This is a genomic window from Xylanibacter caecicola, assembly GCF_013166515.1.
In the GTDB taxonomy this organism is placed as follows: Bacteria; Bacteroidota; Bacteroidia; order Bacteroidales; family Bacteroidaceae; genus Prevotella; species Prevotella caecicola.
Genome location: NZ_JABKKJ010000003.1, coordinates 115,344 through 173,014, shown reverse-complemented (window position 1 = coordinate 173,014; position 57,671 = coordinate 115,344). Strand labels below are relative to the sequence as shown.

General features: G+C 48.6%; 48 protein-coding genes and 8 tRNA genes (2 of these 56 cut by a window edge). 27 read left to right on the top strand and 29 right to left on the bottom strand.

The window, feature by feature from the left end; genetic code table 11:
- The 11 genes from nusG to rpsU form a co-directional block, all read right to left on the bottom strand.
- A protein-coding gene (gene nusG / locus HPS54_RS03510) for a transcription termination/antitermination protein NusG (RefSeq protein WP_172344087.1) crosses the window boundary here: on the bottom strand, positions 1-542 show its 5' portion. The gene continues 1 nt to the left of window position 1, outside the view; 542 of the gene's 543 nt are visible here — the first part of the coding sequence; it begins with the start codon at positions 540-542; only part of the stop codon is in view: it crosses the left edge, with 2 bases visible at positions 1-2.
- A 15-nt stretch (positions 543-557) separates the two neighbouring features.
- Positions 558-749 carry a preprotein translocase subunit SecE gene (secE, locus tag HPS54_RS13060; RefSeq protein ID WP_172344086.1) on the bottom strand — a complete coding sequence of 64 codons (192 nt, stop codon included), beginning with the start codon at positions 747-749 and terminating at the stop codon, positions 558-560.
- 13 nt (positions 750-762) lie between these two features.
- Positions 763-838, bottom strand: a tRNA-Trp gene (locus HPS54_RS03500).
- A 117-nt stretch (positions 839-955) separates the two neighbouring features.
- Positions 956-2,143 carry an elongation factor Tu gene (gene tuf, locus HPS54_RS03495; protein WP_172344085.1) on the bottom strand — a complete coding sequence of 396 codons (1,188 nt, stop codon included), beginning with the start codon at positions 2,141-2,143 and terminating at the stop codon, positions 956-958.
- Between the two features lie 65 nt (positions 2,144-2,208).
- Positions 2,209-2,280 (bottom strand) — tRNA-Thr (locus HPS54_RS03490).
- Between the two features lie 6 nt (positions 2,281-2,286).
- Positions 2,287-2,359, bottom strand: a tRNA-Gly gene (locus HPS54_RS03485).
- Positions 2,360-2,374: 15 nt separating this feature from the next.
- A tRNA-Tyr gene (locus tag HPS54_RS03480) sits at positions 2,375-2,457 on the bottom strand.
- Between the two features lie 51 nt (positions 2,458-2,508).
- Positions 2,509-2,582: transfer RNA gene (locus tag HPS54_RS03475), tRNA-Thr, on the bottom strand.
- A gap of 98 nt (positions 2,583-2,680) precedes the next feature.
- Positions 2,681-2,980 (bottom strand): ribosome hibernation-promoting factor, HPF/YfiA family, encoded by a 300-nt coding sequence (gene hpf / locus HPS54_RS03470; RefSeq protein WP_172344084.1) that lies wholly within the window; start codon positions 2,978-2,980, stop codon positions 2,681-2,683.
- Positions 2,981-3,004: 24 nt separating this feature from the next.
- On the bottom strand, positions 3,005-3,889 hold the full coding sequence (locus tag HPS54_RS03465) for a tyrosine-type recombinase/integrase (protein WP_172344083.1): 885 nt from the start codon (positions 3,887-3,889) through the stop codon (positions 3,005-3,007).
- A gap of 76 nt (positions 3,890-3,965) precedes the next feature.
- Entirely contained in the window at positions 3,966-4,157 is a 192-nt protein-coding gene (rpsU, locus tag HPS54_RS03460; RefSeq protein WP_172344082.1) for a 30S ribosomal protein S21, read from the bottom strand.
- Between the two features lie 141 nt (positions 4,158-4,298).
- Here rpsU and HPS54_RS03455 point away from each other — a divergent pair, with 141 nt between their 5' ends.
- Positions 4,299-4,448 carry a hypothetical protein gene (locus tag HPS54_RS03455; protein ID WP_172344081.1) on the top strand — a complete coding sequence of 50 codons (150 nt, stop codon included), beginning with the start codon at positions 4,299-4,301 and terminating at the stop codon, positions 4,446-4,448.
- A gap of 66 nt (positions 4,449-4,514) precedes the next feature.
- Here HPS54_RS03455 and HPS54_RS03450 read toward each other — a convergent pair whose 3' ends face one another.
- The 9 genes from HPS54_RS03450 to HPS54_RS03410 form a co-directional block, all read right to left on the bottom strand.
- Positions 4,515-5,171, bottom strand: a complete 657-nt coding sequence (locus tag HPS54_RS03450) for a BACON domain-containing protein (protein ID WP_172344080.1) — start codon at positions 5,169-5,171, stop codon at positions 4,515-4,517.
- A gap of 9 nt (positions 5,172-5,180) precedes the next feature.
- Positions 5,181-6,599 (bottom strand): serine/threonine-protein kinase, encoded by a 1,419-nt coding sequence (locus HPS54_RS03445; RefSeq protein ID WP_172344079.1) that lies wholly within the window; start codon positions 6,597-6,599, stop codon positions 5,181-5,183.
- Positions 6,600-6,615: 16 nt separating this feature from the next.
- Positions 6,616-8,091: a PP2C family protein-serine/threonine phosphatase gene (locus HPS54_RS03440; RefSeq protein WP_172344078.1), complete on the bottom strand. Its 1,476-nt coding sequence runs from the start codon at positions 8,089-8,091 to the stop codon at positions 6,616-6,618.
- Between the two features lie 76 nt (positions 8,092-8,167).
- Complete coding sequence (locus tag HPS54_RS03435) at positions 8,168-9,487, bottom strand: hypothetical protein (RefSeq protein WP_172344077.1); 1,320 nt, start codon at positions 9,485-9,487, stop codon at positions 8,168-8,170.
- Between the two features lie 16 nt (positions 9,488-9,503).
- On the bottom strand, positions 9,504-11,027 hold the full coding sequence (locus HPS54_RS03430) for an FHA domain-containing protein (protein ID WP_172344076.1): 1,524 nt from the start codon (positions 11,025-11,027) through the stop codon (positions 9,504-9,506).
- 26 nt (positions 11,028-11,053) lie between these two features.
- On the bottom strand, positions 11,054-11,656 hold the full coding sequence (locus HPS54_RS03425) for an FHA domain-containing protein (protein ID WP_172344075.1): 603 nt from the start codon (positions 11,654-11,656) through the stop codon (positions 11,054-11,056).
- Positions 11,657-11,675: 19 nt separating this feature from the next.
- Positions 11,676-12,731: a PP2C family protein-serine/threonine phosphatase gene (locus HPS54_RS03420; RefSeq protein WP_172344074.1), complete on the bottom strand. Its 1,056-nt coding sequence runs from the start codon at positions 12,729-12,731 to the stop codon at positions 11,676-11,678.
- A gap of 50 nt (positions 12,732-12,781) precedes the next feature.
- A complete protein-coding gene (locus tag HPS54_RS03415) occupies positions 12,782-13,768 on the bottom strand; it encodes a serine/threonine-protein kinase (protein WP_172344073.1) in 987 nt (328 codons plus the stop codon).
- Positions 13,769-13,775: 7 nt separating this feature from the next.
- Positions 13,776-14,480, bottom strand: coding sequence for an FHA domain-containing protein (locus tag HPS54_RS03410; protein ID WP_172344072.1), 705 nt, complete (start codon positions 14,478-14,480; stop codon positions 13,776-13,778).
- Between the two features lie 327 nt (positions 14,481-14,807).
- Between HPS54_RS03410 and HPS54_RS03405 the strand changes: the two genes are divergently transcribed.
- The gene (locus HPS54_RS03405) at positions 14,808-15,095 is read left to right on the top strand and encodes a hypothetical protein (RefSeq protein WP_172344071.1); all 288 of its coding nucleotides are present in this window, start codon (positions 14,808-14,810) and stop codon (positions 15,093-15,095) included.
- 42 nt (positions 15,096-15,137) lie between these two features.
- Here the strand turns inward: HPS54_RS03405 and HPS54_RS03400 are convergent, their stop codons facing one another.
- On the bottom strand, positions 15,138-16,922 hold the full coding sequence (locus HPS54_RS03400) for an aminopeptidase P family protein (RefSeq protein ID WP_172344070.1): 1,785 nt from the start codon (positions 16,920-16,922) through the stop codon (positions 15,138-15,140).
- A 287-nt stretch (positions 16,923-17,209) separates the two neighbouring features.
- On the opposite strand from HPS54_RS03400, the gene HPS54_RS03395 reads away from it, so the two are divergent.
- Positions 17,210-18,202: a malate dehydrogenase gene (locus HPS54_RS03395; protein ID WP_172344069.1), complete on the top strand. Its 993-nt coding sequence runs from the start codon at positions 17,210-17,212 to the stop codon at positions 18,200-18,202.
- Between the two features lie 524 nt (positions 18,203-18,726).
- Here HPS54_RS03395 and HPS54_RS03390 read toward each other — a convergent pair.
- A complete protein-coding gene (locus HPS54_RS03390; protein ID WP_172344068.1) occupies positions 18,727-19,290 on the bottom strand; it encodes a four helix bundle suffix domain-containing protein in 564 nt (187 codons plus the stop codon).
- Positions 19,291-19,459: 169 nt separating this feature from the next.
- Here HPS54_RS03390 and HPS54_RS03385 point away from each other — a divergent pair, with 169 nt between their 5' ends.
- The 4 genes from HPS54_RS03385 to HPS54_RS03370 all read left to right on the top strand — a co-directional run bounded on the left by HPS54_RS03385 (position 19,460) and on the right by HPS54_RS03370 (position 23,444).
- Complete coding sequence (locus HPS54_RS03385; protein WP_172344067.1) at positions 19,460-19,960, top strand: gamma carbonic anhydrase family protein; 501 nt, start codon at positions 19,460-19,462, stop codon at positions 19,958-19,960.
- A gap of 129 nt (positions 19,961-20,089) precedes the next feature.
- Positions 20,090-21,034, top strand: a complete 945-nt coding sequence (locus tag HPS54_RS03380; RefSeq protein WP_172344066.1) for a DUF362 domain-containing protein — start codon at positions 20,090-20,092, stop codon at positions 21,032-21,034.
- A gap of 17 nt (positions 21,035-21,051) precedes the next feature.
- Complete coding sequence (locus tag HPS54_RS03375; RefSeq protein WP_172344065.1) at positions 21,052-22,920, top strand: TonB-dependent receptor; 1,869 nt, start codon at positions 21,052-21,054, stop codon at positions 22,918-22,920.
- Positions 22,921-23,359: 439 nt separating this feature from the next.
- Positions 23,360-23,444 (top strand) — tRNA-Leu (locus HPS54_RS03370).
- An 809-nt stretch (positions 23,445-24,253) separates the two neighbouring features.
- Here the strand turns inward: HPS54_RS03370 and HPS54_RS03365 are convergent.
- From HPS54_RS03365 to HPS54_RS03355, 3 genes are all read right to left on the bottom strand, one after another.
- Positions 24,254-25,402 (bottom strand): N-acetyltransferase, encoded by a 1,149-nt coding sequence (locus tag HPS54_RS03365; protein ID WP_172344064.1) that lies wholly within the window; start codon positions 25,400-25,402, stop codon positions 24,254-24,256.
- Between the two features lie 4 nt (positions 25,403-25,406).
- Positions 25,407-26,264, bottom strand: a complete 858-nt coding sequence (locus HPS54_RS03360; protein ID WP_172344063.1) for an enoyl-ACP reductase FabI — start codon at positions 26,262-26,264, stop codon at positions 25,407-25,409.
- A gap of 816 nt (positions 26,265-27,080) precedes the next feature.
- Positions 27,081-28,094 carry an aspartate-semialdehyde dehydrogenase gene (locus tag HPS54_RS03355; protein WP_172344062.1) on the bottom strand — a complete coding sequence of 338 codons (1,014 nt, stop codon included), beginning with the start codon at positions 28,092-28,094 and terminating at the stop codon, positions 27,081-27,083.
- Between the two features lie 205 nt (positions 28,095-28,299).
- Here HPS54_RS03355 and HPS54_RS03350 point away from each other — a divergent pair, with 205 nt between their 5' ends.
- The 3 genes from HPS54_RS03350 to HPS54_RS03340 all read left to right on the top strand — a co-directional run bounded on the left by HPS54_RS03350 (position 28,300) and on the right by HPS54_RS03340 (position 32,047).
- On the top strand, positions 28,300-30,459 hold the full coding sequence (locus tag HPS54_RS03350; protein ID WP_172344061.1) for a cation:proton antiporter: 2,160 nt from the start codon (positions 28,300-28,302) through the stop codon (positions 30,457-30,459).
- 15 nt (positions 30,460-30,474) lie between these two features.
- The gene (locus tag HPS54_RS03345) at positions 30,475-31,131 is read left to right on the top strand and encodes an ABC transporter ATP-binding protein (RefSeq protein ID WP_172344060.1); all 657 of its coding nucleotides are present in this window, start codon (positions 30,475-30,477) and stop codon (positions 31,129-31,131) included.
- 64 nt (positions 31,132-31,195) lie between these two features.
- Positions 31,196-32,047, top strand: coding sequence for a CvfB family protein (locus HPS54_RS03340; protein ID WP_172344059.1), 852 nt, complete (start codon positions 31,196-31,198; stop codon positions 32,045-32,047).
- Between the two features lie 339 nt (positions 32,048-32,386).
- On the opposite strand, the gene asnS is transcribed toward HPS54_RS03340, so the two are convergent.
- The 4 genes from asnS to HPS54_RS03320 form a co-directional block, all read right to left on the bottom strand.
- Positions 32,387-33,781: an asparagine--tRNA ligase gene (gene asnS / locus HPS54_RS03335; RefSeq protein ID WP_172344058.1), complete on the bottom strand. Its 1,395-nt coding sequence runs from the start codon at positions 33,779-33,781 to the stop codon at positions 32,387-32,389.
- Positions 33,782-33,842: 61 nt separating this feature from the next.
- A complete protein-coding gene (locus HPS54_RS03330) occupies positions 33,843-35,237 on the bottom strand; it encodes a pseudouridine synthase (protein ID WP_172344057.1) in 1,395 nt (464 codons plus the stop codon).
- Positions 35,238-35,353: 116 nt separating this feature from the next.
- A complete protein-coding gene (purB, locus tag HPS54_RS03325; protein WP_172344056.1) occupies positions 35,354-36,700 on the bottom strand; it encodes an adenylosuccinate lyase in 1,347 nt (448 codons plus the stop codon).
- Between the two features lie 190 nt (positions 36,701-36,890).
- Entirely contained in the window at positions 36,891-40,094 is a 3,204-nt protein-coding gene (locus HPS54_RS03320) for a choice-of-anchor J domain-containing protein (protein ID WP_172344055.1), read from the bottom strand.
- A gap of 732 nt (positions 40,095-40,826) precedes the next feature.
- On the opposite strand from HPS54_RS03320, the gene dinD reads away from it, so the two are divergent.
- The 17 genes from dinD to HPS54_RS03235 form a co-directional block, all read left to right on the top strand.
- Positions 40,827-41,663 carry a DNA damage-inducible protein D gene (gene dinD / locus HPS54_RS03315; RefSeq protein WP_172344054.1) on the top strand — a complete coding sequence of 279 codons (837 nt, stop codon included), beginning with the start codon at positions 40,827-40,829 and terminating at the stop codon, positions 41,661-41,663.
- Between the two features lie 177 nt (positions 41,664-41,840).
- The gene (locus HPS54_RS03310) at positions 41,841-42,806 is read left to right on the top strand and encodes an SPFH domain-containing protein (RefSeq protein ID WP_172344053.1); all 966 of its coding nucleotides are present in this window, start codon (positions 41,841-41,843) and stop codon (positions 42,804-42,806) included.
- Positions 42,807-42,821: 15 nt separating this feature from the next.
- The gene (locus tag HPS54_RS03305; protein ID WP_172344052.1) at positions 42,822-43,322 is read left to right on the top strand and encodes a hypothetical protein; all 501 of its coding nucleotides are present in this window, start codon (positions 42,822-42,824) and stop codon (positions 43,320-43,322) included.
- Between the two features lie 343 nt (positions 43,323-43,665).
- Positions 43,666-43,860, top strand: coding sequence for a type II toxin-antitoxin system antitoxin (locus HPS54_RS03300; RefSeq protein WP_172344051.1), 195 nt, complete (start codon positions 43,666-43,668; stop codon positions 43,858-43,860).
- The gene (gene prmC / locus HPS54_RS03295) at positions 43,857-44,693 is read left to right on the top strand and encodes a peptide chain release factor N(5)-glutamine methyltransferase (protein WP_172344050.1); all 837 of its coding nucleotides are present in this window, start codon (positions 43,857-43,859) and stop codon (positions 44,691-44,693) included. The genes HPS54_RS03300 and prmC overlap by 4 nt, the downstream gene beginning before the upstream one ends.
- Positions 44,694-44,697: 4 nt before the next feature.
- Positions 44,698-45,162 (top strand): regulatory protein RecX, encoded by a 465-nt coding sequence (locus HPS54_RS03290; RefSeq protein ID WP_172344049.1) that lies wholly within the window; start codon positions 44,698-44,700, stop codon positions 45,160-45,162.
- Between the two features lie 127 nt (positions 45,163-45,289).
- Positions 45,290-45,922 (top strand): orotate phosphoribosyltransferase, encoded by a 633-nt coding sequence (pyrE, locus tag HPS54_RS03285; protein ID WP_172344048.1) that lies wholly within the window; start codon positions 45,290-45,292, stop codon positions 45,920-45,922.
- Positions 45,923-45,944: 22 nt separating this feature from the next.
- A complete protein-coding gene (locus HPS54_RS03280) occupies positions 45,945-46,361 on the top strand; it encodes an SRPBCC family protein (protein WP_172344047.1) in 417 nt (138 codons plus the stop codon).
- Positions 46,362-46,680: 319 nt separating this feature from the next.
- Positions 46,681-49,740: a SusC/RagA family TonB-linked outer membrane protein gene (locus HPS54_RS03275; protein WP_172344046.1), complete on the top strand. Its 3,060-nt coding sequence runs from the start codon at positions 46,681-46,683 to the stop codon at positions 49,738-49,740.
- Between the two features lie 103 nt (positions 49,741-49,843).
- Positions 49,844-51,367, top strand: a complete 1,524-nt coding sequence (locus HPS54_RS03270) for a RagB/SusD family nutrient uptake outer membrane protein (protein ID WP_172344045.1) — start codon at positions 49,844-49,846, stop codon at positions 51,365-51,367.
- 898 nt (positions 51,368-52,265) lie between these two features.
- A complete protein-coding gene (gene argH / locus HPS54_RS03265; protein ID WP_172344044.1) occupies positions 52,266-53,603 on the top strand; it encodes an argininosuccinate lyase in 1,338 nt (445 codons plus the stop codon).
- Positions 53,600-54,169, top strand: a complete 570-nt coding sequence (locus HPS54_RS03260; protein ID WP_172344043.1) for a hypothetical protein — start codon at positions 53,600-53,602, stop codon at positions 54,167-54,169. Before argH ends, HPS54_RS03260 begins: the two co-directional genes overlap by 4 nt.
- A gap of 223 nt (positions 54,170-54,392) precedes the next feature.
- Positions 54,393-54,465, top strand: a tRNA-Gly gene (locus HPS54_RS03255).
- 8 nt (positions 54,466-54,473) lie between these two features.
- Positions 54,474-54,559: transfer RNA gene (locus tag HPS54_RS03250), tRNA-Leu, on the top strand.
- A gap of 102 nt (positions 54,560-54,661) precedes the next feature.
- Positions 54,662-56,260, top strand: coding sequence for a tetratricopeptide repeat protein (locus tag HPS54_RS03245; protein WP_172344042.1), 1,599 nt, complete (start codon positions 54,662-54,664; stop codon positions 56,258-56,260).
- A 12-nt stretch (positions 56,261-56,272) separates the two neighbouring features.
- On the top strand, positions 56,273-57,274 hold the full coding sequence (locus HPS54_RS03240; RefSeq protein ID WP_172344041.1) for a TlpA disulfide reductase family protein: 1,002 nt from the start codon (positions 56,273-56,275) through the stop codon (positions 57,272-57,274).
- A gap of 8 nt (positions 57,275-57,282) precedes the next feature.
- Positions 57,283-57,671, top strand: partial view of a YifB family Mg chelatase-like AAA ATPase gene (locus HPS54_RS03235; RefSeq protein WP_172344040.1) — the start only. The gene runs 1,159 nt beyond the window's last position; 389 of the gene's 1,548 nt are visible here — the first part of the coding sequence; it begins with the start codon at positions 57,283-57,285; the stop codon falls past the right edge of the window.

Sequence of the window (57,671 nt, the reverse complement as noted above, 5' to 3'; positions counted from 1 at the left end):
TATTCTTTTGCCACTTGCATAAAACCAAGTTCAAGCGGAGTTTTACGTCCGAAGATCTTAACCATAACTTTCAGCTTGTGCTTCTCGGCATTTACCTCTTCGATAATACCGCTGAAGCCACTGAACGGACCGTCCGTAACTTTCACTGTCTCATCAACACTGTATGGAATGTTAATATCATCCACCAATTCTGTTTCTTCGGCAGTTCCGAGTATACGGTTCACGTCGGATTGCTTTACAGGAGTAGGCTTGTCCAATCCGCCGAGGAATCCCAAAACATTCGGTACAAAACGCAACGTATGCGCAACATCGCCCTTCAACTCTGCCTCGACAAGAACATAGCCCGGAAGAGAAATCTTTTCCTTAACCACTCTCTTGCCGTTACGCAAAGAAGCATGCTTCTCCATAGGTATAAGTACCTGAGAAACATACGTGGAAAGCAACGCGTTGTGTTTCAATTCAGCCTCGATATATTCCTTTACCTTAGCTTCCTTGCCACTTACAGCACGGAGCACATACCATTTTTTTCCAGTTTCAGCCATTTTTCCTCTAAACGATTAATTGGGATAAACCGAACTCATAACAAACCTAAACGCCGAGTCCATAACGAACACAACAAGAGCAATGATCAAGGAAGCAGATAATACAACCATTGCACTATGAGTAAGTTCGGCACGTGTAGGCCAAGTAGTTTTATGCGCAAGTTCGTCAAAACAAGTCTTGCAATAATTTACTATCTTCTTAAACATATTATCTTTAATTTGGCACGGGAAGAGAGGCTCGAACTCCCGACACCTGGTTTTGGAGACCAGTGCTCTACCAACTGAGCTATTCCCGTAAAATAGGTTTCCGTCCTACATGTAATAAAATAAGAACGGAAACCTTATTTCATAAGTCTGCCAACAATGCTGTCAAAACGATTCGCGGTTTGTCAGCATCCGCAAGACTCGCTATATTAATCCTCGATGATTTCTGTAATCTGACCTGCACCTACCGTACGACCACCTTCGCGGATAGCGAAACGGAGACCAACGTTAAGAGCGACAGCGTAGATAAGCTCAACAGTGATAGTTACGTTATCACCAGGCATTACCATTTCTACGCCTTCCGGCAGAGTGATTTCACCTGTACAGTCCATTGTACGGAGATAGAACTGAGGACGATACTTGTTTCCGAACGGAGTATGACGTCCACCCTCTTCCTTCTTCAATACATAGATCTGAGCCTTGAACTTCTTGAACGGCTTAATCTGACCCGGGTGGCAAAGAACCATACCACGCTTGATTTCAGCCTTGTCGATACCACGAAGCAACAAACCTACGTTGTCACCAGCCTGACCTTCATCAAGAAGTTTGCGGAACATCTCAACACCTGTTACAACAGACTTTTTATCCTCACCAAGACCGAGAAGCTCAACTTCGTCACCAACATGGATAACACCAGTCTCGATACGTCCTGTAGCAACAGTACCACGACCTGTGATTGAGAACACATCCTCAACAGGCATCAAGAAAGGTTTGTCCGTATCACGCGGAGGCAGAGGTATCCACTCGTCAACTGCAGCCATAAGCTCCATAACTTTCTCTTCCCACTTAGCAACACCGTTCAGGGCGCCAAGAGCAGAACCGCGGATAATAGGAGTATTGTCGCCATCATACTCATACTGATCAAGAAGTTCACGCATTTCCATCTCAACGAGTTCAAGCATTTCCTCATCCTCAACCATATCACACTTGTTCAGGAATACAACCAAACGGGGAACGTTTACCTGACGAGCGAGCAGAACGTGCTCACGTGTCTGAGGCATAGGACCGTCAGTTGCAGCAACAACGATAATAGCACCGTCCATCTGAGCAGCACCAGTAACCATGTTCTTCACATAGTCGGCGTGTCCCGGACAGTCAACGTGAGCATAGTGACGGTTAGCTGTCTCATACTCTACGTGTGCAGTGTTAATAGTGATACCGCGCTCTTTTTCCTCAGGAGCATTGTCAATCTGATCGAAAGACTTAACTTCAGAAAGGCCAGCCTTTGCCAAAACGGTTGTAATGGCAGCAGTCAGAGTAGTCTTACCGTGGTCAACATGACCGATAGTTCCGATATTTACGTGCGGTTTGGTGCGCACAAATGTCTCTTTAGCCATAGCTTTATTGTTATTTATTAATGAATAATCGTGTATTTCCCAACTTTTATTTAAAAAGTCCGTAGAGCTGTAACCGAGAGTTGAACTCGGGACCTCTTCCTTACCAAGGAAGTGCTCTACCACTGAGCTATTACAGCAGTTAGAGCGGAAAACGGGGCTCAAACCCGCGACCCCCAGCTTGGAAGGCTAGTGCTCTATCAACTGAGCTATTTCCGCAAAAACTATACTGAGTGGGTGGTGATGGATTCGAACCACCGAAGTCGAAAGACAGCAGATTTACAGTCTGCCCCATTTGGCCACTCTGGTAACCACCCATATTTATTAAAATATGTCTTATACAAAAGCAAAACCCCTGTTCCTCTTTGAGCCTCTTGTCGGATTCGAACCAACGACCCCGAGATTACAAATCACGTGCTCTGGCCAACTGAGCTAAAGAGGCAGACCTTGCAGCCATTGTCACAAGTATAAGTACTTGTTCTAAGACGGCTGCAAAGGTATACATTATTTTTTAATCACCAAAACTTTTCAAACTTTTTTTTACATTCCGCGTTGTTTTTCCTTAAATTTCGAAAGCTGAACTTTCATCGCATCGACGCAAAGATCTATTCCTTCTTCAAAGGTATCACACACCTTCTCGACAAAAAGCTGCGTCCCGGGAACCGCCACAGAGATACTTGTTTCCTTATTCAAAGAAGTCGCAGGCTTAACCACCTTAAACTGAACATCCACACTATGTATATCTTCAAATGTCTTGCTCAACTTGGATACTTTTTTGTCCACAAACTCCTTAAGCTGTTCCGTAGCATCAAAATTGATCGATTTAATTCTAATTTCCATAATAACCTCCTATTTTAAATAATGTTACGACCGCGGATGAGCGGTCTCATAAACTTCTTTCAATTTTTCAAACGTCACATGGGTATATATCTCCGTAGTAGCCACACTACTGTGCCCGAGCAGTTTCTTTACACTTTCTATCCCCGCTCCGTTGTTCAACATGGCAGTGGCATACGAGTGACGAAGCACGTGCGGAGTCTTTTTGCCCAAGGTACAGACCTTGGAAAGATGCTCATCGACAAGTTTTCTCACCCTATAATACCCCATGCGCTTACCCTTGTCGGTTACAAACAGCGCGTTGTCCATCCTCTCTACACACGCATCACGCACGGCAATATATTCGTTGAGACAACGTTTCAACTCGCCGCCGAAAGGAACCAGACGATGTTTGTTGCCTTTTCCCACGACCTTAACATTGCAAGAAATAATATCCACACTGCTGTCGTCAAGACTTATCAGTTCGGACACACGCATACCCGTCCAATAGAACATAAGCAATATCGCACGTGCGCACATATTATTATATGTATGATCTTCTTCGGAAAAAGAATCAATAATGGAATTTATCTCGTTGTCCTTCACAAAGCGAGGAAGGGCAAGACTCTTTTTAGGTCCCGTTATACCATGCGCAGGATCAGAACCGACAAGATTACGTGAAAGGGCAAAACGATAAAAGGAACGCAATGCACTCAATCTTCTGTTAATTGAAGTGGCATTGTTTCCTCTATCCATCATACTCTCCATCCAGTCACGGATAATATCGGAATCTACAGATTCCCAAGAGAGACGAGCGTCCAATTTTTTGAAATACGACTCAAACAATCTCAAATCCAAGCCGTAGTTGCGTACTGTCTGTTCAGAATTGTTCTTCTCAAGCAGCAGGTAGTTCAAAAATTGTTCAATCATCATAAACGTGCCTTCACATCATATATACGGCAACGAATTTACGAAATTAAAACCGAACCACCAAATTTTGCAAGGATTTTTAATCCTCTTTTGCTCTCAGTTTCTGAACATAGATAGCGCGTTCCATCTTGAGTCTTTTCAAAACAGAAGGCTTATCGAACTGCTGACGTGCGCGTAGTTCCTTGATAACACCTGTCTTTTCAAATTTTCTCTTGAATTTCTTCAACGCTCTCTCGATGTTTTCACCATCTTTAACCGGTACAATAATCATGTTTGATCCTTGAATTTTATGTTAAACTTAATATTATATTTCTTGTCCTGCTATTATAAGCGGGTGCAAAATTACATTTTATTTGCCGAACCACCAAATATTTAGCGCGTTTTTTGCACTGTCTCATCATTTGTGCAGTCCTTGCAGATAGTATCAGCCACCGGCACGTCTCGCAACCGTGAACAAAGCGACCGCCACACGGACATCAGTCCCGCAAAATTACAATACGCGGCAAACGGCGTTACAAAAGGTGCCCTTTCAGAGGCAGAAATGCCGTCTTTCAGAATCTGAAAGGGCACCTTTTGCAACGCCGGAGGTATCATCTTGGTTTTCAAGGAGATACAGGGGGGGTGTCCGCTACTTCTTTTTCTTTATTATTTTATCAAGCATTTTGTCCTTAAAGGACTTTTTCTTTTGTTTCACGACAAGCACAACTTCCGTATCCTCACACTTCACTGTAACATGTCCGAAACGGTCGTCGGATGTGTCATTGTCCTTTACTTCAACCGTAAACTTGTCTTTTGCCGTGTAAACCGTCGCCCAGTCGGGACAAGAAGCGATAGCCCAGTCGTCATAGTTGCAGAACACATCGACGCTTTGGGTAGCCCCGTCACCCGGAATGGCTTTAAATTCCAGACCATCTTCAGACAGGCGCAATTTTACATCCGTGCGTTTTTTCACTTCCACAACCGGTTTCTCAGCCGGTTTCTCCACCACTGCTTCTTCTTTGGACTTACGACTGCTCTTCTTTGGTTTCTTGACAGACAGCGACCTTATATTACTGCGGCATACGGCTATCTGATTATCGCACATTTTCTTCTTGTCGGCAGTCATATATACTACTTTTGCCGCTGTGAACTTCTTTATAGCCGCATTCTGTGAGCCAACCGTAAGCACTTTTTGCAGATTCTGCCCTTCAAGAAAGAGTTTGTCTCCACTCGACTGCGCGCCTGCCGCCACACATACGGCAAAAAATATCAGTACACACAGATTTCTCAACATAAATATTTTCATTTCTCTACACTACTTTTTAAAGTTCTCAATGTTCTTTGCACGTTCACGATATATTTCTGCCGTCGCCGTTTCTCCTGCCGTTTCAAGGGCTTCTGCCTGCGAGAGAAGAGTAGTACGGGCTGTCTCGAGCGCGGCAATCACCTGCTTCTGCTTGCCGGCTACATCGGGAGCGGCAATATTATACGTCTTTCCTTTCTTGGCAATCTCCAACACCTCATTATAGGCATTGTAGGCTTGCATCAGAGCCTGTTCGTAGTTGTCGTTCTCCGCATCCATACCTGTCTTCATTGCATTGTCTGCTTCCTCCAGCTTCAGATTTATCTGAGCCGTCAGTTCCGACTTCTGTTTTTCAAGCGTTACTTGGGCTGCCTTTGCCTCTGCCGCATCGTGCTTTGACTTGACAACAACACCTGCAATGCAAAGTACCACCACGCATGCCGCCACTATTCCGGTTATAATCTTTTTCTTTGCCGGAGACAGTCCGGGACCGTTTGCGCTCATCGTTTCAAGAGCCACACGCATCTGTGCCGATGTTGCAAAGCGCGCTTCCTGCTTCTTGTCACATGCCCGCTCGATAATGGCACGCATCGCCTTGTTCTTCACCTCGCCGAGAGGCATCTTCGCATGTATCTGTTTTTCAAGTATTTCATGGCGGGCTCCTTCGAACGGCGTATGTCCTACAATGCACAGATACAACAACACACCTATGGCATAAATGTCGGTTGTCTGGTTCTGATGGGCAATGTCGCCGAGCGCAAGTTCGGGTGCGGCATATTCGGGTTTGCCCATGAACTTGCCTGCAACGGTGAGCGATCTGTCGCTCGTCGTCAGCGTATTCATCTGTTTGGCAATGCCGAAGTCTATCAACTTGATATGTCCGTCGGTCGTAACCATTATGTTCGACGGGTCTATGTCGCGATGTATATAGCCGGCATCGTGCAGCGCCATAAGACCTGAAAGCACGTTTACGGCTATGGTCTTGGCAAACCGTTCAGGATCTTTCTGATAGTCCTGCAACAGTTTCACGGCGTATGCCACATCCTGCCCGTTACGGTCTTTCGTCTTGCCATTCATAAGGTCGGCAAGCGACACGCCGGTTAGCAGTTCGCTAACCACATGATAATGTTTCACCACTTCGCCCGACTGTGTGCGGCTTTCCGTTTCTATAAATCCTAACATTTCCACAAGATTGTCGTTGCGGAGCTGTATCGACGCCTCGCGACGGGCGCGCTCTATCGAAGCCGGCGGCAGGTCGTCGTACATGAACTTTATAGCCACCGGACGTGACGAGTTCGTATTTGTGTCCACACAGATACCTTTATAGACCTGTCCCATTCCGCCTATTCCGATTGGCTCGTCTGATGAATCAAGTTGATAATAAACGCCTCTGCGGGCTTCGGTTTCACCTTGTAATCGTATAATTGACATAATGTTGATATTTTATTTATTTGATTTTCGATTTCAGTTTTTTCGCATCCTGTATCAACTTGTCCAGCTCCTGCGATGCTGTTGTCGTTGACACAAAGTTCTTGTTGTTGTCCATGACAACATATAAAAGTCTTTGTTTTTTACCTATCAGTCTCCTTGACAAGGATGATATATCACTGCCATACCTGCCTTTTGTCTGCTTTTGAAGCTCGTTCAGGAACTCCATGGCTTTTTCCAAAGCAGCTTTCTTCTTTTCTACTGAAATTCTCTGTTCCTTATTTTTAAAGTTTTTTGTCTCTTCAAGCCTTGCTATCACATTATTTATAATCGCCGCATTTGACATAGAAAGACCCTTTACTGGTTTCTCCATCCTGTTTTTATGAACGTCCTCTTTGTCTTTCTTTTGTTCAGGCTGTTCCATAAGGGCAGCAACTCTCATCTCTTCTATCACGGAATAGAGCGAATCTACCGTTTTCTGAAGGCGGAAGTTCTCGTCTATGCTTTCCTGCCTGTCTTGCCCGACAAGCTTTTGCAGTGCCTCATACTTCATCTGATATTCTGACAAACGGACATTTTCCTCCCTCATCTTATCTATCAGTCCGTTGTCGGATGCACCGCCAAGCTTTGACAGGCAGACAATGTTCACTATCAGACTGACCAGCAGCATTGCCGCTCCGGCAGCTATCAATGTTTTAAGTTTATTGCTCATCTCATCCTGTAAAATTGAATCCGACATCATCTCAACAATCGCAACCGTATGGTTGTCATGACATCCGCCATGCGAAAATCCGATGCGGTCTATCTCTTGAGACAGCATCCCTGCAAGCTTTTCTGTATCCATCGGCGACGACAGATGGTGCATAAGATCGGCATGGGACATTATTCCCCATACGCCGTCGGTGCACAACACAAAGCGGTCACCTCTTTTATAAGGCACAATGTCTATCTGCGGCTCGTGATTATTGGTGCTGCCAAGGGCACGCGTTATGACATTCGACTGGCGCGACGTGCGTGCTTCCTCCTCCGTCATGGTCTTGTTCTCAACCAATTCGGACACGAGAGAGTGGTCGGCAGTCCTGAAGAGCATTTTGTTTCCGCGTATTTTATAACATCTGCTGTCTCCAAGATGTGCCACCAAAGCAGAGCTTTTGTCCACAAGAATTGCCACCAATGTTGACCCCATGCCCGCCAACTGCGGATTTTCCTTTACTTTTTTCTTCAGTATATCCTCGGCTCCGGCTATGGCATTGCGCATTACTGCTTCACGCGGGGCAGACATATCGGCAGCCATGACATATCTCATGACATACTGCCCTACAAGCGACGATGCGGTCTTTCCTCCCGGACCGCCACCCATCCCGTCGCATACAACAAGCAAAAAGCCAAGAGGCGTATCGGTAAAACCAATATTGTCCTGGTTTTCCTTACGCCCTCCCTGCTTGCTCTCTGCAGCTCCGCGGAGCCTGCTTTTTTGTGAATATATCTGAAACATTATATATATACCGCTTTATGCTTAAACGCTCCGGTTTGCCAGAGTTCCTGCCTCAATATGCCGAAACGTTCATTCGTCATTTTATTTCAAACAGCAGTGCCTTACGTGCCACCGCGTCATAAAGCAAGAACAATCCCGTTCCGCCAACTGTATACTCGGCTCTTGTGGTGTTGTTTACGCTCGTTTCCACCTTATGCGGGCGTATAGAAGACATTGCAAGGTCTTTGTAGCTGAAGACATACTTTGTCTCACGCTTTTTCTGAACCGGCTTCAGCCTCACTACCTGAAACCTGTCCGCACCCGTTCTGTTTCCACCGTTATACTCAACGGCAACAGTTGCTGCCGGCTTACCGCCTTTTTCAACAAGCACCTTGTTGTTTATGCTGTCCGGATATAACATGTCATTTTCCTCGACAACATTTACATACGTTGCCGGAGTACGGTTTATCATAACCTCGTTTTCACCTAGTATGATGTCCTCTTTGGGAGCATATCCGGCGTTCTCATCCCTGTATATCTCGGAAATGTCCGATATCTTCACGCTTTGGATGCCGCCCGAGCGTTGCTGTATAAGGACATAGTTGTCACTGTTCTTCTTGCCGGAATAGTTCTGTTCTATCATAACACCGCATATATTCGCACCTGCCTTTGTCCTTACACAGTCAATCAGCCGGCTCTGTTCAAAAATGTCCTGCATCGGGTTGACCGGGCGGAAAGCATACTTGATGACATCTCCCTTATCGAAAGTCTCCACGACATCACCATTGACAAACAGGCTCAGGGTGGTGTTGGTCTCACCTGCATACTGCCCTTCAACCTCACGTCCGTTCTTCATCGTGTACACACGGTTTATTCCGGACAGCAATGCCTTGCCCCGTCTTTCACCCTTTATCGCTTCAATGTCCGTACGCTTTATGTTATATATATTAGGTATAAGCTCCAGATACTTCACCTTCTTGCCCCGCTCAAGCACGCGTACTTTATAGGCATTGTGCATCACGGCACCGTCATCCAGTTTGTCCGGTTTGGCAGCAGAGTCTGCAACAGCTACAAGATTGTCTGCTATTCCGGACTTCACAATAATATCACACAGAGTCAAAGAAGCATTCTTGTCCGACTGAGCGACAACATTGTTCTGCCGTGCCCAGTCTTCCCATTTCGTATTAAGGTCTTTAAGCTTATACGACCTTTCGTTTGTTATGCTCTCAACGTTATCCCCGTCCAACACAACAACAGCCTTTTCAGTACAGAACACTATGTTTCCCTTCATGTCCTGCTTCTGCGTATAGCCGTAAAGAACAGTCCCGTTTTTCAGCACAACCTGCTGTGTTATCACGGCATTTGCCGTCAGTGCGGCAAAAAAGACTGCCGCTATAGATAATAATATCTTTTTCATCGTCTTGTCGTTTACATTATTTTCTATGCGGATTGTCAATCAAATCTTTTACATGCTTTGCCTTAATAGCAAAATTAAAGCCCTGCGACTGAGACACACCGGAGTTTACCACGCCCATCAAAAAGCCTTTTTCGTCAAACACGGGAGAACCGCTTGCACCGCCATACGAGGGTGCGTTAAAGCCAAAGCTGAACTCCGTGTCTGCCTGAGTTATGCTTCCGCCATGTGCAAGCGCCTGAATACCTTTTTCTGACTTATCATTCTGCAATCCGTCACCAAACGGGAAACCAAGGGTAAACATGTGTGTACCAACCTTATAATTATCGTTCGTAAGAACAATAGAGTCGGTAACATTTACATATCTCGCCTTTGAAGGCAGCTCTCCTTTCTCCGACTGTATCAATGCCAAATCATTATCTGTGTCCTCACCGGCTGAAAGGACACGGCATGTTATCGCGTTTTCCTGTGAGAAATATCGTCCTTGGGGAACGAACTGCAATCCGTCCAAGATTCCTTCAACCTTTACCATTGATATATAAGCAGAATAACTTGAAGCGCTCTGAGTAAAAAGTGTTTTGTACACATCATGTGTTGCCACTTTCTGTGCAATGATTTTCTTTATTTCCTCCTCAAGTTTTGCTCTTGCATTATCAAACAACCATGGTTTGACAACATGAAGATTGGTTATTAACTTACCGTCTTCCGAAACAAAAAAGCCCGTGGCATTATATGTTCCGTACATAACTATCTGCTGCGGAGTAAGTGCATCAAACGCAACGTATTTATCACCTATCTTAAGAAATTCTTTGGGTATTCCGAAAACAGAAAGATCCAAGTCGCCAGCCGTAACCTTATAATGATACAATCCGCGTATCATCACCACCGAGTTATTATACATCGAATACAACTTGTCATCGGTATACTTCTTATCACCGCCGTCTATAATTTTCCATGCGCCGAAGCCCACACCGAACAGCACAAGGATAGATGCCGCAACGGCAAGGATGACCTTCCATGCCTGCGTAGGCATCTGTACGCGCGACTTCCATTCGAGCGGAACGCCGCCACAGACAACAACGCTGCTGCTCTTAAGCCTGTGAGGAACATCCGACTGTATGCGTATACCGTCCACAGTAGTACCGTTCTTGCTGTGGTCTATTATGAACACGCGGTTCTTACGGTCCTTTACGATTGTTGCATGGAAACGGCTCACCGTGGCACCGCTGAGCTGTATGTCATTGTTAAAGTTCGAACCAATCTCGTAAATGGCACTGTACATGCTTGTATCCGGCTGCGGCGGCACCTGAGACCACTGCAGTTCGACATTTCCGAAGGTAATCTTGTCACCGCGCTTTACGTTGCACGGGGTGTTAGGAACCAGCTTGTTGCCGTTTACAAACGTACCGTTGTGACTGTTCTTGTCTTCCAACAGAATGTCACCGCTGTTCATAAGCGTCATTTCCGCATGTATACCACTTACCACCTGACTGTTTATCACAATGTTACACTGTGCATCACGACCTATCTTCAATAATCTCATAACGTTGTTGCGATTTAATTAAACGATTAAATAATACGGTCCGGCTGTTCCTCCGTCTTCTTCTCCTTTGTTTCTTTTTTAGGCTGTTTATCCGCCGGTTTCTTGTCCTCCGGCTTCTTTGTCTTTACCTTGCCCTGCTTTGCATTAGCCTTTTTAAGAGAGTCCTTTACATGATTCTTTATAGAGTCCTGCTTGCGCTGCTCTTCCTCCTGTATTGCTTTCTTACGCGCTTCACTGCCTATGCTGTCCGTAACAACCGTTGCCGGCTTCTCAGGCTCCTTGTCTCCGCCAATTGCCTTTATGCCGTATACTCCGCCAAAGACCACAAGCAAGGCTATAACTCCCAGCGCGGCAAAGCGCAGAATCTTAGCTTGCGTGTTCGGAACACAGTTCCAGTCGAGGCGTGCGATGTGTGCAAACGATATGTTGTCTTTTCTTGTTACCGGCACCGGCACATTGGGCGAAATCTTGATTCCGTTCACATACGTGCCGTTCTGGCTCATGTCGATAATCGTCATCTTACCCGTAGGGTAGACATTAAGTGTTGCGTGACGGCGGCTTATCACATCCGTGCTGTCATTGATGACAATGTCGCAGCCCATTTCACGTCCTATTGAATACGCTTTCATATCTTTATCCGGTGTTATATTATTTGTGTTTTGTTATTCTCTCTATCATTTCAAGTTTCACGTTCTGCTTTACAAGCGAGTCTTTCAGGTTCTTGATGGTATCGCTTTTCAGCGAGTCTTTTTTCAGCATTACAGCCATGCGGTCACTTTCTTCGGCAGCGCCGGAACGGCTATTGCATACAAGGAAGACATTCAACAATATGCTCACTGCGCATACGCCGGCAAGCACCTGAAAAACGATTTTTGCTGTTTTAGACATTTTGGGTTTTATTTTTGAGTTTATCTTTGGTTCCGCCACAACTATGGTAAGGTTGTCATGATGACCTCCGTTTCTTCTTCCGAGATTGTCCACAAGCGTGGCAACGTCGTCCGTCACGGCTCCGAGCGATTTCGTTCTGTCGGAAATGACCTTTATGAATTCTTTTTCCGACATTGCCCCGTGTATGCCGTCCGAGCACAATACGAACCTGTCGCCCTTCTCATAGGGAAGTTCCTCCACCTCGGGTTCCACGTCATCGCCCACGCCCAAGGCGCGCGTAATGATATTGGACTGGTCGGAGAGCCTTGCCTGCTCCTCTGTTATGACGCCCTGACGCACAAGATTGAAAACCACCGAATGATCGAACGTGCGGAAAACCTTCTTATGCCCCCTTATCTGATATATGCGGCTGTCGCCCACATGTGCCGCTATTGCCGATTTTTCGGACATCAGGACAACCGTTGCCGTCGACCCCATGCCACGCAACTGCGGATTTTCAGAAGCCACCTCGAGTATCTTGCTGTTGGCATGCTTTATCGCATCTGCAATCACCTGTGCAGCATCAGCATCCTTGTCCGCCTCGTCCACGGCGTCAAGAATAGCTTTTACGGCTATCATGGAGGCAGTTTTTCCTCCGGGACCTCCGCCCATACCGTCGCACACCGTCACGACATAGCCCAATGCTGTCTGTCTTGCGCCCATCGTATCCTGGTTCTCCGGTCTGCCGCCGATACGCGACTCACCATGCACGAGATAGTCCTTATTATCGTTTATAAGTTTGTCTCCGTTGCCCGAGTGCAGTTGTATTAGATCCATTTTAAGTATGTTTTATGATAACGGACACAGGCAATCATCATCGTCTGTCCCTAAATCACCATTATTATAAACACTATGACAGCTATGAGCAGCAGTATGCTCATGACCGTCAGAAAGTCGAACGAGAACCCGCCGGACACATTCTCCCACCAGTGCGGTTTCGGAGCCATTGCCTCCATCACCGCCTGTTTGAACTCAGTTGCTTTACTGTAACGCTGTGCCGGGTCCTTTTCCGTTGCCTTGCGGATAACCCTCATCAGTCTCTTCGGTATTCCGGGATGATTGGGCAAAGACTCCTTAGCCTGTTTCCGCAGACATTCCGCCTCGCTCTCGCTTGCCATGGGATTGGCACCCGTCAGCAATTCGTAGAATGTTATGCCGAGCGAATAGATGTCGGTGGCGGCCGTTATCTTGCTCCCAGTTCCCGCTTCGTCGCCTTGCTTTATCTGTTCCGGAGCCGCATAGTCGGGCGTGCCTATGAAACCTGCCACCGTGTGCTTGCCGGGAAGGTTCATGCGTGCGATGCCCAAGTCCATAAGGCGCACGTTGTTGTCGTTCTCCACCATTATGTTTGACGGTTTTATGTCGCGATGGACTACTCCCTTCGAATGTATATAGTCGAGGGCGTCGAGAACCGAATATATCACACAGCATGCCTTTTCCACACGCAACGGACTGTTTTCAAAATACTTTATGTATTCATCCACATTCTTTCCGTTGACAAAGTTGCTGAGAATGAAAACAGGACCTCTGTCCGGAGCATACTCACAACAGCCCAGCATCTCGACAAGATTGGGATGCCTGTATGACAAAGACGCTTCCTGACGGGCACGCTCCCGTATCATCGGGTTGTTGGCAAAGGCGTCTTTCACCCGCTTCACGGCTATGGGTCTGCGCGTCGTACAACTGTATCCTCTGTACACATCGCCCATCGCCCCGCTGCCGATAGGTTTGTCTGCGGGATTGTAAAAATACCATTGCCCCTGCGCGAACAGATATACAAGCGGGTCGCCCTGACGCTTTACTACTGTCTGCATCGCCATTTTAAATTCCTACCGTTCCGCCTGTATTGTATTGGGGATTTGCGCCGTCCGCCCCTACCGTGCCGCCCGGTACGAACGGTGAGGGAATGTCGGGCATGCCCGGCATAATATCTTCCGGAGCCTCATCCACATGTACAAAATTCTCCGAAACCTTAAGTCCCAGTTCCGCAACATCCACAAGCACGATATAAAGCTCGTAGTTGTCGCCGATGGTGATGATGTCTCCGTTCTTGCACTCTTCTGCCTGAAATCCGAGACTCATGCCGTTTATCATCGTGCCGTTGGTAGAACGGGCGTCGCTAACCGAAGCAATGACTTTCTCGGGGTTCTTCATCTTCCTCACGACAAGCACGGCATGCTCTGCACTTACCGTTCCCTCGTTGAGCACAATGTCGCAGCTGGGGTCCTTACCTATGGTGTTCTGCCCCACATGGAGCGGCCAAAACTCTCCCACCGGCGAGCGTGATATGGAATAGGCGAAGCCTACTACCGGCTTGCCTGATACTATATATTTTGGTGCAGCCGCTTTTCCACCGGGCATGCCGGCACCTGCCGCAGGAGTGTCTTGCGACATATCGGACACAACAGTGCCACGACCTGATACACGACCGTTACGTGAATAAAAATCCGGAGCAGGTCCAAAACCGCCTGCATCTCCTCCCACATTACCTGATACACCTGGAATTACTGTCTTGTTCTGTGACATGGCTGAATATTTTAGATATTAATTGAAGTTACAATAAATCACATCCTCCAATGCGGAGAATACCATATATGCTACCGATATTACATCGTTTTCACGACTTTTAGCTTATTTTTGCAAAATTAATCGTATTACGATTATTAAACAATTCGGGGGGTAATTTAAGAATGTTTAATTTTACAATACGCAAATTAAATATAATTTAACATCGATTTACAGGCGGTTAATTGTCAACACACACCTCTCGGGCTGCCGGCAACGGCTTTTTCAAAAGCCGACAGTCCGACGTCGCTTTCTTTTGCAGGATGTTATGATATAAAAAGTAGATAAATGGAAACAGGAAAAGGTATGTGGCTCGCGCCACAGGAGATAAAGGGCAATAGTCTGAAATCAAGCAACACGGCATTTGTTTTTTATCTTCTATCGTCTCCCTTTATCTCCCATTATCTTCTTTCCACACGTTTTCTTATCAAGGAACAAAAACATACAACATTACAAGATGTGGCAAACGGCGTTGCAAAAGGTGCCCTTTCAGGGGCTGAAATGCCGTCTTTCAGCCTTCAAAAGGGCACCTTTTGCAACGCCGGAGGTATCATTCTGATTTTCAAGAGGTTATGAACAGCGTTTTCAAGAGATATAAATCATGGTTCCAGATGTGTTTTAAATCGCTGCGGTGGCGTCTTTCAGCCATGCGCGCTCGTTGTCATCGAGAAGCGGGGAAAGCTTGTCGTACACAGTCTTGTGGTATCCGTTGAGCCATGCTCGCTCGTCGGCGGAGAGCATCTCCGTCACCACCGGCGCCGTGTCTATGGGACAGAGGGTAAGAGTTTCGAACCGGAGGAAACTGCCGAACTCGGTCTGAACGTACGGCACGGCGAGCAGCATGTTCTCTATGCGGACACCGAAACGACCGGCAAGATACATTCCCGGCTCGTCCGTGACAGTCATTCCCTCGACTATCGGAGCCGGTTTCCACTCCATACGTATCTGATGCGGACCTTCGTGAACACACAGATACGAACCTACACCGTGCCCCGTGCCGTGCATGAAATTCATGCCCTCGCTCCACAAGGCGCAACGGGCGACGGCATCGAGCTGCGTGCCGCTTGCCCCACGGGGAAACTTTAGCATCTGCAACCGTATGTGACCTTTCAGCACGAGGGTATACACGCGGCGCTCCTCATCCGTCACATCGCCCAGCGCAACGGTACGTGTTATGTCGGTGGTGCCGTCGGCATACTGTGCTCCGCTGTCTATCAGGAGCAGTCCTTCGGGGCGTAGCGGCAGGTCGGTGTCGGGCGTCGGTTCGTAATGAACCACCGCCCCGTGTTCGCCGTAGGCGGATATGGTGTCGAACGATATGCCGCGAAAATCGTCTTGCTCCGACCTGAGCGTCTCCAGACTGCGGCTGACGGACAGTTCGGTCTGCCCTCCTTCACGCACAGAAGGCAGCAGACGGCTGAGAAACCTTACCATCGCCACACCGTCGCGCACCATTGCCCGGCGGAAGCCTTCTATCTCGGCAGCGTTCTTCACGGCTTTCATATAGGGTACGGGCGACGGCACATTTGCCTTTACACAGCGCACGGCACTGTAAAGGGCGTGGCTCGTGGCGTTCTCATCTATCAGAATGTTGTATCCCTCATATCGCCGCAGCCCCTCGGACACCATGTCGTAGTCTTCGACATCTATCCCCTGTTCCGAGAGATAAGCCTCCACATCGGCTGTCAGCTTCACCTTATTTATATATATGGTGGCGCGCTCACGTTCTATAAGCAGATACGACACGAACACCGGATTGCAGTGCACGTCATTGCCGCGGAGGTTCAGCGTCCACGCTATATCGTCGAGTGCCGACACCAGCATGCCGCCCACGTGCATCTCCGACAGGCGGGCGCGTATCCTGCCGAGTTTGCTCATACAAGTATCTCCGGCATATTCCACGGGGTGTATCCACACCTTGCCCTGCGGCACCTGCGGACGGTCGCGCCATATACGTTCAAAGGGGTCGATATTAGTGCGCAGTGTTATGCCTCCCTCGGCACGCAGTCTGTCGGCAATGGTCTTCACGGTGGCTGCGGTGTTGACCGCGCCGTCCAGTCCCACAGCGGGATTGCGCAATACGGAGAGCTTCATTCCAAGCCATTTGCAGATGTCCGGTGTGTCGGGCATGCCGTCTTTCATAAGCACAATTCCGGTTCCCTCCAACTGTTCGGCTGCAGCAAGGAAATAGCGCGAGTCGGTCCATAGCGCAGCCTCGTCAGCCGTCACCACGGCGGTGCCGGCCGAACCGTCAAAGCCCGTAAGCCACTTGCGCGCCTCCCACCGCGGAGGCACATATTCGCCGTTGTGCGGGTCGGTACTCGGAATTATGAATGCGTCGAGATTTTCGCGGCGCATCACCTCGCGCAGTGCGGCGAGGCGTTCGGTTGTAAATCGGTTCATATATCAAATTGTAAGTTCTGCTTTACAAAGATATGCCTTTTCATATTTAATAACAAATAAAAGCTGCATTCAAACAACAAATATACTGTTTTTTTGCTATCTTTGCATATGAAAAGAGTGTACACCGACAATTTAATGCAGACGTGATTGTATTCGGTCTGCATGGTCATCCATACAACAGACAGCATGTAATTTATGTCATCACAGACGCTCCGGTAGTTCCGGACACCGTCATCGGACACAGTTTCCGGATAAAAAGATTGCATTAATAATAAAAGAATAAACTCATGAAATTTCTAACAAACGAAAAACTGACAATCGTCGGCGCTGCCGGAATGATTGGTTCAAACATGGTTCAGACTGCTCTCATGATGGGTCTGACAAGTGAAATCTGCCTCTACGACGTGTTCTTGCCCGAGGGCGTGGCAGAGGAGATGCGCCAATGTGGTTTCGGAGATGTGAAGATAACCGCCACAACCGACGTGAAAGAGGCTTTCACAAACGCAAAATATATCATCTCATCTGGCGGTGCACCGCGTAAAGAGGGAATGACACGCGAGGACCTGCTGGCAGGCAACTGCAAGATAGCCGAGGAGCTTGGAAAGAACATCAAGGCTTATTGCCCGGACGTTAAGCACGTTGTAATCATCTTCAACCCTGCCGATCTGACGGGTCTGGTGACACTGCTGTACTCCGGACTGAAACCCGGACAGGTAACAACACTTGCAGCTCTCGACACCACTCGTTTGCAGAGCGCGCTGGCAAAGAAATTCGGCGTGATGCAGACAGAAATCACCGGCTGCGCAACATACGGCGGACACGGCGAGCAGATGGCTGTATTCGGAAGCCATGTGAAGGTGGCAGGTCGTAACCTCACGGACATCATCGGTACCGATGAGTTCACAACAGAAGAGTGGGAGCAGATGAAGAAGGACGTGACACAGGGCGGAGCTGCCATCATAAAGCTGCGCGGACGTTCTTCATTCCAAAGTCCGTCATATCTTTCAGTAGAGATGATACGTTCGGCAATGGGCGGCGATACTTTCCGTTTCCCCGCAGGAACATACGTAAACACCGACAAGTACAAGAACATTATGATGGCTATGGATACCACCATCGACACCGACGGCTGCCACTACAACGTGCCGCAGGGAACAACAGAGGAGAACACCAAGCTTGACGCAAGCTACGAGCACCTTTGCAAGATGCGCGACGAGCTGGTGACGTTGAACATCGTTCCGGCTGTCAGCGAGTGGAACAAAATCAACCCGAACCTGTGATATTAGTCTTGCATTGGCAAGATGAATAAGGTTTGAAAAGAAGATAAAAGGAGATAGAAGAAGATAAGGGAAGATAAAGGACATTGGTTTTATTACTGTAACAAAACATGTGTCTTTTATCTTCCCTTATCTTCTTCTATCTCCGTTTGTATATCCTCTTGCTCTACCCTATCGGCTTTTACATCCTCTTATATCCTTTCCACCCAGAAAAAAGCATTTGTCTTTTATCTCCTTTTATCTTCTCCTATCTCCTTTTATCTCCTTTCGCCCGTATTATAAACGTTGCCTCCTCCCCGGTAGGGCTGTACCCCGGTGCAGCCGAAATTATTACGCTTGATATATGCCATGCGGTTTCGGATGTTCCATGGAACATCCCTACAGGTAAACAGGCACGTCCTTTTCTCGTTTTACCGCCCCAATTATAAATTATAAATTATTAATTATCAATTAATAAGCATTCGTCTTTTATCTCCCTCTATCTTCCCTTATCTCCTTCTATCTCCTCATTATCAATTAAGAACCCTTTATCTTTTACCATCCCTGTACTGTCTTCTTGCCCTCGACATTTCCTCCTTTGCGCCTCCCTCGGTCAGGAAATGATGCTTCGACTCTTCGATAAGTTTCACTATAAGTACATCATATTGATGGAGAAGAGTCAGCACAATGTTTGCCGTGGTCTCGTCGGTACGTTTCTTGACAGCCTCGATATAGTCCTCCGCCCTATTATGTTCACGACAGTAACGGCGTGCCTGCATGGCGCGCGCATCGTCCCTGTTCCACCTGCACAGCCCTCTGCATAGCAGATAGTCCTCATAGTCCGCCTTCAGTTCGTGCATGCTTCCGCGTGCCACATTGAACAGTTTTATTTCCATTTCGCGCGATGTAGACCCGTCTACACTGCCCTCTGCGATGTTCTGCTTACCGCTGCGGGCAGCCTGTATCATTTGGTCGCGCGTGCGGTCTCCCTTTTCAAGATAGGTATTAGCAAAATAGTAAGTTATCGCATATATGCAACGGGCTATCTTGTAGACAACAAGATTCTCATAGTCTCCTTGCAGGGGAAGAAATGAATTGGGGTTGTTTTTCATGTTTTTTGCTTTTTAGGGATTTCCCGGAGTACTCCGAGCTCTCGGAGTACTCGGAGTTCTCTGAGAGCTCCGAGAAACCATTTATTTTGCAAAAATAGCAAAACGAAACCGTTAATGCAAATAAAACCAGTATCTTTGCAGCATCGGAAAAAATTAAAACGAATACATTATGGCTCTTATAAAATCAGTAAACGGTCTCACCCCGAAGTGGGGCAAGGACTGCTATTTCAGCGAAAACGCCACTATCGTGGGCGAAGTGACAATGGGAGACGAGTGCTCTATATGGTTCAATGCCGTGCTGCGTGGCGACGTGGCACCTATAACCATCGGCAACAGGGTCAACGTTCAGGACGGTTCGTGCGTGCATGTGACCAACACGACGGGTCCTGTGGTCATAGAAGATGACGTCACCATAGGGCACAACGCAACGGTCCACGCATGCACAATACGCCGAGGGGCACTGATAGGCATGGGAGCGACCGTGCTCGACCACGCCGACATAGGAGAAGGAGCGGTAGTGGCTGCCGGTGCACTGGTGCTTCAGGGTACAAAGATAGGCGAACATGAGATATGGGGAGGAGTGCCTGCCAAATTCATAAAGAAAACAAAGCCGCATCAGGCGGAGGACTTCGCAAAGCACTACGTGGAGTATTCCAAGTGGTATCTGTAGGCACGCGACAGTCACATTCCTACAGTCTTATTCTGTAAAAAAGGTTATTTGTTCCGTAATAAATATACATTATATATTACGGAACATTATTATTTTTGCACCGTGAACAAACATCTAAACATATAAGACATGAAAAATTTTATTTTATCGGCACTGCTCGTCATTGCTGCAACAACATTAAAGGCACAGCCTAAAGTCTATTTTACAAAGGACATCAGTCCCGAAGCTCTTGTCAAAATATACAAAGCATTGGGTAAAGAAGCCACCGGTCGTGTGGCGGTAAAGATAAGCACAGGCGAGGCCGGAGGGCACAACTATCTCAAACCTACGCTTATACGCAGTCTTGTAGATGAAGTGAACGGCACCATTGTGGAGTGCAACACTGCTTATCCGGGCAAGCGCAACACCACGGAAGCCCACTGGCAGACGATACACGAGCACGGTTTCGACAGCATTGCGGCTGTGGACATAATGGACGAGTACGGTGACATACGCATACCGATAAGGGACAAGAAGCACATGAAATACAACATCGTGGGCGGTCATCTCGCCAACTACGACTTTATGGTGAACCTCGCCCACTTCAAGGGACATGCCATGGGAGGCTTCGGCGGAGTGCTTAAGAATCAGTCAATAGGAGTGGCTTCGAGCAAAGGAAAGGCGTATATACACACTGCCGGAGCGACGAGAAGCCCCGAGGAGTTGTGGAACAACCTGCCGGCACAGGACCATTTCCTTGAAAGCATGGCAGCATCGGCACAGGCTGTTGCCGACTATTTCGGGGGAAACATCATATATATAAACGTGATGAACAACATGAGCGTGGACTGCGACTGCGACAGTCACCCTGCCGACCCGCAGCTGAAGGACATGGGTATATTGGCGTCGCTCGACCCCGTGGCACTCGACCAGGCTTGTCTGGACAAGGTTTTCAATCATAAAGGTACGCTGGGCGACGACGAGAAACCGCTCATCGAGCGCATCAACCGTCAGCACGGCACGTACATAACGGAGTATGCCGAGAAGATAGGACTGGGCAGCAGAAAGTATATAATAGTGGATATCGACAAGTAAAAGGATTGCTCTGCAACATGAAGAGATTTCTTATTACAGTATCTCTGGCGGCTACGGGACTGCCATGTGCTGCCTCGCCGGCGGACAGCACGGCACACGGCATTGACGAGGTGGTGGTTACCGGAACGCGCAACAGCACCGACATACGTCATCTGCCCATGACGGTTTCGGTGATAGGACGCGACAAACTCACCGAGAAACAACGCAACAATGTGCTGCCGACACTGTCGGAACAGGTGCCGGGACTGTTCGTAACGGCACGCTCCATGGCAGGATATGCCGTGAGCGACGGGGCGGCGGGCAATATAAGCATGCGCGGATTGGGCAGCAGCGCGGGGCGGCTGCTGGTGCTTATAGACGGTCATCCGCAGTATCAGGGGATATTCGGGCACTCCATAAGCGACTCTTATCAGACGCTGATGACCGAACAGGTGGAGGTTCTGCGCGGACCGGCATCGGTGCTGTACGGCTCGAATGCCATGGGCGGAGTCGTGAACATAGTGACGCGCAAGATGACCGCCGACGGCACAAAGACCGACATCAACGTGGGCGCCGGCTCTTACGGGACGTTTCAGAGCGAACTGACAAACCGCATAAGGAAAGGCAAATTCTACAGCATACTTGCCGGGCAATACAGTCGCACGGACAATCACAGACGCCGGATGGACTTCGAGCAATACGGCGGATATATGAAGCTGGGCTACGACATGTCCGCCAACTGGACGGCATATGCCGACGCTGACATAACACACTTCAACGCATCGTACCCCGGGTCGGTACAGACGCCCATGTACGATGCCCGACAGTGGGTGACGAGGGGCGTGGTGTCGGCAGCCGTCGAGAACAGATACGACCGCACTTCGGGAGCGATAAGCGCATACTACAACTTCGGACGGCACAAGATAAACGACGGACACAAAATCGACGAGGAGCCAAAGAAGAACTACTTCCGCTCGGACGACGCCATGATGGGCATCTCGCTGTATCAGAGCGTGCGCCTCTTCCACGGCAACCGCATAACGGTGGGCGCCGACATGCAGCACATCTACGGCAAGGCATGGAACAAAGTGATTGCCACGGGAGAAGACCTTGCGCCCATAGGCGACGAGAGCGAGAACGACATAGCCGCGTATGCCGACTTCCGTCAGGACATCACGACGTGGCTGACGGTGGATGCCGGCATACGCGCGGACCATCACTCGCAGGCAGGAACGGAATGGATACCGCAGGGCGGACTGGTGTTCCGCACAACGCGCAACGGCGAACTGAAAGCCATGGCGGGCAAGGGATACCGCAACCCGACGATACGCGAGATGTACTTCTGGCGCCCGGCAAACAGCGACCTGCGTCCCGAACGAATGATGAACTATGAGGTTTCGTGGAAACAAAGACTCATGGACGGCGCCTTGAGGTATGGTGTGAACGTGTTCTACATCAACGGCGACAACCTGATACAGAACGTGATGACCGACAACGGACCGAAATTCATCAACACGGGAACGATAGAAAACAGCGGCATAGAGGCAGAACTGTCGTGGAACATAGACAGCCATTGGACGCTGAACAACAACTACAGCCTGCTGCACATGCACAACAAGGTGATTGCCTCGCCGGAATTCAAGAGTTTCATCGGCGGCGGATACACAGGCGGAAGGTGGAAGGCAAACGCCGGACTGCAGTATATCCGCGGTCTGTACACCGAAACGGGGACAGCAGAAACAAAGGAAGACTTCTGTCTGCTCGACCTTACCGTAAGCTACGAGGCATGCCGCAGCATCACGCTTTGGGCACGGGGAGAGAATCTTCTGGCACAGAAATACGAGATAAACAGGGGATATCCCATGCCGAGAGCCACATTCATGGGTGGCTTGCACGTACGGTTGTGAGAATGAGGAGATAGAGGCTATATAACAAGGAGATAGAGGGAGATAAAAGGAGATATGTGGCTGGCGCCACGGGAGATAGGGGACGATAGTCTTGGAACAAGCAACCGGACTGTTGTCCTCTATCTTCTTTTATTTTCTTTCCTGACATGATATACGAGTTTCTCCGGCATATGAGATGCAAATCTATCGCATATGAGATACAAATCTATCGCATATGAGATAGAAATCTGTAACACATGTTTAAGGATACCATGCAATGTCTTTACATATCGGATACAAGTACGGCGGTAATAAAAAAACGCCTGAATCATGTTAACTTAACGTGGTTTGTAGTATAATAGGGAATATGAATTCGCCCGGCTCACGTTAAAAAAGAAGCTTTTTCTTGGTTTTTCAGTAAAAACAGCGTACCTTTGCACCTGCAAAAGCAAAGCGTCGGGCGCCTGTGGCGAAATTGGTAGACGCGCCAGACTTAGGATCTGGTGTTTTGCGACGTGTAGGTTCGAGTCCTATCAGGCGCACCAAAAAGGGGCGGAAAATCACATTTGGTTTTCCGCCCCTTTTACTTTTATAGTCTTTCCCATGAACTTTTGACGGCAGATAAGTGGCACACGACAATCTATAATACAGGTATGAGAGCCTAAAACATGCTATACCGGTTTCTCCGGCATATAGTATGGAAAGCTGTAGCATATAGTAGAGAAAGCTGTACTATATAGTAGAGAAAGCTGTAGCATATAGTAGAGAAAGCTGTACTATATAGTAGAGAAAGCTGTACTATATAGTAGAGAAAGCTGTACTATATAGTAGAGAAAACTGTAGCATATAGTAGAGAAAGCTGTACTATATAGTAGAGAAAGCTGTAGCATATAGTAGAGAAAGCTGTAGCATATAGTAGAGAAAGCTGTACTATATAGTAGAGAAAACTGTAGCATATAGTATGGAAAGCTGTAACGCCCGTTTAAGGATGCCATGCAATGTCCTTACATATCGGATACAAGCACGGCGGTAATAAAAAACGCCTTACACATGCCGTCTTCCATACGGTTTCGGCTGCACCAGGGTACAGCCCTACGGGTAAACAGGCACGTTCTTTTCCCTTTTTATCTCCCCATTTATAAATTACCAATTATAATTTAATAAGCATTCGTCTTTTATCTCCTTCTATCTCCCCAATATCTCCTTCTATCTTCCAATTATAAATTATAAATTACCAATTATAATTTAATAAGCATTCGTCTTTTATCTCCTTCTATCTCCCCCTATCTCCTTCTATCTTCCCCCTTATCTCCTTCTATCTCCCAATTATAAATTATAAATTATGAATTATAAATTATTCTATCGTTTTCCCGTAGCACCTGTGCCTTCTGTGCTGCTCCGCCTCGAGATACTGCCACTGGCTTCTGACATGCTCGTTGCTTTCCATCTGCGGCATCGCCTCCGCCCATTTGAAACCGTGGTGGCGGAAACGCGGAATGAGATCGTTGAAGATAAGAGCATTGGCACCTTTCGGACGATACTCGGGAAGAACGCCTATAAGGAGCAGATCCACCGTGTCAGTGTGGTGCCACCTCAGTGCCCTGAGCACGTGCCACCACCCTAACGGCAGCAAACGACCGTCGCGGGTGTGCTGCATGGCACGCGAGATAGAGGGGAAAGTGACGCCGAAGCCCACCAGCCGCCCGCCATCGTTCATGTCCACAACACCTGTTATAAGGTCGAGGTCGGCTTTCTTTATATATCCGTCGATAAGACTGTCTATCTGCCGCATGCTGAGATGCGAGTATCCGTAGAGGTCGTTGTACGTTGCGTTCACAAGCTCGAAGATACGCTCACCGTATCCTCCGCTTACCAGTTCGCGGCGCGTGAACTTGCGCACCTGCAGGTTGTAGCGCCGCCCCACCATTTCGGCAACCTTGCGGAACTTGTCCGGCACGACGTCGGGAATAGCCACACGATACTCCACATAGTCGTTGTCCTTCACCCAACCGCTCATGCTCTCGATGTGCTGCGGATAGTAAGGATAGTTGTAATTAACATAATGCGTGGACAGCCGGTCAAAGCCCTCGACGAGCATTCCCTCGCGATCCATATCGGTAAAGCCCATCGGTCCCACAATCTTATCCATGCCCTTGGAGCGTCCCCATTGTTCCACGGCATGCAACAACGCTGCCGACACCTCGCTGTCGTCGATGAAATCGAACCATCCGAAACGTACCGTGCTACAGTTCCAACGCTCATTGGCACGGTGGTTGATGATTGCAGCGACGCGCCCCACAGGCTTTCCGCCGCGGTATGCCATGAAATATGCAGCCTCACAACACTCGAACGAGGCGTTGCGCCGGGGGTCGAGCGTTGCCAGTTCGTCTGCCCTGAGATATGGCACGGCATGCTCGCAGCCGCGATACAGGTCATAATAAAAACCGACAAACGCGTCCATGCCGCGTTTATCGGTTATCTGTCTTATCTCTATTCCATTCATGGATTTATCCGTAAATCACCTTTCCGTTCTCATCCTCATACGGCGCAAGGTCCTTTGCGTATTGGTTCATGGCACGCAGACTCATACCCATCGACGAGAAACCGCCGTCGTGGAAGAGGTTCTGCATCGTCACCTTGCGGGTGAAGTCGGAGAACATCATCACGCAGTACTCCGCACACTCCTCTGCCGTAGCATTTCCAAGAGGCGACATCTTGCTTGCAAAGTCCATCAGGTTGTCCATGTCCTTGATACCCTTACCTGCCGTTGTGGGCGTGGGCGACTGGGATATGGTGTTTACACGCACGTGCTTCTCGCGACCGTAAATGTATCCGAAACTACGCGCGATGCTCTCCAGCATGCTCTTTGCGTCAGCCATGTCGTTATAGCCGAAGAACGTGCGCTGCGACGCCACGTATGTCAGTGCCACCACCGAACCATACTCTGCAATGGCATCCTGCTTCTTGGCAACCTGTAACATCTTGTGGAACGATATGGCAGAGATATCCAAAGTCTTCTGCAAATAGTTATAGTCGAGGTCGTCATAAGTACGACGCTTGCGAACATTCGGACTCATACCGATGGAGTGCAACACGAAGTCTATCTTTCCGCCGAGCAACCTTACAGACTCCGAGAAAACTTTCTCGAGATCCTCAACGCTTGTTGCGTCTGCCGGAATAACAGGTGCGTTGAGCTGCTTGCTCAACCCGTCCAGTTCGCCCATGCGCAGAGCCATGGGTGTGTTGCTGAGCGTTATCACAGCGCCCTCTTCAACTGCTTTCACCGCAACTTTCCATGCAATGGATTCTTCATTAAGCGCGCCGAAGATGATGCCGCGCTTGCCTTTCAATAAATTGTGAGTCATTATATAAAACTACATTTGGTTTACAGTGCGCAAAATTACAACTTTTGTGCAACACGGACAAATTATGTTGAACAAAAAGAGGTTTGAGGTTATAAGGTATCAGGTGAGATATCTATTGCATATAGGGACTTTCTTGTAAATATCCGTTGTTAACAACTTTAAAATCAAGAACTTAGCGTCGGACATTTACACGTTCTACATGCAATGAATACATAGTATGGACATCAAAAATTCCCTCGGTAGGATATTTTCGCACGAACATGCACGCCAAAAGTGTGTTCGGAGCAACGGCACGGGGCATTTTTTCAACACACAAACACACGGTTTACAACACGCAGAGCGCATCGCAGTCGACATTTGGAGCGTCCGGACGGGAAGACGGCGCATCCATAGGAAATTTTGGATCGATCCGGAAGAAATTTTGGAACGTTCCAAAAATTTTTTTGGATCGATTCAGAAAAAATTTTGGATCGATCCAAAATTTTCTGTCGAACGTTCAATTTTTTTCTGTCGAACGTTCCAAAATAACGGATAGACGGTCAATGGGTAAAAAAAGACCGTCGAGGGACAAAGGAGGAATGACCGTTGTAATAAATGGAGACGGTAGAAAGAGAAGAAAAGAGCATCGAGGAGACAAAGAAATAATAATCTTATAATAAGAAAAGACCGTCGAGGAGTCAAGGAAAGATGCGTTTGGTAGAAAAGAAAGACAGGAGAAGATAACTGGAATACAGGGGACACGTGCTTTATCGCATGCCACAAGACAATTGTCCCCTATCTCCCGGGCGCAAGCCACATATCTTCTCCTATCTTCCTCTATCTTCTTATTCCATTAACCTTTACAAGATATTCGGCTATCTGCACCGCGTTGAGAGCCGCGCCCTTGCGTATCTGGTCGCCGCTGAGCCAGAACGTGAGTCCGTTCTCGTCGGCAAGGTCCTTGCGTACACGACCCACGTAGATGTCGTCGGTGCCCGCCGTTTCGAGCGGCATGGGGTAGACAAGGTTTGAAGGGTCGTCGCGGAGCGTCACGCCGGGGGCTGCGGCAAGTGCCGCCTGCGCCTCCTCAACGGTTACGGGGCGCTCGGTCTCTATCCATACGCTCTCGGAATGGGCGCGGAGCGAGGACACGCGTACGCACATGGCAGAGCACTTCACGTCGCTGTGCATTATCTTGCGCGTCTCGTTGAACATCTTCATCTCTTCCTTGGTATATCCGTTGGGCTGGAACACGTCTATCTGCGGTATCACGTTGTAAGCCAGCTGGTGGGGGAACTTCTTCACCGTTACGGGCTTGTCTTCCATTATCTCGGCATACTGCTGCTGCAACTCGTCCATTGCCGCGGCACCCGCACCGCTGGCACTCTGATAGCTTGCGATGTGTATACGCTTGATATGGCTGAGGTTTTCGAGGGGTTGCAGCGCCACAACCATCATTATCGTGGTGCAGTTTGGATTGGCAATGATGCCGCGGGGACGGTCGAGAGCGTCGGCTGCGTTGCACTCGGGCACCACAAGGGGCACGTCATCGTCCATACGGAACGCGCTCGAGTTGTCTATCATCACGGCGCCATGGCGCGTGATGTCTTCCGCAAACTCCTTGGACACGCCTGCCCCAGCCGAGGTGAAGGCTATGTCCACGTCCTTAAAGTCATCGTTGTGCTGCAACAGTTTCACCTCATACTCCTTGCCCTTAAATGTGTACTTGTTGCCCGCAGAACGCTGCGAACCGAACAACACCAACTCGTCAAGGGGAAAATCTCTTTCTTCGAGAACGCGCAGGAACTCCTGCCCTACAGCGCCGCTGGCACCGACAATGGCTACTTTCATAATCCGTATGTATTTATTCGTTAAACGTTATTGCAGTGCAAAAATACAACTTTTCGAATGATTTATCACAAGTCTGATATTTTTTTTGCACCTTTGCATACGAAACCGGAAGCATCAGGGCTGCATGGCACACCTTATTAAATATATAATGTATATCCATGCAGATTTGTGCAAGCCATTAAGAAATAACAATTATCAAAGCATCATGCCCGACATATCGCACTGTTTTCCGATTACCGACCCGACACTGATATTCTTTGTCGTGCTCTGCATCATACTGCTCGCACCGATAATAATGGGCAGGCTGCGCATTCCGCACATCGTTGGAATGGTGCTGGCAGGCGTTGCCGTGGGCGAATATGGATTGAACATACTCGAGAGGGACAGTTCGTTCGAGTTGTTCGGCAAGGTGGGACTTTACTATATAATGTTTCTCGCCGGACTGGAAATGGACTTCAACGGGCTTAAGAACAACAGCAGGACGATACTGTCGTTCGGTCTGCTGAACTTTTTCGTGCCGTTTCTGCTTACGTGGTTTGCCGGAATATACATCATGGGCTACTCTTCCGTGGCTGCTCTGCTGTTGAGCAGCATCATGGCTTCGAACACGCTCATTGCCTACCCCATCGTGTGCAAGTACGGTCTGCAACGCCACCGCAGCGTGACTCTGTGTGTTGGAGCTTCGATGATATCGCTCACGCTGGCATTAGTGGTGCTGGCGGCAATAGTAGGTTCGTTCGGCACCGGTACGGGTGCTGGGTTCTGGGGACTGTTCACGCTCAAGGCGGCGGCGTTTCTTGCCGGAAGCATCTATCTGCTGCCACGGCTCACGAGGTGGTTCCTGCACCGCTACTCCGACGCCGTGACGCAGTATATCTTCGTGCTCGGCATAATGTCGATGTGTGCCGCCGTGTCGGGACTGATAGGTCTGGAAGGTGTCTTCGGGGCTTTCTTTGCCGGACTGATACTCAACCGCTACATCCCGCACGTGTCTCCGCTGATGAACCGCATAGAGTTTATCGGAAACGCCTTGTTCATACCCTATTTCCTGATTGGCGTGGGAATGCTCATCAACGTGCGCATGGTGTTCAGCGGCTGGCACGCGGCATTCATAATATTCTGCATTATCTTCTTCGGAACGCTGGGCAAGGCTGTCGCCTCGTATGCGGTGGCATTCATGAACAAAATGCCGGTGTCCAACGGTAACATGATGTTCGGACTGACGTCGGCGCATGCCGCCGGCTCCATAGCCATTGCCACGGTGGGAATGAAGCTGCAGGTGGCGCCGGGGCAGATGCTCGTAGACTCGGACATGCTGAACGGCGTGGTGATAATGATATTGGTGACGTGTATCATCGGCTCGATGATGACCGACCGCGCATCGCGCACAATTGTGTTGTCTGAAAGCGCCAAACCTACGGACAGCATAAAGAGCAACGACGAGAAGATACTGATACCGCTGAAATACAAGGGGAGCACGGAAAATCTGGTAAATTTAGCCATGCTTACGCGCAACCCGGCGCTGAACAGGGGCATAATAGGGCTTAACCTGGTGTTTGACGACGAACGGGCGGCACACAACCAGGCTTTAGGCAAGAGACTGCTGGAGCAGGCTGCCAAGCAGGCAAGCGCCGCCGATGTGCGCATGCTGACGCAGATAAGGCTGACGACAAATCTGGCAAACGGCATAATGCACGCCTTCAAGGAGTATGACGCATCGGAAATAATAATGGGAATACACCGCATGAAAGATGTGGGCGACAGATTCTGGGGCGAATTCGCGCCGAGTCTTATATCGGGACTGAACCGTCAGATAATAATGTGCCGCTGCACACGACCACTCGGTACGGTGAGACGCATACATGTGGCGGTGCCGTCGCGCGTGGAGTTCGAGCCGGGTTTCTATCGCTGGACGGAACGGCTGGCACAGCTGGCGGACAACCTGTGCTGCCGTATAGTGTTCTACGGACGTGAGGAGACCACATCGCTCATCGCGGCATACATGGAAGACCGGCACCGGAACGTAAGGGCGGAATATGTGCTGATGCAGCACTGGAAAGAGCTGACAAGCCTGTCCGACAGGATTAAGGAAGACCACATGCTGGTAATAATCACGGCGCGCAAGGGCACAGTGTCATACAAGCCGGTATTCGAACGGCTGCCGGAAGAGATAATGAAGTATTTCGCGTCATGCGGACTGATGATTATCTTCCCCGACCAAAACGGTCAGTCGCCCGAGAGCATGACGTTCACGGCACCGCAGACGCACAACGATGAGAGTGCATACTCTACGATATCCAAGTGGATATACGGCAGGATACAGAGAAGAAAAAGACACGGCGGCACCGACAGTGCCGGAAAATAAAAACCAGAAAGTAATATGATAGACATAAAAGGAATAACGAAGAGTTTCGGAAAACTACAGGTGCTCAAAGGCATCGACCTGCACATAGGCAAAGGCGAGGTGGTGAGCATCGTGGGACCGAGCGGTGCGGGCAAGACAACGCTGCTGCAGATAATAGGCACGCTGGACAGTGCCGACACGGGAGAGGTGACGGTAGACGGGGTGGACGTGCGTTCGCTGAGCAGACGCCGGCTTGCCGAGTTCCGCAACAGGCACATCGGTTTCGTGTTTCAGTTTCACCAGTTGCTGCCTGAGTTTACGGCTCTCGAAAACGTGATGATACCCGCTTTGATTGCCGGTTTCTCGCACAAAGAGGCTAAAGAGAAGGCTATGGAACTGCTCGAGTTCATGGGACTCACCGACAGGGCAAAGCACAAGCCCGCCGAACTGTCGGGCGGAGAGAAACAGCGGGTGGCGGTGGCGCGTGCACTGGTAAACGATCCTGCCGTGATTTTGGCAGACGAACCGTCGGGAAGTCTCGACTCTAAGAACAAGGAAGAGCTGCACCGGCTGTTCTTCGACCTGCGCGACAGGTTCGGACAGACATTCGTCATCGTGACGCACGACGAGAGTCTGGCGCAGATAACAGACCGCACGATAGCTATGAAAGACGGTATGTTGGTGAGCGAATGACACAACGGACTCAATCTCCCACCCCATTATAAATTATCAATTATAAATTATTAATTCTTCTCAGATGAACGGAATAAAACTGGGTGAGTACAATCATCTTACAGTAATAAAGCAGGTGGACTTCGGAATGTATCTCGACGGCGGCGACGAAGGCGAGATATTATTGCCGGCGAGATATGTGCCGGAGGGCTGCAAGCCTGGCGACGAGCTTGACGTATTCATATATCTTGACAACGAGGAACGCCCTGTTGCCACCACGCTCACACCTAAAGCCAAGGTGGGCGACTTCGCTTTCCTTAAAGTGGCATGGATAAACCAATATGGCGCATTTCTCGACTGGGGGCTGATGAAAGACCTTTTCTGCCCTTTCCGCGAGCAGAAGATGAAAATGGAAATGGGCAAAAGCTATATCGTACATGTGCATACCGACGAAGAGAGCTACCGCATAATGGCATCGGCAAAGGTGGAGCACTATCTCAATGACACCTTCCCCGAATATAAAAAGGGCGAGGAGGTGGATCTGTTGATATGGCAAAAGACCGACTTGGGATTCAAGGTGATAATCAACAACAGGCACGGCGGACTGGTATATCGCGACCAGGTGTTCAAGGACATACATACCGGAGACCGCATGAAGGGGTATATAGACAACGTGCGTGCCGACGGCAAGATAGACGTAACGTTGCAACCTACGGGCAAGAGGCAGACAAAGGAGTTCAGCGAGACGCTCTTCCGCTATCTTAAAGACCACGACGGGGTGTGTGACCTCGGCGACAAGAGCGCGGCGGAGGACATATACAGCCGTTTCGCCGTGAGCAAGAAGACATTCAAGAAGGCGGTAGGCGACCTTTACAAACAGAGGCTTATAACCATCGGCGAAGATGGGATAAGGCTCGTGGAGAGGACGACGGAATAAGGAGATAAGAGGGATAGAAGAAGGAGATAAGGGGAGATAGAAGGAGATATGTGGCTTGCGCCACAGGAGATAGAGGACAATAGTCTCGTAACAAGCAATCGGACATTTGTCCTCTATCTTCTTTTATCTTCCCTTATCTTCTTTTATCTCCTTCCAATCAATCAACAAAACATTTGTCCCCTATCTCCCTTTATCTCCTAATATCTTCTCTTATCTCCTTAAACCAACCTCCCCTTTCCTTCCCAAAATCACCCAATAAAAAATCCGGCAGCTACATATTGAAATGTAACTGCCGGCATATTTTTTACCGTTTCATGTCGGACTGTCGCCCGACACAACTTAAAACTCTGCGTTCTTCGGCGTTCTCGGGAACGGAATAACGTCACGTATATTCTGCATTCCGGTAACGAAAAGGATGAGACGCTCGAAGCCCAAGCCGAAACCGCTGTGCGGACAAGAGCCCCACTTGCGTGTTTCGAGATACCACCACATATCCTTCATCGGGATGTTAAGTTCCTCTATACGTCCCATGAGCTTGTCGTAATCAGCCTCACGCTCCGATCCTCCGATTATCTCACCTATCTGTGGGAAGAGCACGTCCATGGCTCTTACGGTCTTGTTGTCATCGTTCATCTTCATGTAGAACGCCTTTATCTCCTTCGGATAGTCGGTAAGTATCACCGGACGCTTGAAGTGCTGCTCCACAAGATAACGCTCGTGCTCGCTTGCGAGGTCGGCACCCCAGTATACAGGGAACTCGAACTTGTGACCGTTCTGCACCGCCTCTTCAAGGATTTTGATGCCTTCGGTATATGCAAGACGCACGAAGTCGTGCTCAAGAACAAAGTGCAGGCGCTCTATGAGCTGCTTGTCCACAAACTGGTTGAGGAACTCCAGGTCGTCGGCACAGTTGTCCAAAGCCCACCGTATGCAGTATTTTATGAAGTCCTCGGCAAGGTTCATGTTGTCGGTAATATCGTTGAAAGCCACTTCCGGCTCAATCATCCAGAACTCGGCGAGATGTCTCGGCGTGTTGGAGTTCTCCGCACGGAACGTAGGACCAAACGTATAGATTGCTCCCAGTGCCGTTGCGCCCAGCTCACCTTCAAGCTGTCCGCTCACGGTGAGCGAAGCCTGCTTGCCGAAGAAGTCGTCGCTATAGTCTATTTTTCCGTCTTCGTCCTTCTTCAGATCATACAGGTTCTTTGTCGTAACCTGAAACATCTGCCCCGCACCTTCGCAGTCGCTCGCCGTGATTATCGGCGTATTGAGGTAGAAGAAGCCGTGTTCGTGGAAGTAACAGTGTATCGCCATTGCCATGTTGTGACGTATGCGGAACACCGCTCCGAATGTGTTTGTACGCATACGGAGGTTCGCATGCTCGCGCAGGAACTCCATTGTGTGCCCTTTCTTCTGCAAAGGATAGTCGGCACCGCAGACTCCCAGTATCTCGATATTACGACACTGCAGTTCCACACTCTGCCCTTTGCCCTGGCTCTGAACCAACTCTCCGTCTACGCTTATGCACGCTCCGGTGGTTATATCCTTTATTATGGCGTCGTCAAACTTCTCCACATCGACGACAATCTGTATATTCTTGATAGTAGAACCATCGTTCAGGGCGATGAAATTAACAGCCTTACTACCACGGCGGGTCCTTACCCAGCCTTTCACATTGACAACAGTACCATAATCGGTACGCTGCAATACATCTACGATTTTAGTTCTTTCCATCTATATTTAAATAATGAACGGAGGCTTACACCTCATTTATGTTATTCTTGTTTCCTGTTTTTTACTCGAATGCCCCCATGCGCAGCATCTCCACTTCCTTCTCGGTGAGGAAACGCCAGTCGCCACGGCGGACGTTCTTCTTTGTCAATCCGGCAAACTGAACACGGTCGAGCTTCACCACACGGTAGCCGAGACTCTCGAAGATACGACGCACAATGCGGTTACGTCCGCTGTGTATCTCTATGCCAACCTGGCTGCGATCGGTCTCGTGAGCATACTCCACTGCATCCGCATGAATGTCCCCGTCGTCGAGAGTTATGCCCTGTGCAATCTGTTGCATGTCGTGGGCGGTGACGTTCTTGTCAAGGTATACATGGTAAACTTTCTTCTTCAGAAACTTCGGATGAGTAAGCTTGCTTGCCATGTCGCCGTCGTTGGTGAGCAAGAGAACACCCGTTGTGTTACGGTCAAGACGTCCCACCGGATATATGCGTTCCGGACATGCGTCGCGAACGAGGTCCATCACCGTCTTACGCTGCTGCGGATCGTCGCTTGTGGTGACACAGTCTTTCGGCTTGTTGAGCAGCACATATACTTTCTTCTCAAGTGTTACGGGCTGGTCGTGAAACCTTACCTCGTCCGTGCGAAGCACTTTCGTACCCAGTTCCGTTACCACTGCGCCGTTCACCGAAACCACTCCTGCCTGTATGAACTCGTCCGCCTCACGACGGCTGCAAACTCCCGCATTGGCAAGGAACTTGTTAAGACGCACCGGTTCGTTGGGGTCTATATGCTGTTCCTTATATTCTATGCGCTTCTTAAGATTGTATTTTGCATTAGGATCATAATCCGCCGTGCGCGGACGGTAACCCTGTCGCGGCTGATAATTGCCGCCCTGACGGTTGTATCCGCCACGTTGCTGATAACCGCCCCGGGGCTGATAGCCACCCTGACGCTGATAGTTGCGATGCGGCTGATAGTTTCCCGTATGCTGCGGTGCACCCTCTTCGCCGTTATTATCATTGTAGCGGGGACGGTAACCGTTGTTGTAACGCGGTTGATAACCCTCCTGTCGCGGCTGATAGCCCTCCTCCTGATTGTTATTGTAACGCGGACGATAGCCGGTGTTGCGCTGTTGTCCGTAGCCGTTGCGCTGCTGATAGCCCTGTCGTGGCTGATAGCCGCCCTCCTGATTGTTGTTGTAACGCGGACGGTAGCTGCGCTGCTGTCCTCCATCATGCTGCAAACCGGCTCCGAACCCTTCGGGACGGAAACCTCCGGAATTGTTGTCATAGCTTCTGTTTGCGTTGTACGGACGCCTTTGATTTATGCGCGGACGCATCTGACGACCTACCGGTCTGTAGCCTTGATAGTCAGGTTTTCTGTAGCCCTCGCGGCCGTTCTCGTTCTGCTGTGCAGACTCTTCGTTCTGCATGTTGTTGAATTCTTCTGTCATTTCTTTTCTCTGTTATAGCCTCACGGCTTGGTTAATACTTTATTATATTTTTTCTTTTTATAGGTCTTATAAGACCTATATGACCTATAAGACCCATAATTTATATGATAGCAGGCTTATACTCCCGTATAGTTCGACGGCGTTATCGCCATAAGTTCTGCCTTCACCTCATCGCTGACATCCAGTCCGCGCACAAACTCGTGTATCGTCTCTTCTGTCATTTTCTTGTTTGTGCGTGTCAAAGCCTTCAGTGCTTCATACGGATGCGGATATGCCTCGCGACGCAATATGGTCTGTATAGCCTCCGCCACAACAGCCCACGTATTGTCAAGATCAGCCCTTATCGCCTCCTCGTTGAGGATGAGCTTGCGCAATCCTTTCAGCGTGCTCTGCACCGCTATGATGCCGTGACCGAGCGGAACGCCGATGTTTCTAAGCACCGTAGAGTCTGTCAGGTCGCGCTGCAGACGGCTTACGGGCAGCTTTGAGGCAAGGAAACGGAGCACGGCGTTCGCCATTCCGAGGTTGCCCTCACTGTTCTCGAAGTCTATAGGGTTGACTTTGTGCGGCATGGCACTCGACCCCACCTCACCGGCTTTTATCTTCTGCTTGAAATACTCCATGGAGATATACATCCAGAAGTCGCGGTCAAGGTCTATGATAATGGTGTTTATACGGCTTATGGCATCGAACACGGCAGCAAGACAGTCGTAGTTGCTTATCTGCGTGGTATACTGTTCACGCTCCAGACCCAGCTTCTCGCTCACGAACCTGTTGCCGAACTCTTTCCAGTCGTACTGCGGATATGCCACGTTATGGGCATTGTAGTTACCCGTCGCACCACCGAACTTTGCCGTCATGGGACATGCCGTGAGCATCTCCAGCTGCTTTTCGAGACGATATACATATACCATTATCTCCTTGCCCAGTCTTGTGGGCGATGCCGGCTGTCCGTGAGTCTTTGCAAGCATCGACACGTCTTTCCACTCGTCGGCGTATGTGCGGAGCTGCTCCACCAGTTCTTTCACCTGCGGCACATATACGTCCGCAAGCGCCTCCTTCACCGAGAGAGGCACCGAAGTGTTGTTGATGTCCTGCGAAGTCAGTCCGAAATGGATGAACTCCTTGTATTTGTCAAGCCCTCCGATTGCATCGAACTGCTCCTTGATGTAATACTCCACCGCCTTCACGTCGTGGTTCGTCGTCTTCTCTATTTCCTTCACACGGGCGGCGCCCTGCTCGTCGAGCAGACGGTAAATATCCCTCAGACGTCCGAAAAGCGATGTGTCGAAGTCTGCCAACTGGGGCAACGGCAACTCGCACAGCGTGATGAAATATTCAATCTCCACACGCACACGGTAGCGTATAAGTGCATATTCCGAAAAATACTCTGCCAAAGGTTCCGCCTTACCCCGATAGCGACCGTCTACCGGAGAGATTGCAGTCAATAAGTCAAGTGTCATAAGCTAATACGTATTAATGGCTGCAAATTTAGTAATTTAAATCCATTTGAAGAAAATAAATATATAATAAAATAAGGTGTGACAAGTTAAAAGCCACACTTGTACAACAAAATTCGCCCCGGCACATGCGGCATGTCCCACAGAGAGACACACACCGCAAATGTCGGGGCGAACCGGTCTTTCAACGCTTCTACTTCACAACCACCTTGTCTGAATGTCCGTCTGTCACGCGTACATATACGCCGGGAACAAGGCGTCCGGCAGGAACGCGCACACCCTGTAGGTTATAGTATACGGCAACAGAACCTGCGCCGCCCTCTGTAATCTCGTCGATGGCAGTGCTTACAACAGACACGGTAACCTCGTTGCTCTTTGGAGCGGTACCGTAGTTGTATACCGGAACAACCACATAGCTGTATGTATATTCGCCGTCGGCAGCACCAGCCTCAACAGGCGAGTCGGTATACGTCGTCTCCGTCACAGGCACCTCGTTTATCCTTTCGCCGTCGCGGAATATGTAATAACCCGTCAGTGCAATGTCCGTGGGAACATCCGGGGCGCTCTCATACGTCACGTCGTCAACCAAGAGCGCCACCGTATCGTAAGTCTTGTGGCGTATCGCAAAGTGCTTTGCACCCTTTGGCAGGGCTACCTTGAACTCCGTCCAATCCTCCGGTACGACGCCGTCGGCAGGATAGTTCTCCACCTCCACGGTCTGCGTGAAGTCCTCAGGACTGTTACCGGTTGTGGAGTAAAGCACTTCAAATGATTCTCCCCAAACCAACGTAAAGCTCTTTGCCCAGAACGAAACGGTCTGCTCATTACCCGAAAGCTCCGGCGAAATAAGCCAGTTGTCGTTGTTTCCCTCCTGGCTACTCGGTGCCATCATAAACGTCTCACCGCTGTGCGGAGCCGCATCAGCCCAATATTTTTCGGGCACTTCCGCCACCGTGCGGTTAAACAACTGGAAGCCGATTGGCTGTGTCTGGTAAGGATTGTAAAGTTCGCGGAAGATGTTATATGTCTTCAACTTGTCGCCGTCATACACCGTCCAGCCGCCGGCACCGGTGATGGACATCGGCGTGTAGTCCTCGCTTTCAAAGTCTTCTGCCACCGTCTTGCAGTCGGTCAGTCCTTCAAGCGACGGAGCCGTCCATGTAAGAGTAACCTTCGCGCCACTGTCCGCAGCACTTCCTGCAAGGTCTGTAACAGTAGGATAGTTGTTCAGTTTCACCTTGACAGAAGCCTCCGCCGCATTGTTGACGGCGCAGCCGTCGCCCTCCAGCGTCGCCTCCGCCTTGATCTCAAGCAGAGCGTCCGTATCGAAAGGAACGGTATATTCAAACTCCGCATCGGCAAAACCGTTTGCCGTAATTACCGGCAGAGCCGATGTTCCGACATTCTTTCCGTTCACCGTCCATGCTACAACGGCACCGTCAGCCTCCTTGCCGAGGTTCTCTATATGAGCCTTTAATGTCAGTTTATCGCCTACCTTGACATTTGCCGGCGCCCCGAGAGACACCATGCGCAGATCCTTGTCCACAACGTCGCGCACACGAATGTTGTCGAGCGGCACGCTCCATGTATGGTCGGCATCGTTGTGCGCGGCTCTCAGACGCAGTTCAAACTGTATCGCCTTCGCGTCCTTATAGTCTGTCAGCGGAATGCTTGCAAGCGTCCAGCCTCCTGTCGTAGGATCTGCCTGCATGTCGATGGTCTTCACCACGTCAAACGGAGCATCGTCCTTGGACACCATCACGTCGATGTCGCTGCCCTGTCCCTGATACCAGAACTCGAGCGCGGGGTTGGCTGCGCCACTGATATCGACGCGCGGAGAAATCATTCCATACATCACGTCCTTCTCGTACGGCAGCCAGTAGAAGAAGCCGTTGTCGCCATCCTGCGATACGAGAGGTGCGGGAGCATCCGGATCCTCAGGGTCTATGAGCGACGGGAAATACTCGTCATCCACCGTTCCCTGCATCTGGTTACTGCTGTTCGACTTCGGGTCTACAAGCCATATATCATCATAACGCCCGTCTCTGAAAGATTCTGCAAACGGCATCTTGTACGGTTCGCCTATTGTCAGTATGTCCGACGCCGTGTCCGTAGAATAGTTCTCGCCATATCCCGCCGTCACCTGATATGCCACGAAGTCCTGTCCTTCAAGGTCGGGATACTCTATTTTCAGTGATGTTTCCTTTGTAGTGGCAATTGCCGGGTCGTAATATGACCCGAAAGCATCGAAGATGTAATATGTAACATCATTGGGATCTACGTATCCGCCATGCTCGCCTGTCTCGCCGACAGGGTCCCACGACAGCACCGCCGACTTGAAGTCTTCCGATGCCACGAGCTTTACATTCTCAGGAGCGAGCGGCGTGTCCGGACCGCACCAGATGTTTTTGTGCTCGACCTTGTCGCCGGCTGTCTCGCCAACGTATGCCACCGCCGTGAAGCGGTTGTTTATCCCGGCATACATTTCCACATCTTTCAGTTCTATTGTCTGACCCGGTTTCACATCCGTATACTCGAATTTGTCCACCTCCCAGCGAGAGGTTATTATCACCTTGCTTATCTCCGTAAGGTCGGCACCCGACTTTGTCTTTGTCGGAGCAACATATGTGACGTCTGCCTTAAGCTCGCCTTTAGGCGCAAGCACCCACGTCAGAGTACCTGCCGCAGGCGGGTCTACGGGGACAACAGGCTCTACACTGCCGCTCCTTACACCCACGTTGGTAAGCTTAAGCGTACCTTTCATCGCCTTTTCGGTGGTACAGTGGAAACCTACATAATAGTAACCCTCTTGAGGAATATTGAGATTATACTCATACTTCGTCATGGCTTTTTCCGTATATACCGTAGGCGGAACAATCTGTGTGGTCATGCCCTCTACCGTCGGAGAAGTCCCGAGTTTCACGTCCATACGGACACCTGTGGCACCGGACCCCATCATTCCCAACTCGAACGAAACGACATAATCTCCTGCCGGCATGTGAACAGGTACGGTGATAAGCCAGTCGTCGTTCTCATTTATATCCTCCGCATTGGGCACCATGCACGCACCATATCCGCTTACCGTACCGAACTGCCACTTTCGGTTGTCGTTGTTGGCGTTTATGGCAGTGTATTTTGTCTTTAGATCGGGGAAATTACTGTCTTTTCCAAGACCGTGTGTAAAGGGCACCTCTATGGCATCCGGATTTACATCATCAATACCCGCGACCACCACTTTAGGAGCTTTTGCAACCGCACGGGTGGACTCGTGTCCCTTGTTGTTAATCTGTTTTGCCTTAACCGAAGTGGGGGGGGTAGAAATGCGCTGATAAGGCACTTGCGCCTGAAGCGTCACCAGCCCCACAAGGGCAAGCAGTAAAAGTAACGTTTTCTTCATTTTTAAAATATTTAAATGTTTATATTAAGTTCGTTTATGTATCAATTGGACAACAAAAACACGATTTTAAATATCATTGTGAAATACAAAAGTACTGTTTAATAAACATTAACTGTTATCTTGCAGGTTAATTAACGTTAATCGCACACAAATAAACCGTAATGCCTCCGAAAACATTCCATATTTTAAAACACGACCTCCCGGTTTCCAAAAGGTGGCATTTCGCAGGCTGAAAGGTGGCATTTTAGAAGCCCAAAAGCCACCTTTTAGATGCCAAAAGGTATCATCTTGATATCCAATGAGTTAGAAAGACATTTCAAAAACGTGGCAAATCGGCAGTTTTCGTGGTGTCGAAACAGTTACAATAAGATTGAAATCAATGATATGATTCATGACTTTTTACAAGGAATAATTATTCTTATTTTTTGTCATTATCCTAAAATTGTTTTTCGAATATTCTTTATATAGAAATTTCAGACGTATCTTTGTAAACTTAATCGACTACTATACGACAACAAGTAAAAGCGTTAACAGATTGAAAATTCTCCTTGCAGACAAACAATGGACAAACAAGTGACTGGCAGAGTTGTTTGGCTAAGACCAAACAATCATATCTAAGCGGTGTACCAATGCAAGCCAACCATACCTAAATAATCTGATACATATTATTAAAATATTAAATGTTGAGCAGACCAAATTAGTAAGATCCAACAAATTTAAGCACAAAACAAAATGAAAAAAGAAGAAATACAAATCCTGTTCTTTCAGTTTGAAGAAGCATCATGTTTTCTCAACGATGTTGAATGTTGGAGCGCAAGAGAATTGTGTTCACTATTAGGATATACCGAATGGCGAAATTTCGGGAAAGTCATCGACAAAGCTAAGAATGCTTGTGAAAATGTAGGACATAGTATTACCGACCATTTTGTTGACGTCAACAAAATGGTTGAATTGGGTTCAGGTGCCGAACGTCAGATAGATGACATCATGCTTACACGCTATGCCTGCTATCTTGTAGCCCAAAACGGCGACCCTCGTAAACCACAGATTGCATTTGCACAAACTTATTTTGCCGTACAGACTCGTCGTGCCGAGCTTATAGAACAACGGCTTATTGAAGTCGAGAGAGTCAAAGCACGTACAAAGCTGCAGGAAACAGAACGTAAACTTTCCGGCATACTTTATGAACGTGGTGTGAATGACAAAAGTTTTGCTGTGATACGTTCTAAGGGAGACCAAGCCCTTTTCCGCTTGAACACGGCAACATTGAAACGACGCATGGGAATACCCGAAAAACGCCCTTTGGCAGATTTTCTGCCAACTATCACTATCAAAGCAAAAGACTTTGCTGCTGAAATGACAAGCATGAACGTACAAACAAAAGACTTGAAAGGTGAAAGCAGTATCAGTAAAGAGCATATTGCTAATAATGTAGCAGTTCGGGATATGCTTGTGCAACGCGGCATCGTTCCGGAGAATCTTCCTGCTGCAGAGGATGTAAAAAAGGTAGAACGCAGATTAACAAGCGAGCAGAAGAAGGCATTGGAAAACAAGAAAAAGAAAAAGTAAACGGAATATAACAAGAAAGAGAACAGTCATTTTCGACAGAAATGAATTATCAAAAACCGTCGAAAGCCACGCTATTGTTAAACAATCATAAATCATCGGGCGGCACAATACATCGTAGGAGGTTATGTTATATCTTTGTGATATCAAAATAATATCATACAAACAAACATTTATCAAATGGAAAACAAGGAAATAACATTTAGCGGAACAGTCCTCAACGGACTTGCAATGCTGGTATTGAGCCTCATTGCCCTATTGGGCAGTATCGGTCTTATAATATTTGCATGTGTCACAGACAACGGCTCGTGTGCGGCGGCATATGCCACGACAGGCATCGTGATGCTGATTGTCGACATTATAATAATGTGTGGTTTTGTACTTATAGAACCGGGAGAGGCACGCGTGATGATGTTCTTCGGCAAATACCGCGGTACGTTCACCAAACCCGGCTATCATTGGGTAAACCCGTTCATCTCCGTAAAGAAACTGTCGCTGCGCGCACGCAACCTTGACGCAGAACCCATAAAGGTTAACGACAAGGCGGGAAACCCTGTGATGATAGGCATGGTGCTGGTATGGAAACTTAAGGACACGTACAAGGCTATGTTCGACATCGACTCACAGACCATGGCACAGAGCAAGCCGGGCGAAGTGACGATAGGCACCACGGCAGCCGGAATAATGAACTCGTTGGAGCAGTTTGTGAAGATACAGGCAGACGCCGCGCTGCGCCAAGTGGCAGGACAATATGCCTACGATGACGGCGAGGAGAACGGCAGTGCCATGACGCTGCGCGACGGAAGCGACGAGATAAACAAGGAACTGGAAGAGAAAATAGACGAGCGTCTTGCCATGGCGGGCATCGAGGTGGTAGAGGCACGCATCAACTATCTGGCATACGCTCCGGAGATAGCAGCCGTGATGTTGCGCCGCCAGCAGGCAACGGCAATAATAGCAGCGAGAGAGAAGATTGTGGAGGGTGCCGTGTCTATGGTGAAACTGGCACTTGACAAGCTGAGCACCGACGGCGTGGTTGAGCTCGACGAGGACAAGAAGGCAGCCATGGTGAGCAACATGCTCGTGGTGCTTTGCAGCGACGAAAACGCACAGCCGGTGGTAAACGCAGGCACACTGAACCATTAAACAGTCTCAAACCGTATGTTCAAGATCAAAGAAAAAGAAGGCACAGCGAGGAATGTGGCGATAAGTCCGGTCACGATAGGTTATCTCAACCTCTGCTATGCTTTGTTTGTGGCGATAGTGGCGACACCATTGACATTTATAGACGGATACAATCCGATACCCCTTCTCATCACCGGCGGACTCACACTGTACTTCGTCGGTCGCGGCATATACATACTGAGGCTGCGCAGAAAACCCGTGATGAAGGAGGTTTATCCCGACAGCATCATAAGCCGTTTCATAGCAGGCAGGGGTTTGAAGTTCGCAATCGTGTTAGCCGTAATAGGCACGGTGCTGCTTGTGGCGGTTTTCATAGGAGTGTCGTATCTCTTCGATGACGCCGAAGAACGCAGCGATATTTTTAGCCACCTGTCGTTCCTCATACCGTTAATATTAATCAAGGAGACCGACAATTATCTTATGGAATATTTTGCCTTGTGCAATTATTACAACGGGAAAGACACGGACAGGATATAGAAATGTAAAATATTCTCTGTCGGGAGAACCGATAATGTATCGGAAAATGGAATGTATGTGCATAGAAAGAGGGAACATTAAATTGTAGGGACAATTCCTTGTAAATGTCCATCTGTATAATATTGATAATCAATGGTTATCAGACAAACATCTGCAAGGAAAACATCCAATTGTAGGGACATATTCTTGTATTTGTCCGCACAATAAAAATTAATTATCAGCAGAATACAGGCGGACAAATACAAGAATATGTCCCTACTCTAAAAGAACACCCATTTTTTGACACATCGTTACATACAATCTCCGCAAAAGAGAAAGAGAGAATTGTCAACAAGAACAACAAATGCCGAAAAAAGACAATAATACAAAGAGTTTCGTGCTGCGTGTGGATGCCGACATGATGAATGCCATTGAAGCATGGGCGGCGGACGAGTTCCGCTCTACCAACGGACAGCTTCAGTGGATAATTACCGAGGCACTGAGGAAAAGCGGCAGACTGAAACGCATAAAAAGGGACAGTGAGGAGGGCACGCCATGACCTACTATGATGTATGGAAACGGCTGGAACCCGTCTACGGCGCCGGAGAAGCCAAGGCGTTGGCACGGTTTGTGCTCGAAGCAAGGTTCGGACTGTCTATGACAGATATATGTTGCGGTGCAACGGAGCGGATGGACGACGAAAGGCAGGCGGAGCTGGAGACAATCGTGCGGAGATTGGAGGACAGCGAGCCAGTGCAGTACCTCCTGGGCACGGCATGTTTCTGCGAGAGAGATTTCCGAGTGGAGCCGGGAATTCTCATTCCGCGTCCCGAAACGGAGGAACTGTGCAACTGGATAACGGACAGCCACGGGCATGCAGACAACGGATTGTCGGTACTCGACGTGGGAACCGGCTCGGGGTGCATAGCCGTAACACTGGCTCTCGGCATGCCAAAGGCAAGCGTAGCGGCATGGGACATATCACCCGTTGCCGTAAGAGTGGCACGCGATAATGCCACGCGCTTAGGTGCGGAAATAAGTATCGTAATACAAAATGCCCTAAATCCGCCCGAGACGGGAAAATGGGACATCATTGTGAGCAATCCACCTTATATATATAATAGAGAACGCAAGGAAATGGAACGCAACGTGCTGGAACACGAGCCACACACGGCGCTGTTCGTGCCGGACGACAATCCACTGCTGTTCTACGACGCCATATCCCGATATGCCATGCGGACGCTGCGTCCGGGAGGCATGGTATACTTCGAGATAAACCCGCTGTGCGCGGAAGCAATGGCACGAATGCTCGCCGAAAATGGCTTCTGCGATGTGGAATGCCGCAAGGACATGTTCGGCAAGGAAAGAATGATGAGGGCAAGAAAGGAATGACGATATGAAAAAAATGACGGAGAATGAGGCATTACTGCGCCTCTCGGCGATGTGCGCCTCAGCAGAGCACTGCTCATACGAGATGACTGAGAAGATGAGGAAGTGGGAACTGCCGGACGATGCCGCGGCACGTGTCATGGAGCGGTTGGTGAACGACAAATACATAGACGACGAACGATACAGCCGCTTTTTTGTAAAAGACAAGCTGCGTTACAACAAATGGGGAAGGCGGAAAATAGACCAGGCTCTATTCATGAAGCGCATACCCGAAGACATCAGGCAGGCAGTACTAAGCGAGATAACCGACGAGGAGTATGCCGGAATACTGCGCCCGTTGCTGAAAAGCAAGCGGAAATCGACAAAAGCCGCAAGCGAATACGAGATGAACGGCAAACTGATACGGTTTGCCATGAGCCGCGGCTTTGACATGGACGTCATACGAATGTGTATGGACTGCGACGAGGAATAGCCAAATTATTGGCACATAGCGGTATATTAGTCATTTTTTTGGCGTATCTTTGCAGTTGGAATTAGGCTAATCAGACTAATTAATCTGATTGAATTAATAATGAAATAAACAATAAAAACATCATATCATGGACATCTTGAAGAAAGCATTCGCATCAAAACTGTTAAAAGTAAAGGCTATAAAACTGCAGCCGAAAAATCCTTTCACATGGGCTTCGGGCTGGAAGTCACCGTTCTACTGTGACAACCGCAAGACACTCTCGTTCCCGGAACTTCGCAATTTCGTGAAGTTGGAACTTGTTCATGCCGTACTGGAAAACTTTCCCGAGGCTGATGCCGTGGCGGGAGTGGCTACGGGAGCGATAGCTCAGGGAGCGCTGGTTGCCGACGAACTTAACCTACCTTTCGTGTATGTACGCAGCAAACCGAAAGATCATGGAATGGAAAACCTTATCGAAGGCGAGTTGAAACCGGAGATGAAAGTGGTTGTCATAGAAGACCTCATATCTACGGGAGGCAGCAGTCTGAAAGCCGTCGAGGCTATACGCAAAACAGGAAACGAAGTGGTTGGCATGGTGGCATCGTACACATACGGTTTCCCTGTGGCAAAAAAGGCGTTTGAGGATGCCGGCGTAAAACTCATCACACTGACCGACTACGAGCATGTTGTGGCAGAGGCTGCCGCCACGGGATATATATCGGAGAGCGACGCGGAAGTGCTGAACGAATGGCGCAAGGACCCCGCAAACTGGAGAAAATAAAAAGAAAAGGAGACAGAAAATCATGAGCAGCAAATTTGAAAGCAGCATAAAACAGATACCATACGCACAGCAGAAAGTGTACGACATGCTAAGTGACCTGAGCAACATAGAGAGGGTGAAGGACCGTCTGCCGCAGGACAAGGTGAAAGATCTCAGCTTCGACAGCGACAGAGTGAGCATCAGTGTGGCTCCTGTGGGACAAGTGGCGCTGCACATTGTGGAGCGCGAGGAACCGAAGTGTATAAAGTTCGAGACGGAGAAGTCGCCCGTGGCAGCAAATCTGTGGATACAGCTGCTGCCTGTAACGGAAACATCGTGCAAGATAAAACTGACCATAAAAGCCGACATACCGTTCATGATAAAGGGAATGGTATCGAAGCCGCTGACTGACGGCATCGAGAAAATTGCCGATATATTGGCAATGATACCGTACGAATAGCATTACAGACATACGGTCCGGACGCTGCATTATGTCTTTACGGCACGATGCAGCGTCCGTGTCGTATTATTAAAACGTCACTTTATTGATAAATATCAATACAGAATAACATAAATTAGATATTTATTGCTATAAAATGTAAGTTTTCCAAGCATTTATTTGGAAATGTGAAAAAACATTTATAGTTTTGCCGCATGTTTCATTTCTCACAGTTATATCAACACAACTGCAAGACCGGAGACATACAATAAAAGAAGAGAAAGGAAAAGGCAATTCGAAATTTTATTACATATTTTATTTAATTTAATCATTTAATTTTATGGTGAAAAGATTTGCTATGATTTTGACCGGGCTCATTGTTTCCATAGGAACGGCTCTGGCTCAAAGTGAAATCTCCGGAACCGTAATCTCCGAAGACACAGGAGAGCCCGTTGTAGGCGCTACGGTGAGCGTAGTCGGCACCAAAACGGGGGGGGTAACGGATCTCTACGGACAGTTTAAAATCTTCGTTCCTGAAGGAAAGAAACAACTTCACGTGCAGTTTATCGGCATGCAGCCTCAGACAGTAACCGCACGTCAGGGAATAAAGATTGTACTGAAAAACGATACGCATGCCATAGACGAGGTAATCGTAACCGGCTATGGTAATTTTAAGAAATCATCGTTCACCGGTGCGGCAAGCACCGCCGACCTGAGCAAACTGGAAGATGTGCCGATGATTTCGCTCGAAGACAAACTGGCGGGAAGCGTGCCCGGTCTTCAGATAACCAACACATCAGGAGCTCCCGGCTCGGTATCGAGCGTACGTGTGAGAGGTATGGGATCCATCAACGCCGGAAATAACCCATTGTATGTTATCGACGGAACACCGGTATCAAGCGGCAACATCAACGCATTCAGCGGTCCGGGCGACGGATACAACGACTCCGGAACGAGTCTTCTTTCCACAATCAACTCCAACGACATCGAGTCGATAACAGTAATCAAGGACGCTGCGGCAGCATCGCTCTACGGTTCGCGCGCGGCAAACGGTGTGATTGTGATAACAACAAAAAGCGGTTCGCGTGGCAAGACACACGTAGACTTCCGTAGCGACTGGGGGTTCTCCAAGTCGGCAGTGAACTACCGTCCGACACTTAACGGCGACGACTGGCGCGAACTGCTGTACACAGGACTTAAGAACTACGGTCTGTATCAGGGCGGTATGAGCGAGGAAAACGCACTCGCCTTTGCAGACAGGAACATCGACCAGTTCGCCGCAAAGCCTGCAAACGGCTGGACAAACTGGAAAGACCTGCTTTATCAGACGGGACATCACAGCAACTATCAGGTTGCCGTGAACGGCGGATCGGAGAACACCAAGTTCTATTCATCGCTTTCATACACAAATCAGGACGGTATACTACTCGGCCAGGGACTGGAGCGTTTCACTGGCAACGCCAACATTACACACACCTTCGGAAAGTTTACACTTAACCTTACAACCCAGTTCTCGAAGATGAACCAGAGACTGGCAAACGAGGGTGCAAGTTTTGACGGCTCCGTTGCAAACGCCGCATGGATGCAGACACCGGCATCGGTAGCCTTCAACGAGGACGGAACGCTTACCGGCAACACCGGTTCGGCTTTGAACAGGGGCGTTAACCCACTGTATGAAACCCTGCATGCTTATGACAAGAGCGACATCATACGCACGTTCAATACAATAAAGTTGTCGTACAACATATGGGACAACCTCATATTGAGCGAGAAAATCGCATACGAATATACATCCAATGAGGAAGATGTGCTTTGGGACAAATACTCAAACAACGGCTCAGGCTTCAACGGTTTGCTGCAGCGTCAGGCTGTTACCAACAAGCAGTTGAACACACAGACACAGCTGTCGTACATCAAATCGTTCGGCAAACATAATGTGGACGCACTCGTAGGTTTTGAGACGGAACAGAACAACAGCGCATATAATTATCTGAGCGGATACGACTATCCGGGCGACCTGTACGAACTGACAAACGCCGGAACCACATCCGCAGAATCCAACAAAGAAGAATACAAACTCGTATCGCTGCTGGGACGCGTGAACTACAACTATGCCAACAGATATTACGCAGGACTGAGCTACCGCACGGACGGCTCGTCACGCCTTGCACACGATAACCGTTGGGGTTCGTTCTGGTCCATATCGGGAGCATGGCGCTTCAGTGACGAGAAGTTCTTCGAGCCTGTAAAGAGCATCGTCACAGACGGTAAGTTGCGCCTTTCGTTCGGTGTCAACGGTACACAACCGTCGAGCCTCTACGGATACATGAACCTCTATAAATACGGCGAGGCATACAACGGTTCATCGGGAATGGGTATCGTAGGTATCGGTAACCCGGAACTGAGATGGGAAAAGAACCGTGCACTGAACATCGGTCTTGACCTTACGTTCATCGACCGCATAAACCTTACGCTCGACTACTATGTGCGCAAGACAACCGACCTGATATACAACATGCCCGTATCGGCAATCCCCGGATACTACGAAGGCAGCGAGGGATATGTCACGACACCTATGAACATCGGTTCGCTGAAAAACAGCGGTATAGAGGTTACAATCACATCGAACAACATCACCACAAAGGACTTCACATGGACAACATCGCTCAACATGGCACACAACAGCAACAAGCTGTCCAAACTGAACGGTGAGGACAATGAAGTTATCAGCGGTCTGCTGATACACCGTGTGGGCGAGCCGTACTACTCATACTATGCCTACGAGTATGCAGGCGTTGACCCGGCAACCGGAAAAGAGCAGTATTTCATAAACGACGGAACGGAAAACGCACGCAAGACAACAACAAACGTTGCAGAAGCAAACAAGGTGATTGTAGGCAAGCACCAGCCCGTGATAGAAGGCGGTCTGACAAACACGTTGAGATACAAGTTCGTCGACCTCGGCTTTACCTTCACATACTCGTTCGGTGGCGATGCTTATGACTATGCGACATGGTTGCACCAGAACGGTGGTTCATACAACTACAACGGTGCGATACCTTCATACTACAAACTCGGTGACATGTGGACAGGTCCCGGCGACACGACGGCAAAACTGCCTAAGTTTGAATACGGAAGCACGGGCGCGCTTTCATCACGTTGGATAATGCCGGCAGACTACGTACGTCTGAAGAGCCTTACGCTGGGTATCACCGCACCGCGCAAGTATACCGACAGAATAGGACTGAGCAAGGCACGTGTGTTCTTCTCTGCATCGAACCTCTTCACAATCAAGTCGAAAGACCTCTTCGTGGATCCGGAAATGCCTATAGACGGACTATGCACGTTCGAGACACCGCAGCTGAAGACATTTACATTCGGTATAGAATTGGGATTTTAAGTAAATAAACAAGTTTACAGAAAACGGGACGGCAGGAGAACGGAGCGACATGCGACGCATGGGCGACACATCCTGCACCCCGTAAGATAAAAACAACCAAGCAATGAAAATAAAAAGAATATTATATCGCTCGGCATTTGTAGCGGCAGCGGCAGTACTGACATCATGCGGCACAAACTGGCTTGACGAGAGTCCTAACAACGCCGTAGACGCCGAAGGAGCAATAAAGAACGTCAGCGACCTGATAAACGCACGCATCGGTATGTACAAGGCTTTTAAAGGAACATCCGACCTGACGGACTATTATTCGCAGCAGATGTTCGTATACGGAGACGTACACGGTGACGACATGCAGTACAACAACGAGTTTGGCAGCAACCGCGCCGGAACATACTATTATATGGAGTACACCACGGCATCAAGTTTCGGACGTACAACAACGCCATGGCAGTCGCCATACATCACAATAGGACGTGCATGCCGTATAATAGAAGCGGCAGAGGCTGGAACAATGACCGACGCTGAAGAGTCGGCTGCCGACATAGCACAAATAGAGGCAGAGGCAAAAGTGCTGCGCGCATACTGCCTGTTCGACCTCACACGTATATACGGCAAGCCTTACACCATGGACGGCGGAGAATCGCTGGGCGCATCGGTAGTGACAACATCGCTCGAGAGCACGGAGAAACCGGTACGCAGCAGTGTAAAAGACTGCTACACGCAGATACTGAAAGACCTGAACGATGCGATATCGTCGAACGCTCTCTACGAAGGCACCGACGACACGGGATATATCAACGTGTGGGCGGCAAAGGCACTGCTTGTGCGCGTATACCTTACAATGGGAGGAACGGAGAACCTGAACAATGCACTGATCACGGCACAGGACATCATAACAAACTCTCCGTATACGCTCTGGACACCGTCGCAATATGCCACGGCATGGGACAAGCGCAGTGCGGCACACGGCAACGAGATGATTTTCGAGATTGCAATATCGGGAACCAACGACTGGACCGACCGTAACGGTATTTCATATCTTTGCGACCCGGACGGATACGGTGATGTAATCGTAACAAAGTCGTTTTACGACATGATGCAGTCTGACCCGCAGGACGCACGTAACGGAATACTTATCGAAGGAGCTGACAACACAAAGGCAAAATTCGGAGACGCACGCCCCTACATCAACAAATTCCAGGATGCAGCGGACACACGTCTTGCCAATTTGCCGATGCTACGTCTGTCTGAAGTATATCTGTCGGCAGCAGAGGCGGCTCTTGCCCTCAACAAGAAGGATATCGCCGTGCCACTGCTGAACGCCATAATCTCCAACCGCACAACAGACGCAACAAAGCTGGTGACTGAAGGAAACATTACCGACGAGCGTATTGCAACAGAGCGCCGCAAGGAACTTGTCGGCGAAGGACAGCGTTATTTCGACCTGTTGCGCAGAGGAGAACAGATTGTAAGATATACGGATGTGAACAACCGCGGCTGGCATGACATCCTTGCCGAGGACGCACGCGCGTTCGACCGCAACTCATACAAGGCTTATCCGGCTATTCCGCAGTATGAAATAAACGCAAACAAGAACATACAACAGAACGACGGATACGGTAAATAATATTTTTTCATAAAATACTCTATGTAAAGAACAGCAGGACGACGGCCGCGAAGGTCATACGTCCTGCTTTTTTAATGAATAATTTATAATTAATAATTTATAATTCGTTGCGCGGTGGGATACGACATCTACGACATATACCTGCCTCTTTATGAATTATGGATTGGAACGAGCCGGGGATAATACATATTGTTCAAGAAACCCATTCCTTGCTTACACTTTAAAAAAACCGCACCTCCTGTATTTGCGATATTTCAAAATAAAATCCTTTCGGACGTAAATATCGAGAAAAATACGCGTGCAACCGTAAAGTATTATCATGCTGCGTATTACACAGACTTACACTGAAGTGTGCAATAATGAATGATCTCCGAAATGAGAAAGTTGCCTGATTTCGGGTGGAAATCAGGCAACTTTCTATTACAAAGTAAGGCATTTTCGTGTGCAATATGCCTTGTTTTGGAGTGTAAAATGCCTTGTTTCGCATCGTAAAATGCGGCATCTTTTATATTTTTTGCATGTCTGTCAGGCAATCCGGAGCATCCGCATGCTATCGTAAAACGTAGTTTGAAAAAAATCTCTGCACTTTTTTGAAATCACAATGATACACGAACGGCAATATATGTTTCATTATGTCAGATGTCAACAGACGGTTTAATACAAGTATTTTTAAGCAAACACTATATCTTATTAGTATATTTGACTTCGTATTTTACTTCGTCTTATATACTCACGCTCGGCAAAAAACAAATAAATTTGTTGTTTTGCTCTCGACTTATTCGTATATTTGTTACTTTTGCAAAGACATATACAATATTTCATGAAAGCCTGTCTGCTTTTGTTTTTCATCTGTAACACGGACGGGAAATATCATTACACGGACTATATATAATAAGGTATGGCAAACAAACTGTGGGAAAAGAATTTTGAGGTAAACAAGGAAATAGAACGTTTCACGGTGGGACGCGACCGCGAAATGGACATGTATCTGGCAAAGTATGACGTGCTGGGATCGATGGCACACATAACCATGCTCGAGTCGATAGGTCTGCTCGGCAAGGACGAACTGGGGCAGTTGCTGGCTGAACTGAAGAATATCTACAAGACATGCGAGCGCGGCGAGTTTGTCATAGAAGACGATGTGGAAGACGTGCACTCGCAGGTGGAGATGCTCCTGACACGCAAATTGGGCGACATGGGCAAAAAAATACACAGCGGGCGCTCACGTAACGACCAGGTTCTGGTAGACCTGAAACTGTTTACAAGACATGAGTTGAAAGACATTGTGGAGAATGTCAAGGTGCTCTTCGACGAACTTATAGACAAGAGCAACAAATACAGGAACGTGCTGATGCCGGGATATACGCACCTGCAAGTGGCAATGCCGAGTTCTTTCGGACTATGGTTCGGAGCATACGCCGAGAGCCTTGCGGACGACATGCAGTTCCTGTTGGCTGCCTACAGAATTACAAACCGCAATCCGCTCGGCAGCGCGGCGGGATACGGATCGTCATTCCCGCTGAACCGAACTATGACAACTGAACTCCTCGGGTTCGACACGATGAACTATAATGTGGTATATGCACAGATGGGACGGGGCAAGATGGAACGCAACGTTGCATTCGCTTTGGCAACAGTGGCGGGAACAGTGGCAAAGCTGGCTTTCGATGCCTGCATGTTCAACAGTCAGAATTTCTCGTTCGTCAAGTTGCCAAAAGAATGTACGACCGGCAGCAGCATAATGCCTCACAAGAAAAATCCGGATGTATTCGAGCTTATCAGGGCTAAGAGCAACAAGCTGCAGGGACTGCCGCAACAGATAATGCTGATGATGAACAACCTGCCGTCAGGATATTTCCGCGACCTGCAAATGATAAAGGAAGTATTTCTGCCGGCATTCGAGGAACTGAAAGACTGTCTGCAAATGGCCGCCTACATCATCAACAGAATGGAAGTGAACGAACGGATATTGGAAAACAGCATGTACGACGCAATGTTCTCCGTAGAGGAAGTGAACCGTCTGGCTGCAAACGGTATGCCGTTCCGCGATGCATACAAGAAAGTGGGGTTGGATATCGAAGAGGGGAATTTCGTTCCCGACAAGAACATTCATCACACACATGAGGGAAGCATCGGAAATCTGTGCAACGACAGGATACAGGCACTTATGGAACATACCATAAGCGAATTTGATTTTGAAAAAATAACAAACGCAGAAAAAACACTTATAGAATGAGACATATTGCAATCATACTGTTGTGCCTCACGGCATTTCTCACATCGTGCGGCGATACGGAAAACGAGTTCAGCAGCTACCGCTGTTATCTGGTATTTCAGAACGACAGGCACCAGGATATGACACTGGCAAGCTCGCTCAATCCCAATGCACCGGGCATATTCTGCCGCGTATCATTCGGGGCGAAGAACGGGGCACAGTGTTATTTCTTCGAAAGCAACCAAGGATTGTCATCTTATAAGACAGCAATGGCGACAGATCTGCAACGCTCGAACATCGTAGGGGTGTACAACGAAAGCGGCGTGATAGTGGGATATGGCAACATCAATTTCCCTGCAACGCTGTACGCATACGACAGCCAGTGTCCCAACTGTTACAAGGACACGGGAAAACCGGCTTACCGGCTGGCAATGAACAGTGCCGGAACGGCATCGTGCAAAAGGTGCAAAAGGGAGTATGACATGAATAACGGGGGTATAATATCGTCGGGTGACAAGGGCGACAAGATGATAAGATACCGCGCCGCTGCCGCCGGTCCGCTCGGGACACTGACCGTGACAAACTGAGCACGACGGCAGACAAAAAGCAATTATACCGAAACAGGCGGACAGAAAGCCTGTATATACCGTAACCGCAGGCGTTGAAGGGTCTAACAAAAAATGCGGAAATATTTTGCGGGTTAGAATAAATAATCTTATCTTTGCACAACGAAAAACGCGGTAAACTCCACAATTTATTGTGCAGGGCTTTTCCTGAAAGGAGTTTCTACGTTACATTTTACGTTGCAACGCGGAAATAGCTCAGTTGGTAGAGCACAACCTTGCCAAGGTTGGGGTCGCGGGTTCGAGTCCCGTTTTCCGCTCTTCGGCAGCCGCAATGGTGGAATTGGTAGACACGAGGGACTTAAAATCCCTTGGCCAGTAATGGCTGTGCGGGTTCGAGTCCCGCTCGCGGCACCTTTTTTAAATAAACCTACTAACATGCGTAAAAATCTGATTTTATCGTTATCAGCAGTTTCTTTACTAACTCTTACATCATGCTCTTCAAAATTAGGAGCATTGTCTGCTGACAATTTCAATGTTGTTCCAAACCCGTTAGAAACACGTGGAGGAGAGGTTACATTCACCGTTAACGGCAACTTCCCCGAAAAATATATGAAGAAGAAAGCCGTGGTGACGGTTACACCACAACTTCGTTACAACGGAGAGACATTGAACCTGACAAGTGAGACATTCCAAGGAGAGAAAGTAAAGGACAACAATCCTACCATATATTATAAGGTGGGCGGCAACTATTCGATGAAATCTACAACGGCATACAAGCCGGATATGCAGAAAAGCGAACTCTATCTGACATTCGATGCACAGGTAGGCAAAAAGAAAGTGGAAGTTCCTGCCGTTAAAGTTGCAGACGGAATAATTGCCACATCCGAGCTTTATAAATACACACTGGCAGGAAGCGGTGCGTGCATCGCACCCGATACATTCCAGCGTGTGAGGGCACAGAAACAGGAAGCACAGATAAAGTTCCTCATAAATCAGGCAAATCTGCGCAAGAGCGAGTTGAAGAACAACTCGGTAAAAGAGTTCATTGAAATGTTGAAACAAATCAACCGCGAGCAGGAAAGCCTCAAGATAAAGGATGTAGAGGTTCTGGCTTACGCATCACCCGACGGCGGAGTGTCTTTCAATGACAGGTTGGCGACAAAACGTCGTAATACATCCGAGGATTACGTAAAGAAGCAACTGAAAGCCACAAATGTAGATACCGACATCAACGCAGGCTACACTGCACAGGACTGGGACGGTTTCCAGCGTCTTGTACAGGCATCGAACATACAGGACAAGAACGTAATACTGCGCGTATTGTCAATGTATCAGGATCCGCAGGAGCGCGAACAGCAGATCCGTAACATGTCTGCCGGATTCCAGGAACTGGCAAACGGCATTCTTCCCGAACTCCGCCGCTCACGCCTCATCATCAATTATGAGACAATAGGACGCAGCGACGAGCAGATAAAAGAGCAGTACAAAAATGATGCGACAAAACTAAGCGTAGACGAACTGCTGTATGCCGCAACGTTAGAGAACAGCCTCGAAACAAAGGAAAGCATCTACAAGAAAACCACAGAGGTATATCCTAATGACTATCGCGCCTTTAACAATGTTGCAGCAATAGAATTTGAAAAAGGCAACAACGCTGAAGCCATGAACTATCTGAACAGGGCTTTGAGCATAAACAACAACGCGGCAGAAGCAAACGCAAACGCAGGTTTGGTGGCTTTGCTTGCAGACAAGCACGACGAGGCACAGAACTACATTGCAAAGGCTACGGGTGCCAACGACCTGAGCAAGGCTCTCGGCGCACTGCAACTTGCCAAAGGAAACTACGCACAGGCTGAAGCGGATTTCAAAGGAGTGAACAGCAATACGGCTGCACTTGCACAGATAATGAACAAGAACTATGCAGGGGCAACGGCAACACTTAACGACATTAAGAACAAAGACGGCATGACAGACTATCTCATGGCAATTGTCAATGCACGTCAGGGCAACAACAATGCTGCCGCTTCTTATCTTAAGAGCGCCATACAGAAAGATCCGAAACTTGCAAAATATGCAGCTAACGACCTTGAACTTACGAACATAGCAAAATAAACATCGCTGAACATGAAGCGATTTGCATTCTTCATAACGCTCACCTTGGTTTTGGTTTCATGCGAAACGAAATCCGGATATTTCAAGATAGACGGACGGTTCCTCAACCTTAACCAAGGTGAGTTTTACGTTTACAGTCCCGACGGAATCATAAGCGGCATAGACACCATAAAGGTAGACGGCGGACGGTTCACTTACGAGATACCATGCGGAAACAAAGGAACGCTGATGCTGATTTTCCCAAACTACTCGGAACAGCCCGTTTTTGCAGAACCCGGGAAAACAGCAGACGTAAAAGCCGATGCCTCTCACCTGAAGGAAATGGAAGTGAAAGGAACAAAGGCTAACGAACTGATGACAGATTTTCGTAAACAAACAGCCAACGCGTCGCCGCCGGAGGCTGTGAAATATGCGGAACAGTTTATAAAGGACAACCCGAAATCGCTCGTTTCAATATATATTCTACGACGTTACTTCGTGCAGGGGAGCAACTTTAATCCGACAGAAGCATCTGCCTTGGCAGACATTTTGGTCAAAGCACAACCCGACAACATACGTCTGACAAAATTGAGAAGCGACATAAACAGACTGAAAGTCAGTACTAAAGGTAACAATCTCCCGTTTTTTGCAGGAACTGACCTCAACGGCAAGCTTGTAAGAAACAAGGATTTGCATGGCAAAGTGGCTGTAATATACACATGGGCTACATGGAACTATGACAGCCAGAACATGATGCGACAACTGAAAAGCATAAAAAAAGAAGCAGGAGATAGACTTGCCTTAATAGGAATAAGCATCGATGCAAATGCGGAAGAATGCAAACGGTTCATCCAACGCGACTCGCTTACATGGTCTAATATATGCGAAGAACAACTGTTTGAAAGTCCGATAATAAGGAAACTCGGCATGCAGACCGTACCGGACAATATCGTTATAGACATGCAGGGCAGGATTGTGGCACACGGACTGTCTACGGAAGACCTTAAAAAACAAATCAAAGACCTACTTAAATAACACACCGGATGCTGGTAAAAACATTTTGTGCAGCAGTCAACGGACTTGAAGTTACAACCGTGACGATTGAAGTAAGCATGTCAAGAGGTGTGCTTTATCATCTCACCGGACTCGCCGACACAGCCGTAAGGGAAAGTCACGACCGCATTGTTGCGGCTCTGCAGAATGTAGGATACAGGTTTCCGGTGGCAGACATCACAATAAACATGGCTCCGGCTGACTTGCGCAAAGAGGGCAGCGGATACGACCTGCCCCTTGCAATAGGCATCCTCGCCGCAAACGGAAAAATCGAAAGCGAGAGTCTTGATCAATACATGATAATGGGAGAACTGGGACTTGACGGACGCTTGCAGCCCATACGCGGCGCTCTGCCCATAGCTATAAGGGCGAGAAAAGA

Excerpts from the sequence above, each read along its gene's own strand:
- secE (WP_172344086.1), bottom strand. The coding sequence starts at position 749 with ATGTTTAAGAAGATAGTAAATTATTGCAAGACTTGTTTTGACGAACTT.
- tuf (WP_172344085.1), bottom strand. The coding sequence starts at position 2,143 with ATGGCTAAAGAGACATTTGTGCGCACCAAACCGCACGTAAATATCGGA.
- hpf (WP_172344084.1), bottom strand. The coding sequence starts at position 2,980 with ATGGAAATTAGAATTAAATCGATCAATTTTGATGCTACGGAACAGCTT.
- HPS54_RS03465 (WP_172344083.1), bottom strand. The coding sequence starts at position 3,889 with ATGATGATTGAACAATTTTTGAACTACCTGCTGCTTGAGAAGAACAAT.
- rpsU (WP_172344082.1), bottom strand. The coding sequence starts at position 4,157 with ATGATTATTGTACCGGTTAAAGATGGTGAAAACATCGAGAGAGCGTTG.
- HPS54_RS03450 (WP_172344080.1), bottom strand. The coding sequence starts at position 5,171 with ATGAAAATATTTATGTTGAGAAATCTGTGTGTACTGATATTTTTTGCC.
- HPS54_RS03445 (WP_172344079.1), bottom strand. The coding sequence starts at position 6,599 with ATGTCAATTATACGATTACAAGGTGAAACCGAAGCCCGCAGAGGCGTT.
- HPS54_RS03440 (WP_172344078.1), bottom strand. The coding sequence starts at position 8,091 with ATGTTTCAGATATATTCACAAAAAAGCAGGCTCCGCGGAGCTGCAGAG.
- HPS54_RS03435 (WP_172344077.1), bottom strand. The coding sequence starts at position 9,487 with ATGAAAAAGATATTATTATCTATAGCGGCAGTCTTTTTTGCCGCACTG.
- HPS54_RS03430 (WP_172344076.1), bottom strand. The coding sequence starts at position 11,027 with ATGAGATTATTGAAGATAGGTCGTGATGCACAGTGTAACATTGTGATA.
- HPS54_RS03425 (WP_172344075.1), bottom strand. The coding sequence starts at position 11,656 with ATGAAAGCGTATTCAATAGGACGTGAAATGGGCTGCGACATTGTCATC.
- HPS54_RS03420 (WP_172344074.1), bottom strand. The coding sequence starts at position 12,731 with ATGGATCTAATACAACTGCACTCGGGCAACGGAGACAAACTTATAAAC.
- HPS54_RS03415 (WP_172344073.1), bottom strand. The coding sequence starts at position 13,768 with ATGCAGACAGTAGTAAAGCGTCAGGGCGACCCGCTTGTATATCTGTTC.
- HPS54_RS03410 (WP_172344072.1), bottom strand. The coding sequence starts at position 14,480 with ATGTCACAGAACAAGACAGTAATTCCAGGTGTATCAGGTAATGTGGGA.
- HPS54_RS03405 (WP_172344071.1), top strand. The coding sequence starts at position 14,808 with ATGGAAACAGGAAAAGGTATGTGGCTCGCGCCACAGGAGATAAAGGGC.
- HPS54_RS03400 (WP_172344070.1), bottom strand. The coding sequence starts at position 16,922 with ATGAACCGATTTACAACCGAACGCCTCGCCGCACTGCGCGAGGTGATG.
- HPS54_RS03395 (WP_172344069.1), top strand. The coding sequence starts at position 17,210 with ATGAAATTTCTAACAAACGAAAAACTGACAATCGTCGGCGCTGCCGGA.
- HPS54_RS03390 (WP_172344068.1), bottom strand. The coding sequence starts at position 19,290 with ATGAAAAACAACCCCAATTCATTTCTTCCCCTGCAAGGAGACTATGAG.
- HPS54_RS03385 (WP_172344067.1), top strand. The coding sequence starts at position 19,460 with ATGGCTCTTATAAAATCAGTAAACGGTCTCACCCCGAAGTGGGGCAAG.
- HPS54_RS03380 (WP_172344066.1), top strand. The coding sequence starts at position 20,090 with ATGAAAAATTTTATTTTATCGGCACTGCTCGTCATTGCTGCAACAACA.
- HPS54_RS03375 (WP_172344065.1), top strand. The coding sequence starts at position 21,052 with ATGAAGAGATTTCTTATTACAGTATCTCTGGCGGCTACGGGACTGCCA.
- HPS54_RS03365 (WP_172344064.1), bottom strand. The coding sequence starts at position 25,402 with ATGAATGGAATAGAGATAAGACAGATAACCGATAAACGCGGCATGGAC.
- HPS54_RS03360 (WP_172344063.1), bottom strand. The coding sequence starts at position 26,264 with ATGACTCACAATTTATTGAAAGGCAAGCGCGGCATCATCTTCGGCGCG.
- HPS54_RS03355 (WP_172344062.1), bottom strand. The coding sequence starts at position 28,094 with ATGAAAGTAGCCATTGTCGGTGCCAGCGGCGCTGTAGGGCAGGAGTTC.
- HPS54_RS03350 (WP_172344061.1), top strand. The coding sequence starts at position 28,300 with ATGCCCGACATATCGCACTGTTTTCCGATTACCGACCCGACACTGATA.
- HPS54_RS03345 (WP_172344060.1), top strand. The coding sequence starts at position 30,475 with ATGATAGACATAAAAGGAATAACGAAGAGTTTCGGAAAACTACAGGTG.
- HPS54_RS03340 (WP_172344059.1), top strand. The coding sequence starts at position 31,196 with ATGAACGGAATAAAACTGGGTGAGTACAATCATCTTACAGTAATAAAG.
- asnS (WP_172344058.1), bottom strand. The coding sequence starts at position 33,781 with ATGGAAAGAACTAAAATCGTAGATGTATTGCAGCGTACCGATTATGGT.
- HPS54_RS03330 (WP_172344057.1), bottom strand. The coding sequence starts at position 35,237 with ATGACAGAAGAATTCAACAACATGCAGAACGAAGAGTCTGCACAGCAG.
- purB (WP_172344056.1), bottom strand. The coding sequence starts at position 36,700 with ATGACACTTGACTTATTGACTGCAATCTCTCCGGTAGACGGTCGCTAT.
- HPS54_RS03320 (WP_172344055.1), bottom strand. The coding sequence starts at position 40,094 with ATGAAGAAAACGTTACTTTTACTGCTTGCCCTTGTGGGGCTGGTGACG.
- dinD (WP_172344054.1), top strand. The coding sequence starts at position 40,827 with ATGAAAAAAGAAGAAATACAAATCCTGTTCTTTCAGTTTGAAGAAGCA.
- HPS54_RS03310 (WP_172344053.1), top strand. The coding sequence starts at position 41,841 with ATGGAAAACAAGGAAATAACATTTAGCGGAACAGTCCTCAACGGACTT.
- HPS54_RS03305 (WP_172344052.1), top strand. The coding sequence starts at position 42,822 with ATGTTCAAGATCAAAGAAAAAGAAGGCACAGCGAGGAATGTGGCGATA.
- HPS54_RS03300 (WP_172344051.1), top strand. The coding sequence starts at position 43,666 with ATGCCGAAAAAAGACAATAATACAAAGAGTTTCGTGCTGCGTGTGGAT.
- prmC (WP_172344050.1), top strand. The coding sequence starts at position 43,857 with ATGACCTACTATGATGTATGGAAACGGCTGGAACCCGTCTACGGCGCC.
- HPS54_RS03290 (WP_172344049.1), top strand. The coding sequence starts at position 44,698 with ATGAAAAAAATGACGGAGAATGAGGCATTACTGCGCCTCTCGGCGATG.
- pyrE (WP_172344048.1), top strand. The coding sequence starts at position 45,290 with ATGGACATCTTGAAGAAAGCATTCGCATCAAAACTGTTAAAAGTAAAG.
- HPS54_RS03280 (WP_172344047.1), top strand. The coding sequence starts at position 45,945 with ATGAGCAGCAAATTTGAAAGCAGCATAAAACAGATACCATACGCACAG.
- HPS54_RS03275 (WP_172344046.1), top strand. The coding sequence starts at position 46,681 with ATGGTGAAAAGATTTGCTATGATTTTGACCGGGCTCATTGTTTCCATA.
- HPS54_RS03270 (WP_172344045.1), top strand. The coding sequence starts at position 49,844 with ATGAAAATAAAAAGAATATTATATCGCTCGGCATTTGTAGCGGCAGCG.
- argH (WP_172344044.1), top strand. The coding sequence starts at position 52,266 with ATGGCAAACAAACTGTGGGAAAAGAATTTTGAGGTAAACAAGGAAATA.
- HPS54_RS03260 (WP_172344043.1), top strand. The coding sequence starts at position 53,600 with ATGAGACATATTGCAATCATACTGTTGTGCCTCACGGCATTTCTCACA.
- HPS54_RS03240 (WP_172344041.1), top strand. The coding sequence starts at position 56,273 with ATGAAGCGATTTGCATTCTTCATAACGCTCACCTTGGTTTTGGTTTCA.